This window comes from Kitasatospora sp. GP82 (assembly GCF_029892105.1).
Classification (GTDB): domain Bacteria; phylum Actinomycetota; class Actinomycetes; order Streptomycetales; family Streptomycetaceae; genus Kitasatospora.
Window position 1 is genome coordinate 56,214 of the sequence record NZ_JARZAJ010000006.1, and the last position, 57,671, is coordinate 113,884.

The window sequence follows — 57,671 nt, forward strand, 5'->3', positions numbered from 1 at the left end:
CGATTACCGGTTCGACCTATTGACCCCCACCGAGCCTCCTCACCCTCCGTCACCTGCGAATCTGCACTCTGGCCGGGAAGGCTACCCGCCGGTAGGGTGTGCGCGCAGCGCTCTCCTACACCACCCTTCCGGGCAGGGCCGCTCTCGGCAGCGACCGTGCCCGTCACCCCACCGAGAGAGACGAGTACGAGCATGACCGAGCAGAGCAGCACCCCCAGGGTCGCGGTCGTCACCGGCGCGGCACGCGGCATCGGCGCCGCGACCGCCGAGCGGCTGGCCGCCGACGGCTACGCGGTGGCCGTGGTCGACCTGGAGGAGTCGGCCGGCAAGGACACCGTGGACCGGATCGTCGCGGCGGGCGGCCGGGCGCTGGCGGTCGGGGCGGATGTCTCCGACGCCGAGCAGGTGCAGGCGGCCGTGGACCGGATCGCCGCCGAGCTGGGCGCACCGGTGGTGCTGGTGAACAACGCCGGGGTGCTCCGCGACAATCTGCTGTTCAAGATGTCCGAATCGGACTGGGACACCGTGATGAACGTCCACCTCAAGGGCGCCTTCCTGATGACCCGGGCCTGCCAGAAGCACATGGTGGACGCCGGTTTCGGCCGGATCGTCAACCTCTCGTCCTCCTCGGCACAGGGCAACCGCGGCCAGGCCAACTACTCTGCCGCCAAGGCCGGACTGCAGGGTTTCACCAAGACCCTGGCGATCGAGCTCGGGAAGTTCGGCATCACCGCCAACGCGGTGGCGCCCGGCTTCATCGCGACCGATATGACGGCTGCCACGGCCGCCCGGGTCGGTATGGAGTTCGAGGCGTTCAAGCAGGCCGCCGCCTCCCAGATCCCGGTCAACCGGGTCGGCGTCCCCGAGGACATCGCCAACACCATCTCCTTCCTCGCCGGTGCGGCGGCCGGTTTTGTCTCCGGTCAGGTGATCTACGTGGCGGGCGGGCCGCTCGACTGAGACCGACCGGTAGCAGGGAGCGCGACGCCGCGGGCCCCGTTTCCGGCCGGTCCAAGGCGCCGCACCGCCCGTTCGCCATGCGCGCGGGGCCGTGCGGGAGGAGACTCAGGGGTCAGAAGCTGCATTCCACGGGAGGCACCAGATGACGAACGAGCCCACCGACAGCGACTCCCGCCCGACGCCGGACCGCCTCCTCCACACGGGTGCCGAGCACCCGGTGGATCCGGAGGACCTGGTCATGGCCTCGGGCCGCACCCCCACCCCGGAGCTCATCGAGAGGGCCCGACAGGACCTGGAGAAGTACGGCGCCGCCGCCGTCGAACGCCTGATGCCCTGAGTCCTTCCAGCCACGCCCAGGCCCCCGCATCCGTGCGGGGGCCTGAGTGCGTTTCCGGCCATTCTCGGGGTGTGGTCAACCGGGAGGCTTTGCGCTATACCTGCTCATCAGTGTTCGTTCTTGCATGATGAGGGGTTCATATGCGCAGAACTTTGCAACACTCCTGGCGGATCCGTCCCGTCGGCCTGGCCCTCGCGGCCGCGCTCGCCCTCGGCACCGGCTCGCTCTCCCCAGCCCTCACCACGAAGGCGGCCGCCGCCGCGGTCACCGGATCGGCCGGCGCGGTCACCGGATTCGCCGCGAAGGGCCCCGTCTACACCATCTCCGCAGGCAGCGCCAAGGCCCGGGTCAGCTTCGTCTCCGACCAGGTCTTCCGGATCGAGCTGGCGCCCAACGGGCAGTTCACCGACCCGGTCGGCTCGGACGTCGTCCTGCCGCAGGGCGCCCCGCCCGCCACCAGGTGGCACGACGCGGGCGACCGGTACGAACTGTCCACCGGCAGGATCACCCTGCGGGTCTACAAATCCGCTCTGCGCTTCGCGCTCTACCGGGCCGACGGCAGCAGGGTCTGGGAGGAGACCAAGCCGCTGTCCTGGGACGGCAAGGCCACCACCCAGACCCTGGCCAGGGGCGCGAACGAGCAGTACTTCGGCGCCGGCGAGCAGAACGGCTCCTTCTCGCACCGGGGCAAGACCGTCCAGATCGGCGTGGACTACAACTGGAACGAGGGAGGCCACCCCAACTCCGTCCCCTTCTACCTCTCCTCGGCCGGTTACGGCGTCTACCGCAACACCTACGCCCCCGGCACCTACGCCTTCAACGACCCGGTCACCACCACCGAGCAGGAACTGCGCTTCGACGCGTACTACTTCGCCGGGCCGAACATGAAGGACGTCATCGGCCAGTACACCTCGCTCACCGGCAAGCCCTTCCTGCCGCCGGTCTACGGCCTGGAGATGGGCGACTCCGACTGCTATCTGCACAACGCCAACCGGGGCGAACGCCACACCCTGGACGCGTTGAAGATCGCCGACGACTATGCGAAGAACGACATCCCCAACGGCTGGATGCTGGTCAACGACGGCTACGGCTGCGGCTACGAGAACCTCGCCCAGACCGCCCAGGGCCTGGCACAGCGCAAGATGCAGCTCGGCCTGTGGACCGAGAACGGCCTCGGCCAGCTCGCCGACCAGGTCAAGGCCGGGCAACGGGTGGCCAAGCTGGACGTGGCCTGGGTCGGCGACGGCTACAAGTTCGCCCTCGACGGATGCAAGGCCGCCTACCAGGGCATCGAGGACAACAGCGATGCCCGCGGCTTCACCTGGGCACCCGAGAGCTGGTCCGGCGCGCAGCGCTGCGGAGTGCAGTGGAGCGGCGACCAGTCCGGCAGTTGGGACTACATCCGCTGGCAGATCCCGACCTACGCCGGCTCCACCATGTCGGGCATGGCGTACAACACGGGCGATGTGGACGGCATCTTCGGCGGCAGCCCGCAGACCTACACCCGCGACCTGCAGTGGAAGTCCTTCCTCCCCGCGATCATGTCGATGGACGGCTGGGCGCCCAGCGACAAGCAGCCCTACCGTTCCGGTGAGCCGTACACCTCCATCAACCGCAAGTACCTGAAGCTCAAGGAGTCGCTGCTGCCGTACATGTACAGCTACGCGGCCGAGGCGAGCCGGACCGGCGTCGGTCCGGTGCGGCCGCTGGCGCTGGAGTACCCGGACGACCCGGTGACGGCCACCGATGCGGTCAAGTACGAATTCCTCAGCGGCCAGGACTTCCTGGTGGCCCCCGTCTACTCCGACACCTCGGTACGCGACGGCATCTACCTGCCCAAGGGCACCTGGGTCGACTACTGGTCGGGGCGCACCTACCAGGGCCCGGCCACCGTCAACGGCTACAGTGCACCGCTCGACACCCTGCCGCTGTTCGTCAAGGCCGGTGCCACGGTGCCGATGTGGCCCGGCATCAGCTCGTACCAGGACCGCACCGCCTCCTCCCCGCTGGCCTGGGACATCTACCCGCAGGGGCACAGCAGCTTCAGCCTCTACGAGGACGACGGCGTCACCCGGCAGTACCGGCAGGGCCGGTACGCCACCCAGCGGGCTGAGGTGAGTGCCCCGAACTCGGGTGCCGGCCAGGTCCGGATCGACCTCTCGGCGAGCACCGGGGACTTCACGGGCAAGCAGGCCGCCCGGCCGTACCTGTTCACCGTCCACAGCTCCACCGCGCCCGGCAGGGTGACGCTCGGCGGACGGGCGCTGCCGAAGCTGACGGGCAGGGCCGCCTTCGACGCGGCCACCGAGGGCTGGTGGTACGACGCCGCCGACCGGGGCGGCGTGGTCCAGGTGAAGACGGCTGCGCTCGCCACCTCGTCCGCCTTCCGGCTGGTGCTCGACGGCGCGAGCGCGGTGGGCAGCCAGGCGGGCCCGAGCGGCGACGTCTGGGCGAGCGACCTGCCCTGGACGAACGAGGTGAACGGCTGGGGCCCGGCCGAGCGCGACCGCAGCAACGGCGAGACGGGCCCGGCCGACGGCCACCCGATCACCCTGAAGGGCACCGTCTACCCGAAGGGGATCGGCGTGCACGCCGACTCGGACATCGAGATCGCCACCGGCGGACGCTGCTCGGCCCTCAGCGCCGTGGTCGGTATCGACGACGAGATCAATGGCTACGGTTCGGTGACGTTCTCGGTGGTCGCCGACGGCCGGACACTGTGGACCTCGCCCGTTCTGACCGGTCGGTCGGCAGCCCTCCCGGTCACCGTCCCACTCGGCACAGCCGACCGCGTACACCTCGAAGTCACCGCGGCCGACAGCAAGACCGGTGACCACGCGGACTGGGCGGCGGCCAAGTTCCACTGCGCCTGACCTGCCGATCCGCCCGACCGGAATCGCTCCGTCCATGAACCGGCGCCCGTCCCCGCAGGTCCCCCACCCTGCGGGGGCGGGCGCCTCCCCGTGCTCGAACCTCCTGCGGCGGCGCACGGGAGCACGCCGGGAGTGATTGCTCACTCCTGGGTGGTCGTTGTTGGCACCGGGCAAGACTGCCCAGGTCGAACGGGTAGTGTCGAAGCCGTGCAAGCTCAGATCGAACCGTCCGGCCACCGGACCGACCCCCCCGAGGACGGGGGATCCGCCGAGGCAGGGTGGCCACCGATGAGCCGCCTGCATGCGATCGCCTTCGGGCTGACCGGGCTCGCGTACCTGCTGATCGTGGTCGCGGTGATCCTGAACACCAAGCTCGTCGACTTCGACTGGGCCCTCAAGCAGCTCAGACCGTACAAGCGCTGGCCCGACGTCGAGCCCCTGCTGAACGTGTGGATCATCGCCGGTCAGCGCGGGCCCTCCGCGATCATCGCCTGCGCCTGGCTGGGTCTGCGCTGCTTCCGGCGAAGAACGCTCCGACCGCTGCTGGTGGTGGGGGCGGCACTGCTGCTGCTCAACATCACGGTCGGCGGCGTGAAGATCGTGACGGGCCGGCTCGGGCCGCACTACGCGCACTACATCGGCTCACCCGAACTGTTCTCCGGAGGAACGATCTTCCCCTCCGGGCACACCGCCAACGCCGTGGTGACCTGGGGCGTGCTGGCCTACCTCGCCGACCGCTGGCGGCGCACCGGTGCGGTGCTCGCCGGCCTGACGGCCTTCTCCATCGGGCTGACCACCGTCTATCTGGGCACCCACTGGATCTCGGACGTCCTCGCCGGCTGGGCAGCGGGCGCACTGGTCCTCCTGGCGATGCCCCTGTTCGAACCAATGATCGCAGCCGTGGACGACCGGATCACCGGCCTCTGGCGCGACAGCCGTTAGCCCCCGGCCGGCTCTGCGCCCCCCAGAGGTGCCGCTCTCCCCACGGTCGCCGGACGTACGCTGGAATCGTAGACCGGCCATGCGGGACTGGCGGGTGGAGGCGATCAGGAATGCGTCCGGCAAAGACCCCACGGCGATGGCGCAGCGGCACCGAGCCCGCCACCGCGCGCAGCGACCTCAAGCTGCGTTTTCTGCTGTCCGTCACCTTCACCCCGTTCTTCGCCCTGCTCACCGCACTGTTCGCCGTCTGGGCGGCTCACACCTCCGCCGCTGCCGCGCCGAGCAGCGGTACGCTGACCGCCTTCGCCGTCTTCTGCGGCGTCCTCACCCTGCTGGCGTCGATCGACCTGTGGGTGGTGATCCGTCGCCGTCGGACGGAGCTGTGACGGACCGTCAGAGCACACCGGATCAGGTCACAAGATCATTACGAATCCGGTGCGCGCGTCGCGCACATGACATCCTGGCCCGATGCGCCTCCGATCCCTGGCACCGGCCCTCGCCGCCGCAGCGCTCGCCCTGACCGCCTGCAGCAGCAGCGGCTCCAGCACCGCCGCTCCCGCGGCCGCCTCCTCGCCCGCAGCCGACAGCTCGTCGGCGCAGCCGGGTTCGGGCAGTTCTGCCCCGGCGGCCGACGCGTCCGCTCCCGCCAAGCCCGCTGCGCCGAGCGATGCGGGCCTGCCGCCGAAGCCGGACAGCGCGACGGTGACCAAGCTGGTCGCGGCTCTGGACGCCATCGACCCGGACATCGTCTCCGGCCGGCCCGACCAGGCCGTGGACCGTGCGCGGAGCCAGTGCCAGGCGATCTACAACTTCCCCAAGGACAAGGCGAAGTTGATCGACCTGACCAACCAGCGCTTCACCTCGTCCAAGCACCCCGACGGTTTCGGCGCCGAGAAGGCGGAGAAGATCCTCGCCGCCGTCCAGGCCGACGTGTGCCCCAGGTAGCCCCGGGCCCTAAGGACGACTGCCCACGGCCTGCTTGACCAGGGTGCGGCCGAAGTCCCACATCAGCCCGCTGCCGCGGTGGGCGTCCTCCATCACCTCGGTGAAGGCGTCGACGAAGCGGTCCACCTCGCGCTCGGTGATGATCAGCGGCGGGATCAGCTTGATGACCTCCAGGTGGTCGCCGGAGACCTGGGTGAGGATGCGGTGCCGTTGCAGCAGCGGTACCACCACCATCTGTGCGAACAGGCCCTTGCGCGCCGCCTGCAAAGCCGTCCAACCGGTGCGCAGTTTCAGCGACTTGGGGCGGCCGAACTCGATACCGATCATCAGACCGCGCCCGCGCACCTCGGCGAGCAGCTCGTACCGCTCCACCAGCGCCGCCAGCCGGGCGCGGAACAGCTCGCCGACCCGGTGGGCGTTCTCGACCACCCGCTCCTCGCGCAGCACATGCAGGGTGGCCAGACCGGCCGCCATCGCCTGGGCGTTGGAGCCGAAGCTGGCGGAGTGGACGAGCACCCGGTCCATCGAGGAGTACACCTTCTCGAAGATCCAGCCCTTGCCGAGAGTGGCTCCGATCGGCACATAGCCGCCGGAGAGCGCCTTGGCCGCGCAGACCAGGTCGGGCTGGACGCCCTCCTCGTGCTGGTAGGCGAAGAAGTCGCCGGTCCGCCCGATACCGGTCTGCACCTCGTCGCAGATCAGCAGGGCCCGGTGCTCGTGCAGCAGTTGCTGGACGGCGAGCAGCCGGCCAGGCGGGACCGCGTGCACGCCCTTGCCCTGGATCGGCTCGACGATCAGCGCCGCGACATCGCCCTTCTTCAACTCCTTTGCCAGCGCGCCGAGATCGCCGAGCGGGATGGCCGTGTCGGGCAGCAGCGGGCCGAAACCCCTACGGAAGCCGCCCTCGCCGTTGACCGAGAGCGAGCCGGCGGTCAGGCCGTGGAAGGCGTGGTCGCAGTAGAGGATGCGCGGCCGGCCGGTGGCGCAGCGCGCGAACTTGAGCGCGGTCTCGACCGCCTCCGTTCCGCTGTTGCCGAAGAACACCCGGTCCAACCCCGGTGTGTACGACAGCAGTTGTTCGGCCAGCAGACCCGGCAGCGGGGAGCAGTCGAAGCGGGTGAGGTCGGGCAGGCCGAGATCCATCACCTGGTGCACGGCCGCGCGGACCACGGGGTGGTGACGGCCGAGCGCGAAGATGCCGAACCCGGCCAGCATGTCGAGGTACTCGTTGCCTTCGGCGTCGTAGAAGTACGGGCCTTCGGCGCGCTCGTAGTACCGGTCGAAGCCGATGGCGTGCAGCATCCTGGGCAGCTGCGGATTGAGATATCTGGCGTTCAACTCGTAGCGCTCCGAGCCGCGTTCGGCGATCAGCGCCGCGAGGTCCAGGCGGTCAGCCGGCATTGGACTCGTTCACTCCTCGGGTCGGCAGCAGTTGCTTGGCGAAGACGGCGGTCTGTGCGGCCACCCCGGTGCCGCTGAGGCCGATCTCCTCCAGGATCTCGCCGCGCCCGGCGTGCGCCAGGAACTCCTGCGGGATGCCCAGATCACGCAGCGGGGTGTCCACTGCGGCGTCGCGCAGCGCCTGGGCGATCGCGGCACCGACGCCGCCGACCCGGCCGTTGTCCTCGACGGTGACCACCAGCCGGTGCGCGGCGGCGAGTTCGACCAGGGCAGGGTCCACCGGCTTGACCCAGCGCGGGTCCACCACGGTGGCGGCGAAGCCCTCGGCGAGCAGCAGCGCGGCGGCGTCCAGGCAGGCGGGGGCCATCGCGCCGACGGCGACCAGCAGGATGTCGGGCGCGGGCCCGGTGCGCTCCAGCACGTCCACGCCACCGATCCGCTCCAGTGCGGGGACGGCCGGGCCGAGGTCGCCCTTGGGGAAGCGCAGCACGGTCGGTGCGTCGTCCACCGTGACGGCCTCGCGCAGTTGGGCGCGCAGCTGCTCGGCATCGCGCGGCGCGGCGAGCCGAAGGCCGGGGACGACCTGCAGGATCGACATGTCCCACATGCCGTTGTGCGAGGCCCCGTCGCTCCCGGTGACCCCGGCCCGGTCGAGGACGAAGGTGACGCCCAGCCGGTGCAGGGCGACGTCCATCAGCACCTGGTCGAAGGCCCGGTTGAGGAAGGTCGCGTAGACGGCGACCACCGGGTGCAGCCCACCGGTGGCGAGCCCGGCGGCGCTGGCCACCGCGTGCTGCTCGGCGATGCCGACGTCGAAGATCCGCTCGGGGTACGCCTTGGCGAACGGGGCCAGCCCGACCGGCTGGAGCATCGCCGCCGTGATCGCGACGAGATCGGGCCGCTCGGCACCGAGGGCGAGCAGCTCGGTGCCGAAGACGGAGGTCCAGGAGATCCCGGCCGAGGGCGAGACGGGCAGACAGGTGTACGGGTCGATGGGGTTGACGGCGTGGAAGCGGTCGGCCTCGTCCAGTTCGGCGGGCCGGTAGCCGCGCCCCTTGACGGTGAGGCAGTGCACGATCACCGGCCCGCCGAAGTGCCTGGCCTGCCGCAGCGCCTGCTCGACGGCGCCGAGGTCGTGCCCGTCGATGGGACCCAGGTACTTCAGGCCCAGGTCCTCGAACAGCCCCTGCGGCGCGAAGGCGTCCTTGAACCCCTTCTTCGCCCCGTGCAGGGCGTCGAAGATCGGCTGCCCGACCAGCGGCGTACGTTGCAGCGCCTCCTTGCCGAGTGCCAGAAAGCGCTCGTAGCCCCGGGTGGTGCGCAGCGTGGCGAGGTGGTGCGCAAGGCCGCCGATGGTGCGGGCGTAGGAGCGCTCGTTGTCGTTGACCACGATCACCAGGGGGCGGTCCTGGGCCTCGGCGATGTTGTTGAGGGCCTCCCAGGCGAGGCCGCCGGTGAGGGCGCCGTCGCCGATCACCGCGACGGTCCTGCGGTCGGTGCGGCCGAGCAGCTGGTCGGCCTTGGCGAGGCCGTCGGCGTAGCCGAGGGCGGTGGAGGCGTGCGAGTTCTCGATCAGGTCGTGCTCGGACTCGGCGCGCGAGGGGTAGCCGGAGAGGCCGTCCTTGGCGCGCAGCCGGGAGAAGTCCTGACGGCCGGTGAGCAGTTTGTGCACATAGGCCTGGTGGCCGGTGTCCCACAGGATGCGGTCGAAGGGCGAGTCGAAGACCCGGTGCAGCGCGATGGTGAGCTCGACCACGCCGAGGTTGGGTCCGAGGTGGCCGCCGGTCCTGGTGACGGCGTCGATCAGGAAGTCCCTGATCTCCTCGGCCAGCAGGGGAAGTTCGACGTTCTCCAGGGTTCTGAGATCGGCGGGCCCCTTGATAGTGGGCAGGAGTGGCATGGCTTCACCTCGCAGCTCGGTTCGAAGCGATGACGGGCGGCCGTCGGCTCAGCGGGTGCCGCCGATGGTCTCGCGGGCGGCGCGCAGCGACTCCTTGAGCGAGCCCATGGTGGCCAGGACGGCGGTGGGTTCGTAGCCGCAGTGCGCCATGCAGTTGTCGCAGCGCGGGTCCTTGCCCCGGCCGTACTTGTCCCACTCGGTCTTCTCGATCAGCTCGCGGTACGTGGGGACGTAGCCGTCCGCCATCAGGTAGCAGGGACGCTGCCAGCCGAAGAGCGAGTAGTTGGGGATGCCCCAGGCGGTGCACTCGAAGTCCACCCGCCCCTCCAGGAAGTCCAGGAAGAGCGGGCTGTGGTTGAGCCGCCAGCGCCGCCGGTTGCCGCCGGCGAAGGCTTTGCGGAACAGCTCCCTGGTCTGTTCCACGCCGAGGAAGTGCTCTTGGTCGGGGGCCTTCTCGTAGGCGTACGCCGGGGAGATCATCATCTCGTCGACGCGCAGCTCGTCGTTGAGGTAGTCGAGCACCTCGATCACGGTCTGCGGGGTGTCGGTGTTGAAGAAGGTGCTGTTGGTGGTCACCCGGAAGCCGCGCCGCTTGGCCTCCTTGATCGCCTCCACCGCCTCGTCGAAGGTGCCCTCCTTGGCCACCGAGGCGTCGTGCCGCTCACGCAGGCCGTCGATGTGCACGGTGAAGGTGAAGTACGGCGAGGGCCTGAACCTGTCCAGCTTCTTGCGCAGCAGCAGCGCGTTGGTGCACAGGAAGACGTACTTGCGGCGGGCGACCAGCTGGCGGACGATCTCGTCGATCTGCGGGTGCATCAGCGGCTCGCCGCCCGCGATCGACACCATCGGCGCGCCGGACTCCAGCACCGCCCCGACCGCCTGCGCCACCGGCATCCGCTGCTTGAGCACCCCGGCCGGGTGCTGGATCTTCCCGCAGCCCTCACAGGCGAGGTTGCACGCGAACAGCGGCTCCAGTTCCACGATCAGCGGAAACTTCTCCCGGCGCTTCAGTTTCTGCTGCAGGAGGTAGGTGCTGACGCGAACGGACTGGCGCAGCGGCATGGCCATGACTAGCTCGCCTCCAAAGGGAGCGTCGAGGGCAGGGGTTCAAGGGCAGCAGCGGTCTGGCGGTGCCAGGCGGTGAGGGCCGGTACGACGGCCCGCAGGGTCCGCCAGGCGCGCAGCCCGGCCGGAAGGGTGCCGGGGCGGATCAGCTCGTGGTCGGGGGTGTCCACCACCACCCGCAGCACGGCGGCCGGCAGCCGGGGCCGAAGCTCGGCCCGGGCGGCGAGGACGGCGGCGGCCTCCATGTCGACGGCGAGGGCGCCCCGGGAGTTGAGCGCACGCCGCTCCGCTCCCCGCACGACATGGTCGGCGGTGTGGTGCAGGCCGGTGTGGGTGGTGAGGCCGCGGGCCTGAAGGGCTCGGGCGAGCTGTTTGGCGGAGTCCAGCGGGTGGTGGTTGCCGTCGGCGTCGCGCACGGCATCGGCGACGATCACATCGGTGGGCCGAGCGCCGGGTCCGACGGCGGCGCCGAACCCGGCCACGATCAGCGCACCGTACCCGTCCTGGCCGAGCAGTTCGCCGGCCACCCGTCTGGCCCGGCTGCGGCCGACCCCGGTCCTGGCCAGCACCGGAGGCCCGCCCACCGCCTCGCTCCAGTCACCGCCGCGCAGCGCCCACACCTCGGGGCCCAGCGCGCACACCACCAGCAGCGCCCCACCCGTCATCGCCCGTCCCCGGTCCGCGAGGTCCGCCGGGAGGCAGCGCGCCAGGGGTCCGAGGAACTGCGCGACCAGACACCCGGCTCACACAGCACCCCGCACCCCGCGAAAGTGCGCAACGAAGTCCGCCGGCCCGGCCCTGGCGCCGTATCCGCCCTCATCCAAGTCCTCCGATCCTCGGGCGGCCACGCCGATCCGGCCGTTTGGCCCGATCCTGCGGGGCATCGGCCGAGTCCGCCACCGGACTCGTCCTCATCGGTGTCCGCCCGGCACCGGGCTGCCGTGCAGATAGCGGCCGAGGGCCGTCACCGGGAAGACCAGGCGGTACAGGTGGTAGTTGATTGAGAAGTCCCACGGGAAACCGGTGCCGGTGAAGTGCGGCTCGTCCCAGGTGCCCTCCGGCAACTGGGTGCCGACCAGCCACTGCACACCCCGCTCGACCGCCTGGCTGCGCGCCCCGTCCGGGCCCTGACCGGCCGCGAGCAGCGCCATCAGCGCCCATGCGGTCTGCGAGGCGGTGGACTCGCCGCGCCCGGCCCAGCGCTCCGGCTCCTCGTACGAGCGCATGTCCTCGCCCCAGCCGCCGTCCGCGTTCTGCCGGTCCTCCAGCCAGCGCACTGCGCGCCGGACCGCGGGGTGTCCGGGCCGCACTCCGGCCGCGATCAGGGCGGGGACGACCGAGCCCGTCCCGTAGATGTAGTTGGTGCCCCAGCGGCCGAACCAGGAGCCGTCGGCCTCCTGGTTGGCGAGCAGCCAGGCGATCCCGCGCCTGGTCCGCGGGTCGCCCGCCCGGCCGACCTCGGCGAGCATCTCCACCACATGCGCGGTGACGTCCGCCGAGGGCGGGTCCACCACCTCGCCGAAGTCGCAGAACGGCAGCTTGTTGGGCAGGGTGCTGGTGTTGTCCACGTCGAAGGCGGCCCAGGCGCCGTTCCTGGACTGCATCCCGAGGTTCCACTCGACGCCGCGCCGGACGGCACCCTCCAGCCGCGCCCGGTCGGGGAAGGCCACCCGGCACAGGGCCAGTACCACCTCCGCCGTGTCGTCGATGTCGGGGTAGTTGTCGTTGTGGAACTCGAACGCCCAGCCGCCGGGGGCGAGTCCGGGCCGTTTGACGGCCCAGTCGCCGCGCCGGGTGATCTCCTCGCCGAGCATCCACTCGACGGCCGAGAGCAGGGCCGGGTGGTCGGCGGGCAGACCCGCGTCGCGCAGTGCGATGGTGGCCAGACAGGTGTCCCAGACCGGGGACTGGCACGCCTCCATCCAGCGCCGCCCGTCCTCGGTGTGCACGGTGAAGCCCTCGAAGGAGGCCAGACCGGCCTTCATCACCGGGTGGTCGAGGTCGTAGCCGAGCAGCTGAAGGGCGATCAGCGAGTAGACGGCGGGCGGCTGGATACCGCCCCAGCAGCCGTCCGCCTCCTGCCGCTCGACGATCCAGCGCCCGGCCTGCGCCAGCGCCAGCCGGCGCAGCGGCCGTACGGCGTACCGGTGGTAGATGTGCAGCGCCCTGTCCAGGCGTTCGAACAGACCGTCCCAGCTGGTCGCCGGGGCGAGCGGCCGCTGCGGGTAGGGATTGACGGGATCGGTGTGCAGCTCGGTGAGCGGGAAGGGCGCGGGACGGACCGGGCGGTGCGCCGAGACCACGGTCAGCGGTACGATCGTCTGCCGGGCCCAGCAGCCGAAGGCGTAGATGTTCAGCGGCAGCCACTTGGGCGCGAAGATGAGTTCCGGCGGCAGTTCCGGCAGCCGCTCCCAGGGCCACCAGCCGAAGAGCGCGAGCCAGATCCGGGTGAAGACGCGGGCAGCAGCGATGCCGCCGTGGGCGCGGACGTACTGAGCCGCCGCCCGCATGTGCGGATCCTGCGGGTCGTCACCGGCGAGTTTCAGCGCGACGTACGCCTCGACGGTGGCGGAGAGTTCGGGCGGGCCGCCGTGGAAGGTGGACCAGGTGCCGTCCGGCCGCTGCTGGGAGCGGATCCAGGCGGCCGTGCCGCGGGTCTGCTCCTCGGTTCTGATGCCGAGGAACTGACGCAGTAACAGATCCTCGGCATCCATGGTGACATTGGTCTCCAGATCGCCCTTCCACCAGCCTTCGGGGCTCTGGAGTGACAGCAGATGGGCCGCGGCCCTGGCGAGTGTCTCGGCCGGTGTGGCCTCGCCGGGGAGAGCACCGGGATGCTCGTCCGGCTGTCCGGGCGCCGCGGCGCCGCGCACCGGCTCGGCGTCCTCGTGCCGGACCGGGCCGAGCCCTCTGCCCGGGCGGGACGCCCCCGCGATCCGGCCGCTAGCCGGCCGTTCCGCTACCGGCGGCCGGTCGCCCACCGCGACCGGCTCGGAATCGTACTCGGGGTCGAGCCGGCCGTCCGCGGTTGCTGTCACTTGACGTCACCTCTCTCGTACCACCACGAATTCGGCGAGTGCGACGAAGTGCTCGCGCACCTCGTCGGTCATCGGCACCTCGTCCAGTGCGGCGAGGGCAGTCGTGTGCTGGCGGCGGGCCTCCTCCTGGGTCCAGGCCCGGCCGCCCGCCTCCTCGATCAGCGCCGCGCGGGCGGCGAGCACCTGCTCGCTCTCCTCGCCGCGCCCGTGCGGGTCCGCCAGCTGCTGGGCGAGACGGCGCGAGGCACTGCCGCCCTCGGCCAGGGCGGCGGCCACCGGCAGCGACTTCTTGCGCTGCCGCAGATCGCCCCAGTGCGGCTTGCCGGTCACCTCGGTGGCGCCCCAGATGCCGAGCAGGTCGTCCACGGCCTGGAAGGCCAGACCCAGGTGGTGTCCGTAGCGCTGGAGCGCGTCGGAGGTACGGTCGTCGGCCCCGGCCAGCACCGCGCCGATCGCGGAGGCGGCGGCCAGCAGAGCACCGGTCTTGCCGGCCTCCATGTCCAGGCACTCCTCGACCGTCACCGTGTCGCGCGCCTCGAATGCGACGTCCTTGGCCTGGCCGTCGATCAGCTTGCGGGTGGCGGTGGTGATCAGACGGACGGCCCGCGCGGCGTCGGCCGCGCTCGCTCCGCCGGTGACGGCGGCGTCCAGCAGCACCTCGGTGCCCAGCGTGGCCAGCGCGTCGCCGACCAGGATCGCCTGGGCAGGTCCGAACACCGTCCATGCGGTGGCCCGGTGCCGCCGGGTCTCGTCACCGTCCATCAGATCATCATGGAGGAGGGAGAAGTTGTGTACCAGCTCGACCGAGACGCCACCCGGAACCCCGGCCTCGGCCGGTGCGCCGACCGCCTGCGCCGAGAGCAGCGCCAGCGCCGGGCGGACCGCCTTGCCGCCGTCCCCCGCCATCGGAGTGCCGTCCCGGTCGATCCAGCCGAAGTGGTACGCGGCCACCGTGTCCATCGGCGCCGCCAGTCGGCCGACCGCGGCACGCAGCGGCGGGGTGCACAGGCTCCGGCCGCGCGCCAGCAGCTCAAGCACCGAAGTGGCCTCCTTGACCGATGCGGCCGATGCGGCAGAGCCGGCGCGAGCCTCCACGTACGTTCCCTCTCCATCCGGACGCCGGGCCGCGCTGGACGGCCGGCCTGGTGCGATGTCAGTAGTGCTGGGGCCCGCGGTCATCGGGGCCACCTCCCGTCGCCTCGATCGGCCGGGATCCGCCCGGCCCCGGCCAGCGCGGCGTCAGCTGCGGCGTGGCCGCTGCGCACCGCGCCCTCCATGGTCGCGGGCCAGCCGGTGGCGGTCCAGGAACCCGCCAGCAACACGCCCGGAATGTCGGTCCTGGCCTGCGGGCGCAGCCTCGCGGTGCCCGGCGCCGGGTCGAAGGTCGCGGTGCGTTCGCGGGTGACGAAGAAGTCCAGCACCTTCGCCTGCCGAGCGCCCGGGATCAGCCGCTCCAGCTCGGGCAGGTAGCGCGCCCGCAGTTCGGCCACCGGCAGGTCGATCTCCTCGCGCGCGTCGGACTGCGAGAGCGCCAGGTACTGCGCCCCCGGCACGGCCAGGCCCGAGTGTGCCGTTCGGTCGAAGACCCACTGCACGGGTGAGCCGAGCGCCGCGAAGAACGGGCGGCGCAGCAGCCGGCGGTCGTAGATCACATGCACATTGAGGATCGGCGCGGTGCCGAACTCGCCGAGCCGCTCCTGCCGGGGCACGGCGCCGGGCGGAAGCAGGGCGGCCGCGCTGTCCTGGGCGCCCGCCAGCACCACGGTGTCCGCGGTGAGCAGTTCGCCGCCCTCCAGCCGCACCGCGTGCTGTCCGGCGGGCTTGAGCTCAGCGGCACGGCTGCGCAGCAGTACCCGGACGCCCAGGCGCTCCAGCTCGGCCAGCGCGGCGTCGTGGTGGATCGCGCCGAGCGGGACGGCGGCCATACCGATGTCGGAGGCTCCGGGGTCGGAGAGCAGACCGGTCTTGAAGACCATCGCGGCCAGTGCGAGCGAGGTCTGGTCGGCGGTGGCGTTCAGGGTGGCGACACCGACCAGGTCCCAGAGGGCGGCCAGGGTCGCCGGGGTCTGGCCGTGGCTGCGCAGCCAGTCGCCGAAGGAGATCTCGTCGAGCGCCGGGTCGGCCAGGTCGAGGCCCTTGAGCGCGAGCGCCGCGCGGACCACCCGGAGCCGGTCGGCGGGCCCGAGGTGCGGGTATCCGGCCAGGCTGCGGGTGAGGTGCAGTGGTACGGGCAGGGCGTCCCGGCGCAGCCGGCCGAAGGTGCGGCTGCCGTCGGCGCCGAGGCCGAGCACGGGGACGTCCAGGCGTGGCTGAAGATCCACCAGTCGGCCCGCGCCCAGCCGGTCGATCAGGCCGCGGTAGGCGGTGCAGCAGCGCAGGAAGACGTGCTGGCCGTTGTCCACGGTCAGTTCGCCCCGGTTGAAGGAGAAGGCGAGGCCGCCGAGCCTGGGACGGCCCTCCAGCAGGGTGACCTGCTGCCCGGCCTCGGCCAGCCGCAGCGCGGCGGTGATCCCGGCCAGGCCGCCGCCGACCACTACGGCGGTGCGGCGAGGGGAAGCCGGCCGTACCGTCATCTGCGCCACCCCCTGCCGTCGTTCCGCTGTCGACTCGTGGACACTCCGTGCCCGCTCATGGCCGCCGTGTACCCGTCAGGGGGAAGCGAGCATCTGTCCGCAGACGCCGACAGGACACCGGTCCGTGACGTTGCGCTGACACAGCGTGACATAACTTCCGAGAGAATCAAGAACGCCCTCCGGCGAGCCCGGACAGCGCCACGTATGCCTTCTCCCAGCCGGGCAACGAGACACGGCCCCGCAGCACCGACTCGGGATCGGCGGCGATCCGGCCGAGCAACCGGTGGTAGATGCCCGCCATCGCGGCGGTGGCGGCCCGGCTGCGGCGGTCCAGCATCGGCAGCAGCCGCAGGCCCTCCTCGAAGCAGCCCTGGGCCCGCGCTGCCTCGAAGGCGATCAGGCCGGTGAAGTCGGCGCCGATCGGCGGTCCTGGCAGTGCGAAGCCCTGCTCGCAACCGAACCTGACCAGGTCCTCGGTGGGCAGGTAGGTGCGGCCGTTGAGGGCGTCCTCGCGCAGGTCGCGCAGGATGTTGGTGAGCTGGAGTGCCAGGCCCAGGGTGTCGGCGTACTCGGCGCCGAGCTCGGGGTCCTCGCAGCCGTACACACCGATCGAGAGCCGGCCGATCGAACCCGCCACACAGCGGCAGTAGACCTTGAGGTCCTCGAAGGTGCGGTACTCGGCGCCCTTGAGGTCCATCTGGACGCCGTCGATGAGCTCGTCGAGGGCGCCGAGCGGGATCGGGAAACGCCGGGCGGCGTCGGCCAGTGCGACCTTGATCGGGTCGGTGTCGTCCACGTCGACACTGCCCGAGCGGATCTCGTCCAGCAGGTCGCGGGTGCGCGCGAGCTGCTCGGCCTTGCGCTCGGGCGGCAGATCGCCGTCCCCGATGTCGTCGATCCGGCGGGCGAGCGCGTAGAGCGCGGACATGGCGTACCGCTTGGCCTCCGGAAGGAGCCGGATGCCATAGCTGAAATTACGGGCCTGCAGGGCGGTGACCGCCTCGCAGTACCGGTACGCCGCCATGACCTGAGCGGACGCCAGTGGTGATGCCGCCACGCGGGCGTTCACCTTCCCTTCGCGAAGAGTCTCGCCGCCTTCGCTGCAAGGCGGCGCTTGTCCGGCTTCGGCTGCTGGGCCAGGACGTCGTACCCGGCGGCCTCGATGGCCTCCAAAGTCGCGTACCCGCCTGCGGTGAATCCCGCCAGGAGCAGCCGGAGCCTCCCGGAAACCGTACCTACCAGCGGCGCACCATGATCGAGCAGGGTCCGCGCCCGCTCGGCCTCGAAGGCCACCAGCTCCCGGACCCGGGGACCTGCGGTGGGACTGGCGAGGTCGTGCTCACTGACGCCGAAGCGCTCCAGGTCCTCGGTGGGCAGGTAGATCCGGCCGCGGCCGAAGTCCTCGGCGACGTCCTGGAGGTGCTCGACCACCTGGAGGGCGCTGCAGATCGCGTCGGAGTACGCCACGCGCTCCGGCGTGGAGACGCCCGCGATGGAGAGCACCAGGCGGCCGACCGGGTCGGCGGAGAGGGTGCAGTAGCCGAGCAGGTCGCGGTAGGCCGGGTAGCGGGCGACGCTCTGGTCGACCCGGTTGGCCTCGATCAGGCGGCGGAAGGGCTCGGGCGTGAGCGCATGCCGGCCGACCAGCGGGACGAGCGCGCGCATCAGGGGGTGGCGGGGGGCTGCGGCGGACGGGGTGAGGGCCGCTTCGAAGGCACGGCCCAGATCGCGTTCGAGCCCGTCCAGCAGGGCCAGCCGGAAGGCGGTCTCGCCTTCGTCCGAACGGGTGACCGAAGCCTGCTCCGGTACGCCCAGCAGCCGGGCGACCCCGGCGGGGTCGGCCAGGTCGCCGTCACCCGTGTCGTCCACCAGGCGGGCGAAGCCGTAGACCGCCATCAGGTCCGTACGCCAGGCGGCGGGCAGGAAGAAGGGCGCGACCGGGAAGTTCTCCAGGTCCGCCTTGTCGAGCGTACTGCCGTATGTCTGGTTATCGGATTTAGTCGAAGCCGCCACTACCGTCACTCCCCCGTTCTACACCGGTCCGGTCCATCGGCCCATATCGGACACGCGCCCGAGGGCCCGGCACAGCCGAAGGGCCGGTACCAGGGCGTTCAGCCCCGGCACCGGCCCCCGCCGTGCCACGCGCGCCCGGATGCTCAGGCGCGGTTGTGCTTCTCGTACGCGCTGACGACCTCGTCGGTGTGGCCGTCCATGACGAGCTCACCCTTCTCGATCCAGATGGTGCGCTCGCAGGTGTCCCGGATCGCCTTGTTGTTGTGGCTGACCAGGAAGACCGTACCGGCCCCCTGGCGGAGCTCACGGATCCGGGCCTCGCTGCGCTTCTGGAACTTCTGGTCACCGGTGGCGAGCGCCTCGTCGATGAGCAGCACGTCATGGGTCTTGGCCGCCGCGATGGAGAACCGCAGACGGGCCGCCATGCCCGAGGAGTAGGTGCGCATCGGCAGCGAGATGAAGTCGCCCTTCTCGTTGATGCCCGAGAAGTCGACGATCTCCTGGTAGCGGCTCTTGACCTCCTCCGGGGTCATGCCCATGGCCAGGCAGCCCAGGATGACGTTGCGGTCACCGGTCAGGTCGTTCATCAGCGCGGCGTTCACGCCCAGCAGCGAGGGCTGGCCGTTGGTGTAGATGGCGCCCCTCTCGGGCGGCAGCAGGCCCGCGATGGCCGCCAGCATGGTGGACTTGCCGGAGCCGTTCGAGCCGATCAGACCGACGGCCTCACCCTTGTACGCGGTGAAGCTCAGGCCGCGCACGGCGTGCACCTCGCGGATGGAGGGCGAGCGCTTGCGCGAGACCAGCCGGCTCAGCGCCGAGGTGGCGCTGCCCTTGCCGGAGCCGGCGCCGTGCACCTTGTAGACGATGTGGACGTTGTCCACGACCACGGTCGGGACGCGGGCGGGATCGGTCGTCGCAGTGTTCGGGACGTCCCGCTGCGCCTCACGGAAGTTGCTCATCGCGATGTCAGCCACGGCCGTACTCCTCCTCTGCCTTCCAAAAGAACACGAACCCGACCGCGAAGGCCACCACGGCCCAGACACCGGCGGTGAGCCACACGTGGTGCGGCAGCGTCAGGTGCTGCGCCAGGGCGTGGCCCGCGGCGTCCTTGCCACCGTGGTAGATGTGCTTGTTGAAGCTGTCCGGCATGAACGCGTAGCGCATCAGGTCCATGTAGATCGTGGCCGGGTTCAGCGCCATGATCGTCTTGGCCAGCGGCGGCCAGCTCGCGATGGCGCTCTGGATGCTGTACATGACGCCGGAGACGTACATCCAGGTGCGCAGGATGAACGGCATCAGCTGGGAGATGTCCGAGGCCTTGGAGCCGACCCGGGCCATGATCAGGGCCAGACCGGTGTTGAACAGGCACTGGAGCAGCAGCGCCGGGATGATCAGCAGCCAGGTCATGTGCGGCATCTGGCCGTTCGCCAGCACGATGCCGACCAGGACGACCATCGAGATCAGCAGCTGCTGGAGCTGGATCACGGTGAAGGCCACCGGCATACAGGCCCGGGGGAAGTGCAGCGCCCGGATCAGGCCGAGGTTGTCGGCGATCGACCGGGTGCCGGACTGGACGGCGCTCTGCGAGAACTGGAAGACGAAGACGCCGACGCACAGCCAGGCGAGGTAGACCGGGACGCTGTCCCGGCTCTTCATCATCACACCGAAGACCAGGAAGAACACCGAGCAGTTGAGCAGCGGCGTGAGAACCTGCCACACCTGGCCCAGCTTGGCGGTCGTGTACTGAGCGACCAGGCGGGCCGTGGCGAAGGCAAGGATGAAGTGGCGCCGCGCCCACAGCTGCCTCACGTACGTGGGAAGGCTGGGCCGCTTGCCGCTGACCGCCAGGCCGTACTTGGCCGCGAGCTGCTTGGGGGTCAGGCCCGCATCAGCCCCACTCGGTGTGGAGAGGCTGAAGTCACTCACTGTTGACACATTCGTCCTTCGCGGGATCGGGTGGCCGACCCGCCTCCGGGGGGAACGGCGGCGGACCGGGCGGATCCACAGGGATCTCGGGGGATTGTCCGGTCGGCAGTGGGGCTGCCGACTGCTGCGATCAGATGATTGGCGGTCTGCCCAACCTGCTCAGTCGCCATACAGTACGCCATCGCATTGGCCGTCGCGGACCGCAGGGTTCGCTCCAGCCGGCCCGGAAACCGCCCACCCAGGACTTCAGCGCGTCGCCCGAAGGACGGCGTGCCAGGGTGAGCAGCAACCAGGTTCCCAAGTAGAGAGGCACGAACGGGGTGGGAAGGTTCCGTCGCGCCAGCCACACCCGGTTCCGGGCCACGTTGTGGAAGTACGTGGCATGCCGGGCCGGGGAGGTCGTGGGGTGGTGCAGCACGATGTCCGCGCGGTAGTCGATCTCCCAGCCGGCGTCCAGCGCCCGCCAGGCGAGGTCGGTCTCCTCGTGCGCGTAGAAGAACTCTCCGGGCAGTTGCCCGGCCTGGGTGAAGACCGTGCTCCGGACGGCACTCGCGCCGCCGAGGAAGGTGGTCACCCGGGACGACCGCAGCGGGTCGCTGGCCCGCAGCCGGGGGACGTGCCGGCGCTGGGTGACGCCGGTGTCCGGGTCGGCGATGCGGAAGGACACGATGCCGAGCTCGGGGTCGGCGGTGAACGCCTCCCGCAGCAGCCGGGCGGAGTCCTTGTTCGGGAGCAGCCCGTCGTCGTCCAGGAAGAGGACGGCGTCCACCTCCTGGCCGTTGCGGCCGAAGAGCTCGATGCCGACGTTGCGCCCGCCCGGGATGCCGAGGTTCTCGGGCAGCTCGACGGTGCGTACGCCCGCCGGGAGGGGCGGCAGCGCGGCACCGTTGCCGACCACCGCCAGCTCGACGGCGGGGCCCTCCTGGTTCAGGACCGAGTCGATCAGGGCGTTCAGCTCGGCCGGGCGGTTGCCCATCGTGATGATGACCGCCCCGAGCCGGAAGTCCTCGGCGCCCGAGCCGGCAGCCGCACTCATCGCAGCCTGCTGGAGAGGACGATGCTGAGCAGGTGCAGGACCGTCTGCAGCATGGCGATGGCGGCCAAGACCACGACCGCGAGGCGGGTGAAGAGCAGCCCGCCGTGCACGGCGTCGGCGATACCGGCGGCCAGGATGAACAGCGACGCCTCGACGGCGCCGACCAGGCGGTGGAACTTCAGGAAGGAGGCGGCCTTGCGCGCCTTGGCGACGCCCGAGGAGCGGGGCACCGATGCGCTGTCCTCGACGGCGGTCATCCCGCTGCGGGCGCGGGCGACGTCGACCAGGTCCGTCTCGGACTTGATCAGGATCGCGCCGAGCGCGGCCAGCGTGCCGAGGAAGGCCCACTCCCACTGCGAGGTGCTGCCCTCGCGGTGCAGCAGGTCGCTGGCCCGCAGGCCGAGTCCGGTGAGCAGTGCGGCCTCGGACATGTAGTGGCCGACCCGGTCCAGGTACACACCGGTGAGCGAGGTCTGCCGCCGCCAGCGGGCGACCTCGCCGTCCACGCAGTCCAGCAGCAGGTAGACCTGGATCAGGAAGGCGCCCAGGACGGCCCCCGCGATACCCGGGACGACCAGCGCGGCACCGGCCAGGACGCCGGTGAACATCATCAGGTAGGTCAGACCGTTGGGCGTGATCGCCGTCATGGTGGAGAGCAGCCGGGTGATCCGCAGGGAGATCTGCCGCATGTACCAGCGGCCCGCCCAGTGCTCGGCGCTGCGGCGCTGGAGCATCCCCTCCGGGTGGATGACGGCCCTCAGCTCCTCGATCGAGGGCCGGACCGTGAGGTCGACCGCGGGGCGGTCAGCTGTTGACGGCTTGGACATAGTCGGCGTACGCGTCCCTGATGTCGGATGGGGAGAGATCGAGGTGTTCCAGGATGGTGAAACGTCCCGGACGGGTGTTCGGAGCGTAGTGCACCGCCTTGGTGAACTCCGCCTCGGTGAAGTCGATCTGAGCCGCGGTCACCGGCAGTCCGTGGAACCGCAGTCGGTCCACGATCAGGCCGGTCAGCTCGCGCTCGCCGCGCAGGAAGCTGGCGAAGGCCGCGCCGAGGCCGACCTGCTCGCCGTGCTGGGCCGAGCGCTTGGGGTACAGCACGTCAAGGGCGTGCGAGATCTCGTGGCAGGCGCCCGAGGACGGGCGGGTGCTGCCGGCGATGTTCATCGCGATGCCGGACAGTACCAGGGCTTCCGTCAGGCAGGTCAGCAGGTCCTGGTCTGCGAGCGAGCCCGGGTGGCGGAGCATGTTCTCCCCGGCCGAGCGGGCCATCGCGACCGCGAGGCCGTCCACCTTCTCGCCGGTGACGGTCTGCGAGAGCTCCCAGTCGGCGCAGGCCGAGATGTTGGAGATCACGTCGCCGATGCCGGACGCGACGAAGCGCGGCGGCGCCTTGGCGATGACGTCCAGGTCCACCACGATCCCGATCGGGCTGGGCACCCCGTAGGAGCCTCGGCCCGCGTCGTTGTCGAGGATGGAGACCGGCGAGCAGATGCCGTCGTGCGCCAGGTTGGTGGCCACCGCGACCAGCGGCAGGCCGACCCGGGCGGCGGCGTACTTCGCCGCGTCGATGATCTTGCCGCCACCGAGGCCGATGATGGCGTCGAAGTGGCCGGCACGCATCGCGTCGGCAAGGCGTACGGCGCTGTCGAGGCTGCCGTCGGCGACCTCGAACCACTCGGCGTCCGGGAGCAGCGGTTCCAGCCGCTCCCGGAGCACCGTGCCCGAGCCGTTGCTGATGGCCACCGCTATCCGTCCCGAGGAGGACAGACGCTGGTCGGCGAGGATGCCGCCGAGCGCGTCCAGCGCGCCCGGGCGGATCTCGACGAAGACCGGCGACGGGACCAGCCGGGTCAGTACTGGCACGCGATCTCCCGCGCCTTGTTGAGGTCGTCGTGGTTGTCGACCTCGACCCAGGAGACCTGGCCGATCGGCTGCACGTCGATGCGCAGGCCCCGGTTGACCATCTCCTGGTAGCCGTCCTCGTAGTAGAGCTGCGGGTCGCGCTCGAAGGTGGCCTTCAGGGCGTCGCTCAGGTCGGCGGCGGCGGCGGGGTTGATGATCGTGACACCGATGTACTCGCCGGTCGCTTCGGCCGGGTCCATCAGCTTGGTGATCTTCTGCATGCCCTTGGCCTGGTCGACGACGACCTTCATCTCCTCGTCGGCCAGCTTCTTCACGGTGTCCAGGGCGAGCAGTATGCCGGGGGCGTTGCCCTCCTTGATCATCCGGTCGTTGCCGTCCAGCATGGTGCGCTGGACCGCGGCCGGGTGCACGGTGTCGCCGTTGGCGAGCAGCAGGCCCTCGGCGAAGAGGTCACGGGCGCACCAGAGGGAGTAGGCGTTGTTCCACTCCTCGGCCTTGTCGTTCTCGACCAGGGTGAGCTTGACGCCGTACTTCTGCTCCAGGGCGTCCTTACGGTCGTACACCGCCTCCTTGCGGTACCCCACCACGATGGCCGCCTCGCGCAGGCCGACCTCGGCGAAGTTGCCGAGAGTGAGGTCCAGGACGGTCCGCTCCCCGTCGACCGGCACCAGCGCCTTGGGCAGGGTGTCGGTGTACGGGCGGAGCCGGCGGCCGGCGCCGGCTGCCAGAACGAGGCCGATCATGCGGTGTCTCCTGATTCATCGTGTTCTGCGGTGGCGTCGCCGAGGACCCAGAAATGGATGCTCTCGGCGACCACGACCAGGGCGAGCAGGCCCGCGAGGGCCACCAGGACTACCTCCAGGGCGTTCGCCCCGGCACTCTGGTGCCCGAGCGGTCCCTCCGGGCTGCCGTGGTAGACGAGCGCCGCCACCAGGGTGACGAGCAGTGCCCGGCCTTCCTGCCCGCCGGTCACTCGCACCAGCCACCTGGCGGGCGCTCCGGTGCCGCCGCGGAGGCGGTACACCGTGTCGTAGTGATGGTAGGCGACCGCGGCGACCAGCCCGAACGCGGCCGGGAGGGCAGCGATGTCGAGCCGCAGCGCGAGCGCCAGCACCGCCAGGTACTCCCCGGCCCGGAAGAAGGCGGGGGCGAGCCAGTCCAGGGCGCCGGTGAGCTTACGGGCCAGGACGAGGGAGGTCAGCAGGACATAGCCGCCGCCGGCGGCGACCGCCTGCCAGGTACCCGCGGACAGATAGACGGCGACCGGCAGCCCGGCCGCGGCCACGGCGGCCAGCAGCGGTACGGCGAGTGCGGGCAGGCGGCGCGCGATCGGGCGCAGGACCGGGGCCAGCAGCTCGGTCAGCGGGCCGCCGTCGCCGAGGATCGCTACCTCGCGGGCAGCCCGGTCCGCACGGGGGCGGCGGCGGTTGACCGAGCGCAGGACCCGACCCGCGGTGGTGTAGCAGCAGGCCAGGGCGCAGCCGATGAGCAGCACGGTCAGCGTGATGCGGGGAGTCGTACAGGCGGTGAGCAGAGCTATCAGGGCCCAGCGCTCGCCGATCGGCAGCACGATGATCCGGCGGGCCCAGACCGTCCAGCCGACCCGGTCGAGGCGGCTGGAGAGCTGCGCGGTGGGACTGGAGTTGGCGCCCTGCTGCTTGCTGCCGGCCGTGACGGGGTTGCGGGCGGTCTCCTGGTCGGCCGCCATGAACGCGAAGTCCACACTGTGCCGGAAGGTCATCAGGGCCATCGCGGCGAGCGACAGCGCCCAGACGTCGTCGCCGGTGCGGGTCGCGCCCAGGGCCAGACCCGCGTAGAAGGCGTACTCCTTGGCCCGGTCGAAGGTGGCGTCCAGCCAGGCCCCTACGGTGGAGTACTGCAGCGAGTAGCGGGCCAGCTGGCCGTCGGTGCAGTCCAGCACGAAGGAGGCGAGCAGCAGCACCCCGGCGGCTATGTAGCCACCGCGGGAACCGGTCGCCGCCACGCCTGCCGCGAGCAGGGCGACCAGCAGCGAGCCGGTGGTCACCTGGTTCGGGGTGAGACCGCGCCGGGCGCACCAGCGGGCAATGTAGCGCGAGTACGGGCTGACGCAGAAGGTGGTGAAGAAGCCGTCCCTGGCCTTCACCGCCCGGCGCAGTCGGACCGCCTCCTCGTCCACCTGGGCCACGGCGGCGCGGGCGGCGTGCAGCTCGCTCTCCGTACCGGGCACGGTGGCGACCAGGGTGCCGAGCTCGGGGCGCTGGACGGCCAGGCCGCGCTGCGCGAGAACGTCGGCGATGAGGTCGGGCAGCGGGCGGTGGGACGGCGACTGCTGCTCGGCCCAGCCGTACCGGGCGGTGCCGTACGGGTCGGTGCCGTCGGGGGCAACGCCGTACTCGCCGGTGCCGTAGTCGCCGGTGCCGTACTCGTCCGTGCCGTAACCGCCGGCGCGGTACTCGCCGACGCTGTACGGGTCGGTGGCGCGCTGGTGGGGAAGCTGCTGCTCGGCGCTCAGGTGCTGGACGGCCGAGGCGAGGGCCGCGCGGGCCTCGGTGCCACAGGCCACCACGGCGCCGGGGACGGCCGAGGCCGGGAAACGCGGGTCGGTGAGCGCCAGCCGGAGCGCGTGGCGGTGTCCGACGAAGCCCGCGTCCACGACGGCGAGCCGCTCGTCCGGGCCGACCGAGGCGATCGCCGCGGCCAGCTGCCCGGCGTCATGGGCGTGCAGTACCCGGCGGAAGCCGATGGCCGCGAGGTCCGCGCCCAGCTCGCCCGGCGCGCTCGGCGCGTCTGCGGACGGCCCGGACGCCTCCAGCGTCGCGGCCGCCGATGCGGCGGCGAACGGCCTGGTGGTGACCGCTGGGCCGGCCGTGGGCACGGTCGCAGTGGCTTGTCGGCCACGGCCGGGCTCGGCGGGCCTTCCCTGCGCGAGCAGCTCGGGGCCGGTCACGATCACAGTGGACAGCGGAACTCACTCCCTGGCGATGGTGTGCGGTCCGGCCACAACGGTGTGCGGAGGGACGAGTGGGGTCTGGACGTACAGATGCTGCGGCAGGCGGTACCGGACCGAACGTTTCCGGGGACCAAGCGCACCGATCGAGGCTACCGGACGGGTGATTCGCCCTCGAAATGGCAGCACGCAGCGCTTATCCGCAGCTGACGCACCCGGACCGCGCAGATCATCATTCCGGACCGTATGCCCTGCCTTCAAGCCGCCCACCTGCCGCTACAAGACCGTGACCTGACAACTCAGCAGACAGAAAGTGAACCGGCCAGGACCGAGTCGGTCACGAATCGAACACTCTACCGAGTGATTCGGCCCTTCCATGCCGCGGTGTGCGTCGAATCGTTCGACCCCCGAGGGCATGGGGCAGACTGGGCCACCGACGCAACCCCGTGCCGAAAGAGGCCCCATGGCGGAGAGCCGACCGACCAGCCAGACGCAGTTCGCTAACGAGAGCACGGCAGCCTCGCCGTCGAACTCGCCAGCCCCGGAGATCCTGCTGGAACTCGTCGATGACGACGGTGTGACCATTGGCACTGCCGAGAAGCTCTCGGCGCACCAGCAGCCGGGCCGCCTGCACCGCGCCTTCTCGGTCTTCCTGTTCGACCGTCAGGGACGGCTGCTGCTGCAGCGCCGCGCGCTGAGCAAGTACCACTCCCCCGGTGTCTGGTCCAACACCTGCTGCGGCCACCCGTACCCCGACGAGCCTCCCTTCGTGGCGGCCGCACGCCGTACCGCCGAGGAGCTCGGCGCCGCCCCCGCACTGCTCTGCGAGGCCGGCACGGTCAGGTACGACCTGCCGGACGCGGCCTCGGGCCTGATCGAGCGCGAATGGAACCACCTGTTCGTCGGCCTGATCACCGCGCCGCTCGACCCGGACCCCGAGGAGGTGGACGACACCCGCTTCGTCACCGCGCAGGAGCTGAAGGACCTGGAGGCGCAGAAGCCGTTCTCCGTGTGGTTCCGCACGGTCTTCGAGGCCGCGCTCCCCGGTATCCGGGAGATCGCCGGGCGGGACTGGTAGCCGAGGCTTCCTCCCGCTCTCCCGTCTCACCTTCCACTCAGGCCCTCCCGCGATTCACGGCGATTTCTCATGCTGGCGATCGCGCCCGGTCCTCGCGCCGGCTCCCGTGCCGGTGCTCGCGCCAGCTCCCGTGCCGGTTCTCATGCCGGCCAGAGGCCGCCGCTCGGCAGACCGTCCAGGACTGCGAGCGGCTCGGACTCGGCCCCGGCCCCGGCCCCGGCTTCAGCCCCGGCCCGGCGAGAGGGCGCTTCCGCCTCGCCGCCGGTGTCCTCGTCCTCCTCACTGCCCGCCTCGCCCGTGCGCGCGGCGGGCAGCGGCAGGGAGGCCCAGATCACCTTGCCGCCCTCACCCGTGCACTCGACGTCGCAGACTCCGCCGGCCTGCAGGGTCACGCTCTTCACCAGCAGCAGCCCTCGGCCGCCGAGCTGACCGTGGTCGCTCTCCAGCGCCTTGGGCCGGTACGGGTGACCGTCCTCCACGGAGATCCGCACCCAGCCGTCCTCGATCGCCAGCTCGGCGGTGAGGTACGGGGAGAGCACAGCAGCGTGCGTAACCGCGTTGCCCACCAGCTCGGAGACGATCAGCAGAACGTCGTCGACGAGCTCCTGGTACCGCTCCGCCGCCAGCCCCTGGGCCAGCAGCCGATCGCGTACCGCGTGCCGGGTCTGCGGCACCGAGGCCTCGTGCGCCGCCGCCGCGAAGCGCCAGACCCCCTCGGCCGGGCCCGAGCCCGGCGACTCCGCCTCGGGTGGCTCCTTCTCGGCCGACTCCTTCTCCGCCGGCTCAGGCTTGGCCGGTTCCGGCTCGGATCGTCCGGTCGCGGGCTCGGCAGCCCTGCTCATCTGCTCCACGTCAAGCCGCCCTTCGCGCAGGTGATGGGAGGCGACACCGGTGGCCCGGACCACCGGTCCTCGGGAATCGGGCGCTCCACTCAAGGCTCCCTTGGTCACCAGAGGCTAGGGAAGCCCCGGCAAACGGCGGGTCAGGGACTGCAACTGACCCTCTGTGGTCTTCTTCCGATCGTTTTCTGACGATTCCGGGCAGACCCTGTGCCGCTTGCGCTCGTGAGGCAGCCGAAACATTCACTCCGGCGACGGATTCTCCAGCCCCGATCCGCCACCGATCAGCAGCAGCCAGCCGAACAGCAGCACGCTCGCCAGCGTCGCGAACGCGTTGTACAGCAGCCCGAACACCGCCGCCCCCACCAGCACCACCCCGAGCACCACCAGCAGCCCGAACCTTCGCAACAACCCCCGCTCCGCCCCCCTCCTCACCCCCACCAGCCCCCTCCAGCACACGCCTCCTGCGCACCACGACCACCACCGCCTTACCCAGCCCCGCTTACGTCCTCCTTATGACGATCTATCCCATTCCTCCCCACCGCCCCGGCAAACCCACCCCGGGACGACAGATACGCAGGTGAGAAGCACTCCCCGGGCCTGGTAATGTTCTCTCTGTCGCCACGGGGCGCAGGAACAGAAACCCGAGGCACACACCCTGTCCGGGTGGCGGAATGGCAGACGCGCTAGCTTGAGGTGCTAGTGCCCTTTATCGGGCGTGGGGGTTCAAGTCCCCCCTCGGACACCAGCAGGAGCCCCAGTTGATCTGGGGTTTTTCTGTTTCCAGGCCACGGCTCAGCCGTCACGTGACCCACCGCGCGACCCACCGGCCAGCGGACTTGCCCTCAGACCAGGGCAGACAGGCCGAGTCGGCCCGCACCGGAGGCGGCCAGTCGCCGCGCCCCGCCCTTACGCGAGTGCCCGTAACTGGCCATCGTGCAGCCCGGCGAGTGGTGCCGGACGTTCGCCGAGACCTCCACCGGGATCAGCTTCGGCAGAGCTGATCCCAAAGCGCCGGACAGGACGTTGTGAATGCGACGGACCGTCTTCGCCCCAGCGGCATACCGCAGTTGGTCGGACACGGCGTCGTCTCCAACATCTGGTAGTGCTCGTCCAAAAATCGGGCACCTCGCCCGGTGCCGCCGAGGAACAGACCCTCGACAAGGAGATCCGCCTCCTTTGAAGCCTCGTCACTTACACTGTCGCCGTCACACAACGTGAGGGGTCATGTGAGTAGCGTGAATGAAACACCACGAAGGCCGCGGCGCCGCCTCGTGCTCCTCGGATCACTGATCGCCGCGCTCGTCGTGCAGTCGGCTGCGCTCGTCTCCCAGCAAATGCAGATCGACGATCTGCAGGCTCGGCACATCGGCGATCTGCAGGCAGAACACATCGCGCCCGGCCCCTCCGGTCCGCCCGGCCCCCCTGGCCCCCCTGGCCTGCAGGGCAGGGACGGGAAGGACGGGCAGAACGGGCAGGACGGGCAGAACGGGCGAGACGGGCGAGACGGGGGTGACGGCAGGGACGGCAAGGACGGCAAGGACGGACAGGGCGCTGTCGCCAAGCCATCGCCGACCGAGTCCCGCGGCCACAGTAAGGACCCCTGAAACAGGGCCCTCCCCGGCGACTCATCCGGCATTCACAGTTCACAATGACCCCGGGTTCCGCAGTTCGTGGGCACGCATGTAAGAAGTTGACTCGCCCGCAGAAGGGGACCTTCGTCGTTGACCGCAGCGAGCAGAAGCATCGGGACGCCCAGGACGACGAGAAGCAGTAGCCCCGCTCGGCTGGCAAGCGGCCAGCAGAACGGGTCTCCTGGAGTCGGTAGCTGCGCAGGAGGGCGATCCTGCGAAGGTCGTGGTGCTGGGCCAGGGCGTGGCGCTTCCCGGGCTGCCTTCGGGGATCGACGCGGTGGAGCTGCCGGAGAACCTTGGAATTCCGGGCGGCCGGAACAAGGGAGTGGAGTGGCTTCGCGACCGCGGCGGCCGGCGGTGGCCGTCCACGGAGACGGGCAGAACCCCCGCCCCTTCCAGGAACGGATCACGACGCGGGCGGATGCCGGCTCCTGGCGTCAGCGGTCCCAAGCCGCGGTGAGCGCGGCGACCGGGTCCGGGTCCGCCGAGGCGCACGGCCACCATTCTCCGTTCTCCTGGATGTACGGGTACCAGCGGCCGTCCGGGCCGAGGCGGAGCTGGAGGCCGGTGTCGCCGAGGGTGAGCCGGTTGCGCCAGGCCCGCAGGGGTAGGGGGGCGTCCGGGGTGTCCCTGGGGGCCATCTCCGCGAGCGCTTCGCCCAGCGCTGTCCGGGCCGCGGACATGGCGGCCGGGTCGGCGGGCGGGGTCTCCTCGGCGACGGCCAGGCCGGTGGCTCCGCCGTGCCGCCAGGCGCGGGTGAGTCGGGCGAGTTCCATGGGGCGAAGTCCGGTTCCGGCCTGCAGGGCGTGGAACCACTCGGGGTTGCGCTGGGTGACCGTGAGGCGCACTGCGTCCTGGCGCTGGGCGAGCGCGAGGGAGGTGTGGTCTCCGGCGAGGAGCTGGCGGGCGCGGCCGGCGGTGTCGGCGGCGAGGCGTTCAAGATCGCGGGCACTGAGTCCCGACTCGGCGGGGGGATCGACCGGCAGGTGGCTGTTCGCCGGTCCCGCAGCGCGCCCGGCAGCAGGCCGGCGTGGCTCCGGCAGTGCGGGCTGTTCTTCGGTCCAGCGCGCGTAGGCTGCGGCGGCCGGGACCCCGGCTGGGGCCTCCTCAGCACCGGGCCGCTCAGCCATCCGCCGCTCGCGCAGGGCGGCGAAGACCTGCTCGCGGTCCCGGCCTCGGAGGGCGAAGAGCACGAACGGGTCTTCGTCGATGCGGGCGGCGATCGCGTAGCACAGCGCGGCGGCGTGCTTGCAGGGGTAGCCCCAGTCGGGGCAGGAGCACTCGGGGTCCAGTTCGGTGGGCCTGGGCAGCAGCGGCACGCCGGCAGCGCGCGTGTCCTCGACCAGCTCTGCGGGCATCTCGCCGTCCAGCAGTGCGGCCACATGCCCGGCGCGGGCGGCGATCGCGTCGAGCAGGGTGCCCCACTGACCATCCGTCAGCACGGGGACGTGCACCGACGAGCGGTATGGCCGCGGCTGACTGCCCTGCACCGGGGCCTTCATCTGCCCGGGTCCGACCACGACCGCGCCGACCATGCCCTTGCGGGCATAGGTGCGGCCACGGGAGAGGCGGCCGGAGTCGAGGGTGGAGTCCTCAAGCGCGGTGATCCAGGCCTGGCCCCACCAGGTGGCGGCGAAGGCGCGGGCGCCCCGGGTGGGCGCGCGGCGGGCCGGAGTCATGACTGCCTCCTCAGGGCGACAAGTTCCGCCAGGTCGTCGTCGCCGAGTTCGGTCAGCGCCGCCTCGCCGGAGCCGACCACGGCCTCGGCCAGGGCGCGCTTGCTCTCCAGCAGCCGGGCTACCCTGTCCTCCACGGTGCCCTCGGCAACCAGTTTGTGGACCTGCACCGGCCGGTCCTGCCCGATCCGGTAGGCGCGGTCGGTGGCCTGGTCCTCGACGGCCGGGTTCCACCAGCGGTCGTAGTGCACCACGTGGGTTGCCCGGGTGAGGTTGAGTCCGGTACCGGCCGCCTTGAGCGACAGCAGGAAGACCGGGACGTCACCCGCCTGGAACGCGGCCACCATCTCCTCGCGTCGGGCCACCGTGGTGCCGCCGTGCAGGTACAGCGGCGTCATCCCACGCTGTGTGAGATGACGTTCGATCAACTTGGCCATCTGCGTGTACTGAGTGAAGACCAGTGCCGAATCGCCCTCCGCGACGATCGTGTCGAGCAACTCGTCGAGGACATCCAGTTTGCCGGAGCGCCCGGTGAGCGGTCCGCTCTGCCGCAGGTACTGGGCGGGGTGGTTGCAGATCTGCTTGAGCCCGGTCAGTAGCTTGAGCACCAGGCCCCTGCGGGCGATGCCCGCGCTCTCGCGGATGCGCTCCATGGTCTCGCGCACCACGGCCTCGTACAGCGAGGCCTGTTCGGCGGTGAGCGTGACGATGCGCTCGGTCTCGGTCTTGGCGGGCAGCTCGGGAGCGATGCCGGGGTCACTCTTCTTCCGGCGCAGCAGGAAGGGCCTCACCAGGCGGGAGAGCCGCTGGGCGGCTTCGGGGTCCTCGCCGGACTCCACTGCGCGCGCGTGCCGCTCGCGGAAGGCGGGCAGCGAGCCGAGCAGCCCGGGCGTCGTCCAGTCCAGCACTGCCCACAGTTCGGAGAGGTTGTTCTCGACCGGGGTGCCGGTGAGCGCGACCCGGGCCCGGGTGGGCAGGGCGCGCAGCTCGCGGGCGGTGGTGCTGTAGGGGTTCTTGACGTGCTGTGCCTCGTCGGCGGCCACCAGCCCCCAGTCGGCCTCGGCCAGGCGCTCCCGGTCCCGGCGCAGTACCCCGTACGTCACCAGCACGATCTCGTCGCCGGCCAGGTCGTCCAAGTGCCGTCCACCACCGTGGTACCGGCGCACGGGAGTGCCGGGCGCGAACTTCTCCGCCTCGCGCTGCCAGTTGCCGAGCAGGGACGCCGGGCAGACCACCAGGGTCGGTCCGGCGGTCGCCGGGTGGGCCTGCCGGTGCAGGTGCAGCGCGAGCAGCGTGATGGTCTTGCCGAGGCCCATGTCGTCCGCGAGGCAGCCGCCCAGCCTCAGCTCGCACATCTGCGCGAGCCAGGCCAGGCCCCGGCGCTGGTAGTCACGCAGCGTGGCCTTGAGCGCGGCCGGCTGCTCGACGGCCGGACGCGATTCGGGGTCACGGATGCGGGCCACCAGCTCCCCGAGCGCGCCCACCGCCGCGCAGGGCACCGGCTCGCCCTCGTGATCGGCTTGGCCGGTGAGGGCCGCGGTGAGCGCGTCCATCGGGCTGAGCGGTTCCATCCGGCGCCGCTTGGCACGAGCCACCAGCCTCGGGTCGGCGACCACCCACTGGTCACGCAGCCGGATCAGCGGGCGGCGCGCCTCGGCCAGGGCGTCCATCTCGACCTCGGTCAACTCCTCACCGCCCAGCGAGATCTGCCAGCGGAAGTCCAGCAGCGAGTCGGCGTCCAGCAGACCGCCCGCCGTGCTGCCAGGAGCTGTGTGCTGCCCGATCACCGCCTGCGCGGTGAGCGCCTTCACCAGCTCGCGCGGCCAGTGCACGGCGACGCCCGCCGCGCCCAGCGCGTCGGTGGCGTCGCCCAGCAGGTCCAACGCCTCGTCGTCGGTCAGCCGCAGCTGGTCGGGCGCGGCGTCCTGGAGCAGCCGACCCAGCGGCGCCCACGCCCTGGCCCCGCGCCGCAGCGCCAGGAGCATCTCCGTCTCGGCGCGCGGGCCGAGCAGCCGCTGCGCCGCCGGATCAGCCCAGGCCTGCGCCGCCTCCACCATCAGGGCGGGATCCTGGGCGGTGTGCAGCTGGAGCACGGCACGGAACTGCTTGCGGCGGCCCTCGGGCGGGTCCACCCGCAGCGACACCGAGACATCGGCGGCCAGCGCGCCGTCCAACTCCTCGGCCCAGCTGCGCAGTTGCGGCAGCGGTCGGACTTCCCGCCAGGCGTAGGGCAGTTCGCCGACCGCGAGCGGGGCGGCCGGGGTACGGGCCAGCGTGTCGGCCACCGAATCACAGAAGGCCCGCAGCAGCACGGCGGGCTCCACGATGCGCAGCGGTGCCGGCCCCGGCTGCGGCAGGCAGTGCGCGTGCGGCGGGAAGGCAGCGGCCAGTTCGTCCAGCGCCCGGCGGTGCCCGGCGTCGTACGGCCCGGCGTGCCAGGTGTCGTACGCCTCGGGGCTGAGCCCCGGGTAGATGCGGCCGTCGGCAAGCAGCCCCAGCGCGAAGCGCACGGCGGCGGCCCAGACGACCGCGGAAGGGTGCGCGGGGCGCGCGGTGAGCAGCGCGGGTACGGCCACGGCGACGGGCACGGCGAAACCCGGGACGGCACGGCGGCGCACCCCGCGCCCGTGCTGCAGCACCAGCTCGGCCGACCGCGCGTCGATACCGGTCGGGGGCTGCGTTGTCCGTGCCTTCCCGAGGTCGGTGGGGCACCACAGCAGCAGTCGCCCGTTGCGCGACGGTTCCTCCGGCAGGAACACGGCGGCCCAGCCGTCGCCGAGCAGCCCGGTGGCCCACGAGACGGCCTCCGGGGCGGCGAGCGGCGGCAGCGCGCGCTGCCTCGGCAGCCTGCCTCCGACCATCACGGCCTTGAGTTGGTGCTCCGTCGCCTGTGCTTGGGTGCGTCGCGCCATGTCCCCACATCCCTCACCCGATCAGAGGACATCCTGGCGGCTGGACCAGCACCAGGCAAACCGCCGGTGAGGCAGTGGACGTACAGGCCACGCGTGACGACGCGTCCGGGGCGGGCATTCGGCACGGGGCGTACCCCGCCGGGACAGCCGAGGCCGAGGTTCGCCGTCGGGACAGCGCTCCTTCCGCTTCCCGGGAGACCTCGGCTGCGCCAGCGGACCGGACAGCGCTGGGCATCCCTCCACCCACACGGGCCATCAGTGCCATGTACCCGGAGACAGTCGGCCCCCGGGAAGCGGGAAGCTCACACGGGTGGCGGGGCTGGTGGGCGAGTCGGCGATTGATGCGGGGTGGCGGAGGCCCTGGTGACGGGTCGCAGGGCGGCGGCTATCGCCAAGGCCGCTGGAGAGGGCGGACGGTGAGCGTTCCCCTTACGAGGCGTGGCGCCGGCGCGAGCCGCGCGCGTAGGACGCTCCAGGACGATGTCGTGGCCGGGGCCGGTCACCGTCAATCCCGCACCCCACGGCGCCAGGGCGTGGCGGGCGATGACCGCTCCGCGTCTCGTGGCAATCGACAGGTACGGCTCGTCGAGGCGCCAACGAACTTCCACGACAGCGCCGGACAGGTTGGGTGGGATCGCGTAGAGGTTGCCGCGAAAGGAGACCAGACCCTCGGCGTTGGCCGTGCGGATGACACAGACCCGGGCGGGGTAAGGCGTGGTCGGCAGATCCAGCGGCCTCTTCGGACGAGCGGGCGCGCCGGTCGTGTCACGGGCTTTCGGACGGCTACCGTCCATCGACACCGCGAGCCTGTCCAGGCTGTCCAGCGCGGCTTGCAAGCGGGTGTCGTCGCCCACCGTGTGCCACCAGTCGTGGACGGCCGAGCGGCGGGCCTCGTCGACCGAGTCGTTCGGGTCACCTCGGTCTGGTGGGCATTCGACACTGACACCGTAGTACTTGGCAACGTCGGCGAACCTCGACGTCACCCTGCCGGTCGCTGGACAGCACACCAGCGGCGTCCGATCGAAGCGCCAGAGTCCACAGGTGCCGCCCAGCTGCCTGAGTAGTCGATCCACGGCTTCCACGAGCTGCGGGAACTCCTCGTTCTCCGCCAGCGCTCCACGCCAGCGGCCCGCGTGCGTGAGCGAGCCCGTCAGGAGGTGGGCGTGGCTCCCGCAGCCCCACTCCGCGGGTGGGTCGGGAAGCCTCAGCCAGTCGAACCGCAGTTCTTCACCTGCTGAGTGCGGGGTGGCCGTGCCGTCCCTGGGGGGGTGGCGGTGGCATCGCTCGCAGGGCGGCCGCACCTGGTGATTGCGCAGAGCGCGGGTGAAGGTCGGGTAGCTGCCCGCGTAGCCCAGCCCGACGATCTCGTTGAACAGCACGGTCGCCGGCAGGTGCGCATCATCCGCGAGGCGTTGTCGGCAGTACGGCAAGAACCACAGAAACTCGACCTTGCCGGAGCCTCGGACGCCTACAAAGCGCTCCCCGCTGAGGTAGGACCTCACTGTTTTGCGGTCGCGCCCCAAGTGTCGGGCGATCGCCGAGATGGACCACCCCTGACAGCGCAATGCGCGCGCCTCCAGGTATTCCTCTCTGGCGAACATCCGAGCTCCCTCAAGAGTCCATCGGTGCCGCACTACGCGGCGATCCGGTCCTCGAGCCGACGGATCGTCCGCACGAAGTCGGTGGCCACCCCGCAGGGGGCCTGTCCCCGACCACCTGCGTGGCCGTCCCCCGCTGAAGGCTATGCGGCGCACGGGGGGCCGGCACGGGGCGGACGGCAGTGACGGCTGCCGGCGCGGAGGGGTTGGCTCTGCCGTCGCGGCGGAACGCAAGGTTCCGCCCGGTCGGGATTGCTTATGGGCAGTCGGCACGAGACGGTCTTGGTTCCATCGGAGTGGGCTTCGCAGTGCCATGAATCGGCGAGGAGTCCGACAAGAAGCAGGCCGCGCCCGTTCTCGTGGTGACGGGCCGCGCGGCGGGTCCGGGGCAGGCCGACGGAGTGGTCGCTGACCGCGATGGACAGCCACTGCTCGTCGTGTTCGACCGTCACGGTGATCGGGTTCTGGTTGGAAGCGTGCTGGATCGCGTTGGTCACCAGCTCGCTCACCGCGAGCTCGGCACTGTGTCGGAGGTGGTCCAGTCGCCAGTGCCTCAGCACTGCCGTGACCATGTGGCGTGTCTGGCGAACGTGCTCGGGCTGTGGGATGAAGGTCACGGTGCGTCGCCGCTCGCCGTCGTGGTTCCCGGTGCCGGGTTGCTCCGGGGCGACTATCGGGGTGTCCGGCCTTGCCGGGGAGACTGCGGCCGAAAGCAGGCTCGTGGGGACGGGCCGGCTCCGATCGGGATACGGGAGATTCTGACTCATGTTCATGGTCCCTGCCTGGTCGCCGTTCTGGCCGGTGGAGTGACGCGAGAGGTGTCCCGGTGGCCGCCTCTCCCGGGCCTGCGAGTGCCCTTCGGGTGGGTGACCGGCGTACCGCGCGCCTCGGGGACGCGCGGTACGCCGGTCACCGGAGAGCTATGGGCTGTCGTTGGTGTGGAGCTTCAGCCCCATGTGCTCGGCGAGGCCGGCGGCCAGCGCTGCCAGGGTCGGGTGCTGCTGTACGAAGTCGCTCGCGAGTTTGATGCCCAGGTCGGATTCCAGGCGTGTGCGCAGTTCGATCCTGAGCAGTGAGTCGAACCCGAGTGCCTTCAGGGGGGTCTGGGGGTCGAGGGTGGTGCTGCCGAGCCGGAGCACGATGCGGATGTGCTCGGCCAGGTAGTGCTCCAGGGCGGTACTGCGGGCGAGTCCGGGTTCGATGGACCTGAGCCCGGCCTGGACGTCCCGGGTGACGGGGTTCCGTTCGCCCCGTTCGCCTTGTCGGTGGTGCGCGAGAAGGTCGAATAGCGAGGACTGCCGACCGGCCGGGGGGATCCAGGTGTCGGGTTCGCCGGGGATGACGCCGGTGCGTACGCGACGGTGAGCCAGCAGTGTGGCGAGGGCTTGGAGGCCGGCTGCGGTGGGGATGGTCTGGTAGCCGCGGGCGGCGAAGCCGGTGGCGACGCCGGTCTCGCCCCAAGGGCCCCAGTTGACGGCGAGGGTGGGCAGGCCGCGAGTGGTACGCCAGGTGGCGAATTCGTCGAGCCAGGCGTTGGCGGCGGCGTAGGCGCCTTGGCCGGGATTGCCGAGCAGGGACGCCATGGAGGAGTACAGGACGAACCAGTCGAGTGCCAGTCCGGCGGTGGCTTCGTGCAGGCGCCATGCGCCGGTGGCCTTCGGCCGCCACACCCGTTCGAGCTGGTCGTCCGTGATGTTGGTGATCGCGGCATCGTCGAGGACCATGGCGCCGTGGACGAGGCCGCGCAACGGCAGGCCGTCGGTTGTGGCGGCTGCCACGAGGCGGTCGGCGGTGCCCTGCTCGGCGATGTCGCCGAGCACGACGGTGATCCGAGTACCGCTCCGGCGCAGCCGGGTGAGCGTCTGTTCGGTGGCTGCGGAGGGCGGTGTACGGCCGTTGAGGACCAGATGGTGCGCGCCTTGCCGGGCCAACCATTCGGCGGTGGCGAGGCCGACGCCGCGCAGGCCGCCGGTGACGAGGTAGGCGCTGTCCGGTTGGACCGGGGAGGGCGCGTCTCGGAGCATCGCGGTGGTCTCTCCGTCCTCCGGGACGATCAGCACCAGTTTGCCGATATGGCCGGCTCCGGCCATGAGGCGGAACGCGTCGGCGGCCCGGGCTAGCGGGTAGGTCCGGCACGGCAACGGCGCCAGGCGGCCCTGGTCGAACTCGCCGAGGACTTCTCGCAGCACCGTGGCGAAGGCGCCGGGTCGGGCGTGCTGCAGTTCGATGAGGTCGACCGTGCTCATGGTGATGTTGTGCCGCAGCGGCGCCAGTCCGAGCGGTGTGTCGGAGAGGATGTCCCGCACTCCCAGCTCGACGAACCTTCCGAAGGGCCGCAGAGCCTCCAGCCCGGCCCGGATCGCCTGGCCGGACAGCGAGTTGAGGACGACATCGACGCCTTGACCGGCGGTGGCGGCCCGGATCTGCTCGGTGAAGTCCAGTGTCCGGGAGTCCATCACGTGCTGGATTCCCATGTCGCGCAGGTACTGACGCTTCTCATCGCTACCGGCGGTGGCGAACACCTCGGCGCCCAGGCGGGTCGCGACCGCGACGGCGGCCAGACCGGTTCCACCGGTGGCGCTGTGGATCAGGACCCGTTCCCCTGCGGTGAGCCGGCCGACGTGGCGTAGGGCGTACCAGGCCGTGAGGAAAGCGGTGGGCAGCCCTGCCGCCGCGGTCGGGTCGACCCCGGCGGGGATGGGTGCGACGGCGGCGGCGGGCACGGTGGTGAACGAGGCGAAGGCGCCGCCGCGCAGGTCTGCGGCGAGCACGCTGTCCCCGAGGCGGACGTGCTGGACTTCGGGCCCGACTGCGGTGATCACGCCCGCGCACTCGAATCCGATGCGGTACCCGGCGTCCTCGTCGGTGGACAGCAGGCCCATGGTGGTGAGCACGTCGCGGAAGTTCACGCCCGCAGCCTGGACCCGCAGTTCTACTTCGCCTGGTCCTGGGGCGCATCGTGCGGTCGCGGACAGTTCCAGGGCATCGAGGTCGCCGAGGCGGCCGGCCCGCAGCTGGAACCGGTCGGCACCGTAGCGGACGGTACGGGTGGTGACCGTCGCACGTTCGTCGTCCGACAGCGGCGTGTAGGCCAGGCGGGCGATGTGGCGGGTGGCGTCGCGCAGGGCGACCTCGTCCTCGGGAGACCCGGCGAGGAGTTCGCGTGCGACGCCGCGCAGTTCGGCGTCGGCCGGATCGGCGTCCACCAGGCTGGCTCGCAGGTCGGGGTGTTCGTGCGTCAGGACACGGACGAGTCCGCGCAGAGCGCTTTGGGCCAGATCGGGCGGCCGGCTGGGTTCGAGGCTCCGGGCGGCGCGGGTGACCGCGTACAGGCGCGGGGGCTCGGTGTGGGCGGCGGCGGCCTGGGCGACGGCGATCAGCCGCCGGGTGCGTCGAAGCGCGGTTGTGTCGGGGTCCTGTCCGGGCGTGGGCGGTGCGCAGATCAGGACCACGGCCCGCGGTGGTGGGAACGGGGCGGCCCAGCGCCGGGCGAGAGGTCCTCTGAGCCGTTCGAGAGGGGCGGCGCCGAGAGGGGCGTCCAGGACGTCGGTGGTCGCTCCCCCGGAGTGCAGGGCGCTGGCGAGTATCTGGGCGGAACCGTCCGCCTCGCCGATGACGAGCCAGTTCCCTGCGGCGGTCGGTCTCGTCGTCTCCGGACAGGGGAGGGCGTGCCAGCTGGTCTCGAGGAACCATCGGTCGACGGCGGCGTCTGCACGGCGTCGGAGGAATCGGAGGGCGTCGATGGCGACCACGGTCCTGCCGTCCTGGTCCAGCAGCAGCACGTCTCCGACGATGCCGTCCTCGTCGCTCTGGGAGATGCGGGCGTGGCCGTATCTTGCGGCCGCCGGGTCGGCGAGGATCCGCACCGCCTGCACGTGGACCGGCAGGACCAGGCCCTGGCCCGGTTCCCGGATCAAGCCGGCCACCACGAGTTGCGCGCAGAGATCGAGGAGGACTGGATGGATCCGCAGGGAGTGCGGCGCCGTCTGCGCGGCCGCCGGGACTCTGACGTGGGCCCAGAAGCTGTCGCCTCGCGGTGCGGTGCGCAGGTCGGTGATGCCGGTGAAAGCGGGACCGTGTTCCAGGCCCCGGGTGCGCAGGCTCGCATACAGCGTGGCCGGGTCGAGGCTCACCGGGTGCTCCGCGGCCAGTTCGGCCACCGACGCGCCCGGCGCCTGCGGGAGCGCGGTGATGCGGTGCAGGACCGCATCGGCATGGCGTACCCAGGCACCGTCCTCGCCGTGGCCGAAGATCGCGCAGTCGGCGCGATCGGGGGTGAGCTGGGTGACGATCGTGCGGACGTCGGTGTGGTCGGCGAGAGACATCAGCTCGCGGAAGTGGATGTCGACGACTTCGACCTCGTGCGGTGCGGCGTGGAAGGCCTCGCAGGCGGCGGTCAACGCCAGAGCGCTGTACGCGGCGCCCGGAAGGACCGCGCTGTTGTGGACGCGGTGGTCGGCCATCCAGGGCAGGACCGTGGTTCCGGTGTCGGCCTGCCAGGAGTGGCGCAGCTGTGCGCCTGGTACTTCGGTGTGCATACCGGGCAGGGCGGTGCCAAAACCGCCGAGGCCGCGAGGGGTGGCCCCGGTGCTCTCCGCCCAGTGGTGCCGGCGGTTGAAGGTGAGGGAGGGCGCGTCGGCGAGGTTCGCGTCGGCGTAGAGGTGGGACCAGTCGACCTCGACTCCGGCGCAGTGCAGGGCCGCGAGCTGGGTCCGGAAGGTGATCAGCTCGTCCTCGTCACGACGCAGGGTGGGCAGGACGACCGGGCCGTGGAGGAGGCCGGCGAGGCTCTGCGATACGGCGTGGGTGACCACGGGATGGGGGGAGACCTCGATGTAGACCTGGTGCCGGTCAGCCGCGGCGGCGGCGACGGCGGAGGCGAATCGGACCGGGCGGCGCAGGTTGTCGCGCCAGTACGCGGCGTCGAAAAGCGGAGTCTTGTGCGGGTCGTCCAGGACTGTCGAGTAGAAGGGGATGACCGGCCGACGGGGGGCGAGGTCTGCGAGGGCGGTCGTGAGGTCGGCCAGCAGCGGGTCCACCTGGGGACAGTGCGAGGCGACGTCGACGGCGATCAGGTGCGCGGGGATGCCCCGGTTCTGCCAGGCGGCGACCAGCCGCTTCACCTCGCCGAGGGTGCCTGCGACGACCGTCGAGCCCGGTGCGGCCATGACGGCGACGCAGACGGATCCAGCGGCGCCCAGGTCGGAGAGTTCGCACTCCACCATGGCAGGGTCCAGGCCGACCGTCGCCATGGTGCCGGCCCCGGCGATCCGGGTGAGCAGGGCGGATCGCCGGCAGATCACGCGGACGCCGTCAGCCAGCGGCAGGGCCCCGGCTACGACCGCGGCCGCGACCTCGCCCATGGAATGGCCGACGACAGCGGCCGGCTCGACGCCATGGGCACGCCACGCCGCGGCCAACGCGGTCTGCAGGGCGAACAGCATCGGCTGTACCCGTCCGCATCCGTTGACCTGCTCTGCGGCGCGGACCAGGTCGAGGACGGAGAAGCCGGCTTCGGCGGAGATCAGCGAGTCGGCTTCGGCCAGCGCCGCGGCGAAGGCCGGCTCGTGTTGCAGCAGACCGCGTCCCATGCCCGGCCACTGCGAGCCCTGCCCGGAGAACACCCATACCGGACGACGGCTGATCCCGGCACCCACCGCCCCGCACACCACGCCCGGATGGGCCCGTCCGGCCTCGAACGAGCGCAGGGCGCGGATCAGGTCGCGGTGCGAGCCCGCCACCACGCCGAGGCGGCCGCGGCCGAGGGAACGTCGCAGGGCAAGCGTGTGGGCGATGTCGCGCAGCGGGGCGGCGGCTCCGTCGCCCTCGAGCCAGTCCGCGAGCCGCTGGGCTGCGGCGGGCAGCACGCTCGGCGATCCGGCCGGGACGAGGAAGACCTCGGACGGGGCACTGCGTTGGGCCGGCACCCGCTGGCGGTTGGCGACGGATACCTGCCGCACCAGGGCGCCGGCGTGGTGATTCGCGGTCGCGGGTGGCGTCTGCTCCAGCACCACGTGGGCGTTGGTTCCGGAGAACCCGAAGGAGGAGACCGCGGCCAGCCGGGAGGCTGTCGGCGTGGGCCAACTGCTCAGCTCGGTGGGGACGAAGAGGCGGGTTCCCTGCGCGGTGATGGCCGGGTTCCAACGGTTGAAGTGCAGATTCGGCGGGATGAGCCCGTGCTGGAGGCAGAGCACCGTCTTGATCAACCCGACCACTCCGGCGGCCGGCTCCAGATGTCCGATGTTCGTCTTGACCGATCCGAGCGCGCAGCGGCCCTGGCCCACACCGTAGACCTCAGCCAGACTGGAGAACTCGACCGGATCGCCGACCGGTGTCCCTGTCCCGTGCGTCTCGATCATCCCCACCTCGCGGGGATCGGTTCCGGCCCTCGAAAGCGCCTGTCGGTACAGCGCCTGCTGAGCCAGGACCGACGGGGCGGCCAGACCGTCGGAACGGCCGTCCTGGTTGACCGCCGTGCCGCGGACCACCGCGAGGACGCGGTCGCCGTCGCGCAACGCGTCGGCGAGGCGTTTGAGGACGACAACGCCGCAGCCTTCACCGCGTACGAACCCGTCCGCCGCGGCGTCGAACGTACGGCAGCGTCCCGTGGGTGAAAGCATCCCCATCCGGACGAACGACATCGTGGTCCTGGACCCGAGATTGAGCGTGACACCGCCGGCCAGGGCGAGATCGCACTCCTCGCCGCGCAGGGCCTGGCACGCCAGGTGCACCGCCACCAGGGAGGAGGAACACGCGGTGTCCAAGGCGACGCACGGTCCGTGCAGGCCCAGCAGGTAGGAGATCCGGCCCGCCGCCACGCAGTGCCCGTTCGTGAGGATGGAACCCTCCAGCTCCCGGCGCTGCCCGGCGAGACCTTCCATGTAGTCGGTGTAACTCAGACCTGCGAACAGTCCGGTCGACGTCCCGGCCAGCCGCTCCGGCGCGCGTCCGGCGTGCTCCAGCGCCTCCCAGGCCACCTCCAGCAGCAGCCGGTGCTGGGGGTCCAGAACGTCCGCCTCCTTGCCGGAGACCCCGAAGAAGTCCGCGTCGAAGCCGGACACATCCCGCAGATACCCGCCCCACCGGGGCAGCGGCTCGACCGCGCTCTGCCGATCGTGCGGCGCCTGCAACCGTGCTCGGCCGACCGGGGGCTCCCCGACGGCGTCGCGCGCCTCCACGAGCAGCCGCCACAGGGCGGCGGGCGAGTCGACATCGCCGGGAAGCCGGCATGCCATGCCGACGATCGCGATGAGCGAGCCGGCGTGACCGGGTTCGTTTTCGTGTCCCACCACGGGGTCCTCCTTACTTTGCTGAACGGACAGGAGTCAGCGGGCGATGCGGTAGGTGCGCAACCGGCAGGCGGCGACAGGGGGTTGGCGGTATCGCGGGGGCCGCCCTGTCCACCGCGCCGTGCGGGTCCGGGTGAGGGCGGCAGGATCGCCGCGTTTCGACTGCCGCTGTCCACCAGGGCAGCGGTGACATACCGGCAAGGCGGCCTGCGGCTGGTGTCGGCACGGGTCGGCCGGTGCGGCCCGACGGGGTCAGGTGGCGTCCGGGGTGCCGAGCAGGATCACGCTCTTGACGCCTCCGATCTGGTAGTTGCAGCTCAGCGCGTAGTCGAAGTCGAGGGGCCGGGTGCGGACGCCGGGCACGGGATCGAAGGTGAGGTTGTCTGCCAGCTGCTCGCAGTTCGCGGTGGGGCACACCTCGCCGTGCTCCATCATGAGCAGCGTCAGTGCGACGCCGAGGGCACCGGCCGGGGCACCGTTGTGGCCGAAGCAGGCTTCCTGGGACGTCATCAGCAGGTCGGCTGCCGCAGGTCCGTACAGGCGTCTGACCGCGTTCGCCTCGAAGGCGGTCACCACCACGTCGCCGTCGCTGCCGCCGTGGATGTAGGGCACCTGGCCGATCTCCCAACGGTTCCCGAGGCACTCGCGGACGGCGGCGACCAGCGAGGCGCCGTTCTCGTCGCTCGCCAGCGGATTCGAGAGCCCGTCACGGGTCATGGCATGGGCGAGGATCTGGCCGTAGGCGTGGGCTCCGCGCTGTTGCGCGCGCTCGCGGCTCTCCAGCACCAGGGTCGCCGATCCCTCGCCGTGGTTCACGCAGTCCGCGCGCCGGTCGTAGGGCCGCATGAGGCGGTCGAACGACGGGAGCATCTCCGGCATGCCGGGCACCCGGATCGACTCGTACGTGCGCTGGGCACCGTGCAGTAGACGCTGGACGTTCTGGATGACATCCACGCCGAAGACATCGACCCCGGTGACGACAGCGAGGTCGACCGAACCGTCGGCGATCATACGGCGGGCGTTGCCGACCTGTACGGCGGACGACGCACAGCCGCACGACACGGTGAAGCAGGGACCGGTTGTGCAGGTGAGCGCCCCTTGCACCAGAGCCACATCGGACGGTGTGAGAGCCTGCTGGCCCCTGACGAACAGTTGCATCGCCTCCTGCGGCGTCGTCGTCTCGGCGTCGGCCTGCAGTACGGCGAGATAGCTGGGGATGTTGGCGTCGATTCCCCCACGACCGACCAGGATGGCCGCGTGCGCCAGATCCCCCGCACGGATGTCCAGTCCGGCGTCCGCGCAGGCCTCCACCAACGACACCAGGCCGTAGCGGTGTGCGTTGGTGTAGTGCTGGGAGAAGATCCCCGGAACGTCCGGGAGGCGTTCGTCGAACGCGGCGGGCGACAGGTTGACCGCGCCGTAGTAAACGCCGTCGTGCTTGAGGCACGAACGCCCGTGGGAGGCAACGTCCCATACGTCGTCCCCCGTGAACACCGGTCGGCTGTCACCCGGCAGGCAGAACCCCATGCCGGTGACCATGGCGTCCCGCGCGCTCGTGCCGCCGCGGTTCGAGGTCGCGGCCGGCCGGGTCACGACACACCCCCTCGGGCTCCGGGGAGAATGATCGCCACGGCGATCTGTGCGGTGGAGAACTCACCCATCAGTGCTCACCTCCGTGTTGGTAGCCGGTTCATGGACCTGCCGCACGAACCCGACCGCTTCCCCTGACACCCGCCAGACCTGCGGCCGAGCCCGTTGGCACTGTGTGGTCACCGCGCACTCGCCGAGGCCTGCCAGGTCCCGACGAGTGCTTGATCACGCCGGCAGTTGTCGCAACCGCTGCAGACTGCCGGCGTTCGTCGTCCGGAGACCGGAGACACCCACCCTCGCCGCTGACCACTGGGCGGCAGCCCACCCCGTGGCGACGCTACTCGGCAATAGCTGTGCGGTACGACCAGCGGCAGACGGGCATCAGGCCGCCACCGATGTCGACGTATTCCTGGGAAAACTCGAAATGCTCATACCAATTCCGGAGGGGGATCTTCACTTGCTCTCCGGACCAGTCCGGCGACATTTCCCAGACTCTGGGGATTTCATCCGGCCCCCCCTTGAGAAGTACGAGCAAAGGATGCGGCAAGGCACTCACCAATCCTACATTCCGGAAAGAGAGAATCCGTTTCTACACGATGAATGTAACCGAGAAAGTGGCCATCAGGAAGGGCGCAAGCAGAGTCACCGAAGGCACCGCGGCGGCGTGCGTCGCAGATAAGTCGCAATGGATACCCCAAAGCGCCCCCATGAGCGCCAGAGGCGCACCCAAGAACCCTTGATGAGCACACGTTCCAGGCAATATCATACTATCCACAGGAGCTGCTCACGAGGCTTTTTATGCGAATATGAAAATTCTCTACGCTCACCCGACCCCCACCGCCAGGCCACCTTACACTCCCTGGTTGTGGTCATACAACGCCCTTCCGGCCGCGCAACGTCATCACGTTCGCCACGGTTCTGGCCGACATGCCAAGAAAGTCCAGGCAGCCCAAGGAGCATGCGCCGCACAGACCTGCTGGCAAGAGCGGCCTGGATGTCGTTCCGGGGTTTATTCCAACGCGCCCCCGAGAAAGCCGACGGGGTTGATCAACATTTCCGGAAAATGATCTCCCTGGCGGATCGGGCAACTGGAACACCAGCCGTCGAAGGGAGATCAATGCGCATTAGAATTCGGGCGATCCGGTTGCAGGTGGCCATCACAGTGCGGCTCCAGCGCACGCACGCGCAGCCCAAAATCAAAACCACGAGCCGCTTATTAAGCTGACGCTCGACCAGGACGCATTCATCCCATTGCCACGGCCGAGCGGGAAATCTAGCTTGAAATTAAACACCTCGGCGACACCGCTCGAAGCGGCTCGCCCGGCCTCTCCCGCAAACTCGGAAAGAGGAAAGCAATGGCACCGATCCTGCTCGCGCTCGTACCCCCGCAGGGCCCGACGACCGGAGGCAACACCATCACCCTCGTCGGCACCGGCCTGTCCGGGGCCTCGGCGGTCATGTTCGGCAGCACGCCCGCGACCAGCTTCACCGTCCTGTTCGACGGTGCCATCACGGCTGTCGCCCCGGCCGGAACCGGCGCGGTCCAGGTCACGGTGGTCACGGGCGCGGGTACCAGCAACGGCGGCGCCTACCGCTATCTGTAGGACTGTTGGTCATAGGCGCTCCCGCTCGGGTGCGAAAACCTCAGTTCGGTGAGACGTGATCCACGACGGACAGTGCATGAACGCCCCGCAAGCGGGTGAGGCGAGCTCCGGTGGTGCCGCGGCACCACCGGAGCTCGCCTCATGAATGCCTTAGCTCGCCTCACCGCGGCCTCGACAGAACGCACCCCGACGGGAACATGGCCGGTCTGCCATGTGCTTGACCAACACGCGGTCTGCCGATGCTCGTAAGATCCACAGCAGCAGAAGACGGTGAGCTACGTGGTCCCGGACCCGGTCTGCACCACAGCGGCGACCTGGGCCGCGGACGGGATCACGAAGCGGCGGGCGCAACACCGAAGCGCACCGCCGTAGCCCTTGCGATTCCACTGCCCGTCGGCGTGGCCGACGTGTCGGCGGACCTCGACGCACGACTGCTCACATTGCTCACCGAGGCGGAGGTCGTGGCGGTCTCCCCGTGAGGACGGGGTGAGCCCCGGCTGGCGGGGGTACGCCGGTCAGGGCTCGTGTGGAGGTACCGCTCGGGCGGGGCTCACGTAGGCCGCCCGCAGCCCGAACGCGGTCTACGGCCGGGAAGCGCGGCTGCCAAGCCGACCCGTATCGGAGTGGAGCGCGGTGGTCTTGCAGCCGGTCAGACAGCAGGTCCGGCAGGACAGGCACCCGCAGCGGTGGCTGTGCCACGACCGGTAGAGCTCTGAACCGGTCCCCTTGCCATGTCTGCGCGTCGTCGACTCATGCTGATCGGGACGGTGACGGGGGTGGCCCTGGCGACCCGGCGTCTGCCCCCATGCGAACCGGTGACGGCTGGCACCAACCAACGGCGGCCCGCCGCACCAGCCGACGCCCGAACGGCAGCGGCTGGTGGATCCAGATCCTCTACGGGGGCGCCCATCGCAACATGACGGCCTTGATGCCGACGTTCCCTGCGCGCAGGGAAAGCCAGCGGACACGCCGACTGCCACGTTCCCCCGGCGAGGGATGGGCGGCCCACCGGTGTGGATGGTCATAGTTACGCACCGGCACGAATATGCCAGCAACACTGCCGACGCCAAGTCACTCGGATGGCTCAACATGCGAGCAGCCGGAAGCCGCCCGCAAGAGCCCCTTCCACGTCTACCGCAACCAGGCTCACCAGCAACGACATCCTCGCTCGCGGCAGCGAAGCCGATCGGGCGCGGTCTGCGGACTGCACGCCCCCGGCGAGCAACGATGAAGCCAGAGCCGCTTTCTGACCAACTCCCGCCACACTGGACGCCAGGTCGGCAACAGACAGCGCATGGACGAAACCCCCATGGTCATCAAGTGCCCGGCCCTCGGCCGACAGGTCACGGCCCATCCAGCTCCAGCACCGCAGATACCCACTCCAGGTTGGCCACCCCGCACACCGAACCGCTCCGGGCGACGCCGCGCAGCGTGCTCGCCCGCGGCGGCGATTGCCATGTACCGCGGTCGTCACCACCTTTGGCAGGCCGGACCGGCGCACCCGCTACCCACGGCGCTCGCGTGCTGTTCCCACCGATGCTGGTCGTTCTCACCCGCGCGAGTGGGCGGGCGCCGGCCACACGCCGACAGCGGCTGCTCGACGGGCGGGGCACGCGACTGCGATAGCGCTCGTACGCCTGGACTTGGGCCAGGAGCTTGCCCATTGACATGCCGACGCGGTCCAGCTCCGAATAGGCCGGGCTTGCGCCCGGCCGGTTGCGGCCGCCGGCTGAGCATCCGCCCGGCGGGCCGGCGACTGCTGCGCCTGCCCGCGCTGTGGGGGGCCGCCCGCCCTCGGTGGGCTGGGTCCGGCTACTTGGGCCGGGGGACGTTCGCGGCGAACTCCCCCATCATGTTCCCCGTGGGGTCGTAGTCGGCCACAATGTAGTGCCTGTGGCCGGCGCTGACGGCGTATCCGATGCCCATCAGCCTCGTACTCTTCCAGACGACCTGGGTGAAGCATCCGACCTTGGGGAACTCCTGATCGGTGGGGTCGCGGTCGTAGATGCCGTTGTAGTCCTTGACCCCGTCGTACCAGGACTTGACGGGTGCGTCGCCGCTGACGCTGAAGCTCGAGGAGGAGTTCCACGCGTAGTACAGGTTCTCGCCGTAGAGGCCATCGGGCCGGTGCTTGAACTCGTCCTTGGCCGCCAGCTTGTCCGCCCACTCCTGCGCGTAGGCGTTCAGCCGGTCGCTGAGGGCGAGCCGGGGAACACCGTGACGCATCCGGTAGGTGTTGTGGGCACCCAGAGCCTCGGCACGGAAGGTCTGCAAGTCGGCGGCTGAGTCGGCCGATACGGCATGAGCGGGAGCGGCCACGGCCGGCAGCAGAGCGACGACCGACAAGGCAGTGACTGACACGCGTCTGAGGGTCGCAGAAAGACCAGAGAACATCTTCATGTCCTGTCCAACGATCATCCACCCGCATGGTTTCTGTCCTGGATGCGTTCGCCCGCCCGCCAGACCCGCTGCGCCTGGCACGGCGTCGTTCTGCGCCCCGGCCCGGGCCTGGCGCCGCCGCCAGGGCCGCGATGTCACCGGAGTGAGAAGCCGCTCCTCGGACGCCCACCGTCGCACGGTATCGGCGTGATCTTCCAATTCGGCGAACTCTTCCCCGATGGTGCGCGCGGAGTGGCGCGTCTGCGGCTCGCCCGCGTTGGCATTCGTCACAATGAGCTTATGTCGCTGGTTACTTCGCTCATCTACCGCCGCCGCCACCCGCTGTTCGGCCGGCTGGTGCAGGAGTTGCTCGCGCTCTACGGCATGGAGGTGCCAGCCGCCGTCGAGGTCGGGCCGGGGCTGTTGGTCTACCACCGGGGCTTTGGCACCGTGCTGCACCCGTACACCACCATCGGCGCCGACGTGACCCTCTACAACGGGGTCACCATCGGGCGAGCCGACCCCTGGGTACCGCAGGAGAAGAGCCCGATGGAGCGGATCGTGCTGGAGGACGGGGTGGTGGTCTGCGCGGGCGCGAAGATCATCTGCAAGCGCGGGGTGCTGACCGTCGGCACCGGAACCGTCATCGGGGCCAACGCCGTGCTAACCCGTTCGACCGGCCGCGACGAGATCTGGGCAGGCACTCCGGCCCGGCTGATCGGCCCGCGACGTCAACCCGGTGCCAGCCGTGCTCGACGGTGCTGACGGTGCTGACGGCCGTGTAGTGCCGACGGGCTTGACGGCGTGCAGGATGCGCATGCCCCGTAGGCCGGTGCTGTTCTGCCGGAGGTGGGGTCCGGCGGCGCGACACCGCTCGGCAAGCCGGTCGGCGCCGACGCGCAGCTTGAGGTAGCTGCCCACCCTGCCCAGCGAGGAGCTGCCCTGGCGGCACTGGCTGCCGGAGACCGAGCGCGCCGCCTGCGCTCGTGAGCTGCTCGCCGACTTGGTCGCGGGGGCGGGCACCGGCCTCCTGCTGCCCTTAGCGCGCGACCTCGCCTCGCGGCGGACCACGGCAGAAGTGTGGTCGGGTCCTCAGCCGGTCCGTGAACTGCAGGATCCGTTCCCGCGCGACGGGCCGGAGCTGGACCGCCCAGAACCACAGGACGTGGCGTGACCGGGCGCGGGGTGGAACTTCATGCAGAGGTGTGTTGCAGCGCAGCTGCCCGCACACGGATTTTCACGCGGGGCACGCACGGTGGCCGAGCAGCAGCCTCGTGAGCGCGGGTCCTGGGCGTGATCGCGGCTGTAGGGGCGAAGAGGCGGGTGAGATCGGCGGTCCGCGCAGGGCGCGGTAGCAGTGTCACGACCGCTCCGTTTCCCGTAGCCGAACGCATAATTGACAGCCTTGCATGTCATCTCTCGCCTGGGTGACGGGACATCTGGCGGAATCAACGGTCACGGCCTTGAGGTGGGCTGCCGACACCTGCCGACGCTCGCAGAAATGGCCGATGACCACTCGTTCGAGGGTCGGGCGTCCTCAAACGGCTTGCGACGGCTGCCGACGCTCTACTGTCGACCGTGTGCCTGTCCGGTGAGGCAGCCGGTAGTCAAGGCCTCACACGTGGGAAGGAGTCCCGGCTTGCTGCCCGAGGTGGAACTTCGCGATCCGAAGCATGCTCAGGTCAGCGCGGATGAAGGCGCGAGCGCCGATCAGGCCGCCCAGTACCGTGAGGCGGCGCAGAGAAGTGCGAGGCTGGCGTTCGCTCACGACGCAATGTCCAAGATCGGCACCACATTGGATCTGGACCAGACCATCAAGGAGCTGTCCGAAGTGGCGGTCCCGCTGTTCGCGGATTTCGCCTCCATCCACCTGCACGACCGGGTCACCGCGCTGGAGGACTCCTCGTCGCACATCCCGAAAGGCTCCGTGGTGCTGCGCCGGGTCGCGGTGGCCCACGAGGGTGATCGGCACCGATGGGACAGCCTCCGCACCGGTGATGCCTTCGTCTACCTCGCCGACACACCGATGACTCAATTCCTGACAGTCGGCGAACCCATCCTCATCCCTCAGGTGACCGAGGAGAGCCTGCGACAACTCCCCGAACAGCTCGACACCCCGGCCACCCGACAGCTACTGCTGGACTCCTCCCTTCTGGTCCTGCCACTTGCGGCCCGCGGCGCGGTACTGGGTTTCCTCGCGCTCGTGCGCGGCCCGGACCGACACGCCTTCGACAGCACTGACATGACGGCCGCTCGGGAACTGGCCGCGCGGGCTGCCCTGTGCGTCGACAACGCCCGGCTGTACACCCGCGAGGTCCGGGCTGCCACCGCGTTGCAGCGCAGCATGCTCCCCAACGCGTTGCCGCAGCTTCCGGGCGTGGAGATCGCCTACCGCTACCTGCCGGGCAGCGACGCGGCACAGGTGGGCGGGGACTGGTTCGACGCGATCCCCCTGCCGGGCCGGCGGGTGGCGCTGGTGGTGGGCGATGTCATGGGGCACGGTCTGCGTTCGGCCGCGGTGATGGGCCAGCTCCGTACCGCCGTACAGACTCTGGCGGACCTCGACCTGCCCCCGGCGCAGCTGTTGACCCACCTCGACCACCTCACGCAACGTCTCGGCGACGCTCACCTCGCCACCTGCCTGTACTGCGTCTACGATCCGGTGGGCCGCAGCTGCACGATCGCCAACGCGGGGCACGTCCCACCGGTCCTCGTCCATCCGGACGGCAGAAGTGAGCTCCTCGAACTGCCGTCGGGGGTGCCTATCGGGGTGGGTGGAGTCGCCTTCGACAGTGTCGAACTCCCCGTAGCCGACGGGAGCCTGCTGGTCTTGTGCACCGATGGCCTGGTGGAGACGCGCAATCAGGACATCGAGGTCGGACTGGCGGCGCTGCAGCGCAGCCTCGTCTCTCTCGCTCCCTCGCTCGACGAGAACTGCGAAGCCCTCCTGCGCGGACAGCAGGCCGACGACCGCCGCGACGACATCGCCCTGCTCATGGCGCGATTCCACGGTATTCCCCCGGGCAATGTCGCGACCTGGACGTTCCCGGCCCAAGCAGCGCAGGTTCGTTCGGCTAGGGCCCTGGTCCGCGAGACACTTGTGGCCTGGGGGCTGCATGAGCTGTCCGACGTCACCCAACTGCTCGTAAGTGAACTGATTACCAACGCCGTGCGCCATAGCTCGGGACCCGTCGGTCTGCGCCTGGTGCGGACCGACGTCCTGCTCTGTGAGGTCACCGATGATCATCCAGCCCCACCCGCACTGGCGCGGCCGTCCGACACTGACGAGCACGGACGCGGCATTCGCCTTGTCAACCAACTCTCGTCCCAGTGGGGCTGCATCCGAAGAGCCGCCAGGAAGACCGTGTGGTTCGAACTCTGAGCGACTCCAGGCCAAGGTGCCCATCGTGGACGGCCTCAGCGTGCTGCATTCCGGGCCCCGGTTAGCGGTGCGCGGGCATGGTTTCGCGTCTTCCCCGACCCGGCGTACCTGTTGAGTCGGCGGCACTCGTCTTCGGGCGAGAGGGCTACACGCGGGCGAGCGTCGACGCGATCGCCGCCGAAGCGGGCGTATCCAAGCGCACCATCTACAACCACTACGCCGACAAGGAGCAGCTGTTCCTGTCGGTCGCTCTGGAAGGCGCCACTGCGTTCTCCGAGACCATCACCGAGATCGCCGACCGCCACCTGCGCAAGATCGTCGACCTGGAGGAGGACTTGATCGCCTTCGGCATCGACCGGGCGAAGGCCGTGGTATCGGCCAAGGAGCACTTCGCGCTCGCCCGGACGATCCGCGCGGAGGCCAGCCACATCCCGCCCGACGTGCTGGACGCGTGGGCGGAAGCCGGGCCGCGCAAGTCGCAGCGTGACATCGCCGAGCACCTCGCCCGGATCGCCGACCGCGGGTTGCTGGTGATCGACGACGCCGACGAGGCCACGAACCACTTCACACTACTTACCTTCACCAACGTGGCGGACCAGTCCTTCTTCGGCGCGATTCCCATCGCCGAGTCGGCGTCCGGATCGTCACCGGCGGCGTGCGGACGTTCCTGCGCCTGTACGCGCCCGGCTTCGGGTGAGACTGGCGCGGCCGTCGGGCCCGGCATGCTGGACCTGCACGCCTCAACCTCCAGCACCACGGCATCACCAGGCCGGTCTGGCGAACTCCCGCAGCCCCGCCATTCGCGCTGCCCCAGCGCGGATCGGACGCCGCTGGCGCCTGTCGGAAAGCGACAAAGGAATCCAGCCGAAGTAGCCAAGCCAAGCACCCGCCTTGAGGCTCGCCTTGCGGCATCACTGCAGCTGCGCGACGACTCGGATTGGCGTGAAGCCCGAAGCCCAGAGTCGGCGGCATTGGCCTAGCGTTGAATCATGGGCGCCGACCCGGTGAGGTTGTTTCTCTGCGGCGACGTGATGCTCGGACGGGGCGTCGACCAGATCCTTCCGCACCCCGGTGATCCGAGGCTGCGAGAGCCGTACCTCCGGGACGCGCGGGCATACGTCGAGTCGGCGGAGGCTGTGAACGGCCCGATTCCCCGTCCGGTCGACTTCTCCTGGCCCTGGGGGGAGGCCCTGCAGCTGCTCGACGAGGCCGCGCCCGAGGTCCGGGTGCTGAATCTGGAGACGAGCGTTACCCGAAGCGACGACTTCGCGCCCGGGAAGGACATCCACTACCGGATGACTCCGGACAACCTTCCCTGCCTGGCCGCGGCCCGGCCCGACGCGTGCGCGCTGGCGAACAACCACGTGCTGGACTTCGGCCACCTCGGGTTCGTAGAGACGCTCGGCGCCTTGGCAAGAGCGGGGCTGCAGGCGGTGGGGGCGGGCTGGGACGCGAGCGCGGCCCGGCAACCCGCGATTGTCGCAGTCGACGGCGGCAGGCGGGTGCTGGTCTTCGCGTTCGGGACATCCTCCAGCGGGATTCCGCAGACGTGGGCCGCGGCCGAGAATCGGGCCGGCGTCGACTTCGTATCTGAAGCGTCGGAGGCTGACGCAGCCGAAGTCTGCGATCGAGTACGGCAGGTGAAGCGATCGGGCGACGTCGTGATCGCCTCGATTCACTGGGGGTCCAACTGGGGCTACACCATCTCCCGAGCTCAGATCCGCTTCGCGCACGCGCTGATCGACGGCGGAGTCGACGTGGTGCACGGGCACTCTTCGCACCATCCCCGCCCCATCGAGGTCTACCGCGGAAAGCTCATCCTCTATGGCTGCGGCGACTTCATCGACGACTACGAGGGCATCCCCGGCTATGAGCAGTACCGGGACGACCTTCGGCTGCTGTATTTCGTAACGGTGGAGCCGGATACCGGAAAGCTGGTCGGCGCACGCATGGCGCCGGTACAGGCTCGGCAGATGCGCCTTGGGCACGCCTCGCGCGAAGACTCGGAGCAGGTACGGGAGGTTCTCGACCGGATCAGTCGCGGCTTCGGTTCACGAATCGATCTCGGTCCGGACGGCGTGCTCAGTCTCCGGCGGTTGTAAGGGAGGCGGATGTGACCAGACACCTTTCTCCCGCTCCCGAAGATCTCGTCCAGGCCGCCCGTGAAGTCGGCATCAGCCCACTCTGATCGCTCGTCTGGCCGCAGACGTCGTGAGCATCGAGATGTGGCCGGTGCTGGTTCGGCACGCCCGGCGGACTCTCGCCCGCCAGGGCATTCACAATGTGGAGCTGTGCGTCGGGGACGGCAGCTGCGGCGTCCCGGACCGCGCCCCGTACGACGCCATCCTCGCCTCGGCCGCGGGCCTGGCCCGTCCGCCTACAACACCGACCCGACGACAATCTGCCGGCTGGTCCCGCTCGACCGCACACCCCGTCGAGACGGCCCGCCGGCTCACCCTCGCCCCCGGGCGCTTGCGTGTGGCCCGCGATGACCCGTCAACGCCGCTCGAACGAGTGAAATCGAGTCGCTTGCCACCCGCTGCCCGTGCGGCGCCGGCGGTATTGCTGCACGCGATCGCGGGCCAAGCAGCTTTGGGCACCATCCCGCCACGCTGCGTATTCAGACAGCATCAAGATCCAGCACCGCAGAAGCCCACTCCAGGCTGGCCGGTGGTTCAGATCCGTCCTCGGACACCAGCAGGAACCCCACTTCATGTGGGGTTTTTTTCGTTTTCCGGCCACGACGCAGCCGTCACGTGACCAACGGAGCCGGCGACTCCTGGCCAGACCAGGGCGGCAGCCCGAGTCGGCCCGCTCCTCCTCCTGGCACTCCGTCTGCCGCTTGAGCACGTTCATGACGGCCCGGTCCATGTAGAGGACCCCCGGCAAGGAGGGCACAAGCTTCACGATCCCGGTGATTGGGTGACGGCCCGGTGGACGTCACCAACTCCGGCTTCGGCAGCGGCCGTTAACTGTATGGAGGCGGGGTCATTCAGTTGCTGCCCCCAGGGTCTTCACAGTTGACTGTTTTTTAGTGAGGAATTACTCAGGCTTGGGTCCAATCCTGAGAGTTTGCTGGGAACTTCGGACAAGCGTTCCCGAACCGGAGCGACCCCCACCTTCCGGAGGATCCCGTGCGACCCCGCTCGCTCGCCCTTGCCTCGGCACTCGCCGTACTGCCCCTGACCGTGGCGTCCCTGGGCGCCACGACCGCCTACGCCGCGCCGACGCCCCACGTCTCGGCGCCCCGGGTGGCCCTGCCCAACACCGTGACCCCGGCGGTGGCCCACTCCCAGAAGCAGGGCGATGTCCCCGCCGCCCAGCACATATCCGTCGCGGTCAGCCTCAAGCTGCGCAACACCGCAGAGCTCAACCGGTTCCTGGCCGCCGTCAGCACCAAGGGCGCTCCGGAGTTCGGGCAGTACCTGACCCCGGCTCAGTTCACCGAGCGCTTCGGCCCGACCAAGGCCGATGTCGACCAGGTCCGTTCCTACCTTGAGGGTCAGGGCCTGAAGGTCACCTCCGTCAGCGCCAACCGCCAGGTGGTCAACGCCACCGGCAGCAACGCGCAGATCGCCAAGGCCTTCGGCACTCACGAGAGCCGCTACGTCGACAAGCTGGAGAACAAGGCGTTCTTCGCCAACGACGGTGCCGCCTCGGTGCCGGCCTCGCTGGCCGACGTGGTCCAGGGCGTCTCCGGTCTGAACAACAAGACCGTGCGCACCACCCGGATCGCCAAGCCGAAGGCGGCGACCCCCAAGGACACCCCGAGCGGTGTCACCCCCGCGCAGTACGACGGTGCCTACAACCTCGACAAGATCAGCGCCGACGGCACCGGCACCACGGTCGCCCTCTGGGAGTTCGACGGCTACGACTCCAACAACCTGACCACCTACGACAGCCAGTTCGGCCTCTCGGGCCCGGCCGTCAGCACCGTCTCGGTCGACGGCGCCAACTACGACAGCTCGCCCGGCCAGGGTCAGGGCGAGGTCGAGCTGGACTCCGAGATCGTGCGCGGTGCCGCCCCCAAGGCGACCCAGCTGGTCTACGAGGCCCCCAACAGCGACCAGGGCGAGATCGACATGGCCGCCCAGATCGTGTCGGAGAACAAGGTCTCGGTCATCTCCATCTCGTGGGGCTCCTGCGAGCCGGACACCACCGCTTCGTCGATGACGGCGGTGGACAGCTCCTTCAAGCAGGCCGCCGCCCAGGGCATCAGCATCTTCTCCGCCTCCGGTGACGACGGCTCCCGCGACTGCACCCGCTCCACCAGCGGCTCCTCGGTCAAGGCGGTCGACTTCCCGGCCTCGGACACCTACGTGACCGGCGTCGGCGGCACCAACCTGAGCGTGAACAGCGACAACAGCTACTCCTCGGAGAGCGCCTGGAGCACCGCCGGCGGCGGCGTCTCCACCCAGTTCGCCCAGCCGAGCTGGCAGACCGGCACCGGCGTGAGCGGTTCCATGCGCACCGTGCCCGACGTCTCCTCCAACGCCGACCCGGCCAGCGGCTTCGCCATCTACACCGGCGGCAGCTGGCAGGTCTACGGCGGCACCTCCGCCGCCGCCCCGCTCTGGGCCGGCTACGCCGCACTGTTCAACCAGAAGGCCACCGCGGCCGGCCAGTCCGCGCTCGGCGAGGCCAACCCCAAGCTGTACTCGATTGCCAACGGCAGCAGCTACGGCTCGGCCTTCCACGACGTCACCACCGGCGCCAACCAGGACTTCTCCGCCGGCACCGGCTACGACCAGGTCACCGGCTGGGGCTCCCCGGCAGCGGACGGCCTGACCAACGCCCTGCTCGGCGGCAGCCAGTCCTCGTCGAGCAACGAGTAACAGCACCGACACTCGGACACGGCTGCCGGTACGGGGATTCTCCCCCGTACCGGCAGCCGTGTTCCCACGGCACCTGACGGCGCTCAGCGGCCGTCTCGTTCGGGTGGCGAAGGGCGTTCGTGGTCGACGGGGTGATTCGTGACCTCGCCGAGGTGCGCGAGATGGGCTTTCCCGTCTTTGCGAGGGGAGTCATGCCCGTCCCGGGGACCACGGCGGCCGTTGGGCCGCTCAACGGCCGGGTGCGGTGCGGCGGTGTGAACGTGAGTGCCGGCGATATCGTGGTGGCCGGCGAGGAGGGCATCGTGGTAACTCCCGGGGCCCGTCGGGAACAGGTGCTCCTCGACGCTCGGACGAAGCCGGCCAAGGAGGCCGAGGAATCCCTCGGTGCGTGGGAGGCGGCGCATCGCGCCCGCATCGACAGGATCCTGAGCGGAAACGGCTTCGAAGACTGACCGACGTCCCTGCTACCGGCAAAGGCCCGGTGGCTGACGCGTGGATCGAGAGTGAGTGATGGGTACGTCTGCGCCGCCTGGACGCCACCTCCGGTGGCGTGCTCCAGGCCGCCGGGCTGCTGTTCTTCGCCTTCGCCGGCTACGCACGCATCGCCACCCTCGGCGAGGAGGTCCACGACCCGCAGCGCACCATCCCCCCGCGCGATCCCGCTCGCTCTGGGCATCGCCCTCGCCGTGTACGCGGGGGTCGCCCTCTCCGTTCTTGCCGTCCTCGGCCCCGACCGACTCGGCCGTGCCACAGCGCCCTTGGCGGATGCGGTACGCGTCGCCGGTGCACCGGGCCTGGCTCCGGTGGTGCGGGCCGGTGCGGCCGTCGCGGCGCTCGGCTCACTGCTCGCGCTGATCCTCGGGGTCTCGCGCACCACATTGGCCATGGCCCGCGACCGCCACCTGCCGCACTCACTCGCCACCGTCCACCCGCGCTTCCATGTCCCGCACCGCGCCGCGCTCGCCGTCGGAACGGTGGTCGCGGTCCTCGCCGCCGTCGCCGACCTGCGCGGCGCGATCGGCTTCTCCTCCTTCGGCGTCCTCGTCTACTA

At 70.5% G+C, this 57,671-nt stretch carries 39 protein-coding genes, 1 tRNA gene and 5 pseudogenes (1 of these 45 only partly in view); 18 read left to right on the plus strand and 27 right to left on the minus strand.

Annotation, left to right across the window (positions count from 1 at the left end):
* Nucleotides 1-192: 192 nt before the first annotated feature.
* From fabG to P3T39_RS08110, 6 genes are all read left to right on the plus strand, one after another.
* Nucleotides 193-960 (plus strand): 3-oxoacyl-ACP reductase FabG, encoded by a 768-nt coding sequence (fabG, locus tag P3T39_RS08085; protein ID WP_280696680.1) that lies wholly within the window; start codon nt 193-195, stop codon nt 958-960.
* A gap of 142 nt (nt 961-1,102) precedes the next feature.
* Nucleotides 1,103-1,297 (plus strand): hypothetical protein, encoded by a 195-nt coding sequence (locus P3T39_RS08090; RefSeq protein WP_280696681.1) that lies wholly within the window; start codon nt 1,103-1,105, stop codon nt 1,295-1,297.
* A gap of 140 nt (nt 1,298-1,437) precedes the next feature.
* A complete protein-coding gene (locus P3T39_RS08095; RefSeq protein WP_280696682.1) occupies nt 1,438-4,170 on the plus strand; it encodes an NPCBM/NEW2 domain-containing protein in 2,733 nt (910 codons plus the stop codon).
* A gap of 288 nt (nt 4,171-4,458) precedes the next feature.
* Entirely contained in the window at nt 4,459-5,112 is a 654-nt protein-coding gene (locus P3T39_RS08100) for a phosphatase PAP2 family protein (protein WP_348534317.1), read from the plus strand.
* Between the two features lie 110 nt (nt 5,113-5,222).
* A complete protein-coding gene (locus P3T39_RS08105; RefSeq protein WP_280696683.1) occupies nt 5,223-5,498 on the plus strand; it encodes a DUF6343 family protein in 276 nt (91 codons plus the stop codon).
* A gap of 82 nt (nt 5,499-5,580) precedes the next feature.
* Nucleotides 5,581-6,057 carry a hypothetical protein gene (locus P3T39_RS08110; RefSeq protein ID WP_280696684.1) on the plus strand — a complete coding sequence of 159 codons (477 nt, stop codon included), beginning with the start codon at nt 5,581-5,583 and terminating at the stop codon, nt 6,055-6,057.
* Nucleotides 6,058-6,066: 9 nt separating this feature from the next.
* On the opposite strand, the gene P3T39_RS08115 is transcribed toward P3T39_RS08110, so the two are convergent.
* The 16 genes from P3T39_RS08115 to P3T39_RS08190 all read right to left on the minus strand — a co-directional run bounded on the left by P3T39_RS08115 (nt 6,067) and on the right by P3T39_RS08190 (nt 25,582).
* Nucleotides 6,067-7,458: an aspartate aminotransferase family protein gene (locus P3T39_RS08115; protein WP_280696685.1), complete on the minus strand. Its 1,392-nt coding sequence runs from the start codon at nt 7,456-7,458 to the stop codon at nt 6,067-6,069.
* Nucleotides 7,448-9,358: a 1-deoxy-D-xylulose-5-phosphate synthase gene (gene dxs / locus P3T39_RS08120; protein WP_280696686.1), complete on the minus strand. Its 1,911-nt coding sequence runs from the start codon at nt 9,356-9,358 to the stop codon at nt 7,448-7,450. Before dxs ends, P3T39_RS08115 begins: the two co-directional genes overlap by 11 nt.
* 48 nt (nt 9,359-9,406) lie before the next feature.
* Nucleotides 9,407-10,426, minus strand: coding sequence for an adenosyl-hopene transferase HpnH (hpnH, locus tag P3T39_RS08125; protein ID WP_280696687.1), 1,020 nt, complete (start codon nt 10,424-10,426; stop codon nt 9,407-9,409).
* Nucleotides 10,427-10,428: 2 nt separating this feature from the next.
* The gene (locus P3T39_RS08130; RefSeq protein WP_280696688.1) at nt 10,429-11,088 is read right to left on the minus strand and encodes a 1-hydroxy-2-methyl-2-butenyl 4-diphosphate reductase; all 660 of its coding nucleotides are present in this window, start codon (nt 11,086-11,088) and stop codon (nt 10,429-10,431) included.
* A 246-nt stretch (nt 11,089-11,334) separates the two neighbouring features.
* Nucleotides 11,335-13,461: a squalene--hopene cyclase gene (gene shc / locus P3T39_RS08135; protein WP_280696689.1), complete on the minus strand. Its 2,127-nt coding sequence runs from the start codon at nt 13,459-13,461 to the stop codon at nt 11,335-11,337.
* A 6-nt stretch (nt 13,462-13,467) separates the two neighbouring features.
* A complete protein-coding gene (locus P3T39_RS08140) occupies nt 13,468-14,499 on the minus strand; it encodes a polyprenyl synthetase family protein (protein WP_280696690.1) in 1,032 nt (343 codons plus the stop codon).
* A gap of 137 nt (nt 14,500-14,636) precedes the next feature.
* Nucleotides 14,637-16,034, minus strand: a complete 1,398-nt coding sequence (gene hpnE, locus P3T39_RS08145; protein WP_280696691.1) for a hydroxysqualene dehydroxylase HpnE — start codon at nt 16,032-16,034, stop codon at nt 14,637-14,639.
* Nucleotides 16,035-16,200: 166 nt separating this feature from the next.
* Nucleotides 16,201-17,058 carry a presqualene diphosphate synthase HpnD gene (hpnD, locus tag P3T39_RS08150; protein WP_280696843.1) on the minus strand — a complete coding sequence of 286 codons (858 nt, stop codon included), beginning with the start codon at nt 17,056-17,058 and terminating at the stop codon, nt 16,201-16,203.
* Nucleotides 17,059-17,099: 41 nt separating this feature from the next.
* Nucleotides 17,100-18,047 (minus strand): squalene synthase HpnC, encoded by a 948-nt coding sequence (gene hpnC, locus P3T39_RS08155; protein ID WP_280696844.1) that lies wholly within the window; start codon nt 18,045-18,047, stop codon nt 17,100-17,102.
* 143 nt (nt 18,048-18,190) lie between these two features.
* Nucleotides 18,191-19,006 (minus strand): ABC transporter ATP-binding protein, encoded by an 816-nt coding sequence (locus tag P3T39_RS08160; RefSeq protein ID WP_280696845.1) that lies wholly within the window; start codon nt 19,004-19,006, stop codon nt 18,191-18,193.
* Between the two features lie 7 nt (nt 19,007-19,013).
* Complete coding sequence (locus P3T39_RS08165; protein WP_280696692.1) at nt 19,014-19,982, minus strand: ABC transporter permease; 969 nt, start codon at nt 19,980-19,982, stop codon at nt 19,014-19,016.
* Nucleotides 19,983-20,103: 121 nt separating this feature from the next.
* Nucleotides 20,104-21,009, minus strand: a complete 906-nt coding sequence (locus P3T39_RS08170; RefSeq protein WP_280696693.1) for a glycosyltransferase — start codon at nt 21,007-21,009, stop codon at nt 20,104-20,106.
* Nucleotides 21,006-21,743, minus strand: a complete 738-nt coding sequence (locus P3T39_RS08175; RefSeq protein ID WP_280696846.1) for a CDP-alcohol phosphatidyltransferase family protein — start codon at nt 21,741-21,743, stop codon at nt 21,006-21,008. Before P3T39_RS08175 ends, P3T39_RS08170 begins: the two co-directional genes overlap by 4 nt.
* Before the next feature lie 70 nt (nt 21,744-21,813).
* Nucleotides 21,814-22,875, minus strand: coding sequence for an iron-containing alcohol dehydrogenase family protein (locus tag P3T39_RS08180; RefSeq protein ID WP_280696694.1), 1,062 nt, complete (start codon nt 22,873-22,875; stop codon nt 21,814-21,816).
* Nucleotides 22,863-23,618 carry a phosphocholine cytidylyltransferase family protein gene (locus tag P3T39_RS08185; RefSeq protein WP_280696695.1) on the minus strand — a complete coding sequence of 252 codons (756 nt, stop codon included), beginning with the start codon at nt 23,616-23,618 and terminating at the stop codon, nt 22,863-22,865. The genes P3T39_RS08180 and P3T39_RS08185 overlap by 13 nt, the downstream gene beginning before the upstream one ends.
* Nucleotides 23,615-25,582 (minus strand): DUF5941 domain-containing protein, encoded by a 1,968-nt coding sequence (locus P3T39_RS08190; protein ID WP_280696847.1) that lies wholly within the window; start codon nt 25,580-25,582, stop codon nt 23,615-23,617. The genes P3T39_RS08185 and P3T39_RS08190 overlap by 4 nt, the downstream gene beginning before the upstream one ends.
* A gap of 685 nt (nt 25,583-26,267) precedes the next feature.
* On the opposite strand from P3T39_RS08190, the gene idi reads away from it, so the two are divergent.
* On the plus strand, nt 26,268-26,882 hold the full coding sequence (gene idi, locus P3T39_RS08195) for an isopentenyl-diphosphate Delta-isomerase (RefSeq protein ID WP_280696696.1): 615 nt from the start codon (nt 26,268-26,270) through the stop codon (nt 26,880-26,882).
* A 311-nt stretch (nt 26,883-27,193) separates the two neighbouring features.
* Here the strand turns inward: idi and P3T39_RS08200 are convergent.
* Both P3T39_RS08200 and P3T39_RS08205 read right to left on the minus strand, forming a co-directional pair.
* Nucleotides 27,194-27,724: pseudogene (locus tag P3T39_RS08200) on the minus strand (ATP-binding protein); the annotation flags it as partial.
* Between the two features lie 261 nt (nt 27,725-27,985).
* Nucleotides 27,986-28,162 (minus strand): annotated as a pseudogene (locus P3T39_RS08205) (HdeD family acid-resistance protein); the annotation flags it as partial.
* 219 nt (nt 28,163-28,381) lie between these two features.
* Between P3T39_RS08205 and P3T39_RS08210 the strand changes: the two are divergent.
* Nucleotides 28,382-28,469 (plus strand) — tRNA-Leu (locus P3T39_RS08210).
* Nucleotides 28,470-28,566: 97 nt separating this feature from the next.
* Here the strand turns inward: P3T39_RS08210 and P3T39_RS08215 are convergent.
* Complete coding sequence (locus P3T39_RS08215) at nt 28,567-28,803, minus strand: hypothetical protein (protein WP_280696697.1); 237 nt, start codon at nt 28,801-28,803, stop codon at nt 28,567-28,569.
* 204 nt (nt 28,804-29,007) lie between these two features.
* Nucleotides 29,008-29,313, minus strand: coding sequence for a hypothetical protein (locus P3T39_RS08220; RefSeq protein WP_280696698.1), 306 nt, complete (start codon nt 29,311-29,313; stop codon nt 29,008-29,010).
* Nucleotides 29,314-29,536: 223 nt separating this feature from the next.
* On the opposite strand from P3T39_RS08220, the pseudogene P3T39_RS08225 reads away from it, so the two are divergent.
* A pseudogene (locus P3T39_RS08225) lies at nt 29,537-29,686 on the plus strand (glycosyltransferase family 2 protein); the annotation flags it as partial.
* Nucleotides 29,687-29,792: 106 nt separating this feature from the next.
* On the opposite strand, the gene P3T39_RS08230 reads toward P3T39_RS08225, so the two are convergent.
* The 6 genes from P3T39_RS08230 to P3T39_RS08255 form a co-directional block, all read right to left on the minus strand.
* Entirely contained in the window at nt 29,793-31,034 is a 1,242-nt protein-coding gene (locus P3T39_RS08230) for an SWIM zinc finger family protein (protein WP_280696699.1), read from the minus strand.
* Nucleotides 31,031-33,943: a DEAD/DEAH box helicase gene (locus P3T39_RS08235; protein ID WP_280696700.1), complete on the minus strand. Its 2,913-nt coding sequence runs from the start codon at nt 33,941-33,943 to the stop codon at nt 31,031-31,033. Before P3T39_RS08235 ends, P3T39_RS08230 begins: the two co-directional genes overlap by 4 nt.
* 302 nt (nt 33,944-34,245) lie before the next feature.
* Nucleotides 34,246-35,544, minus strand: a complete 1,299-nt coding sequence (locus P3T39_RS08240; protein ID WP_280696701.1) for an IS21 family transposase — start codon at nt 35,542-35,544, stop codon at nt 34,246-34,248.
* A gap of 917 nt (nt 35,545-36,461) precedes the next feature.
* On the minus strand, nt 36,462-42,833 hold the full coding sequence (locus tag P3T39_RS08245; protein ID WP_280696702.1) for a type I polyketide synthase: 6,372 nt from the start codon (nt 42,831-42,833) through the stop codon (nt 36,462-36,464).
* Nucleotides 42,834-43,082: 249 nt separating this feature from the next.
* Nucleotides 43,083-44,369: a beta-ketoacyl synthase N-terminal-like domain-containing protein gene (locus tag P3T39_RS08250; RefSeq protein ID WP_280696848.1), complete on the minus strand. Its 1,287-nt coding sequence runs from the start codon at nt 44,367-44,369 to the stop codon at nt 43,083-43,085.
* A gap of 388 nt (nt 44,370-44,757) precedes the next feature.
* Nucleotides 44,758-44,976 carry a DUF5988 family protein gene (locus P3T39_RS08255; protein WP_280696703.1) on the minus strand — a complete coding sequence of 73 codons (219 nt, stop codon included), beginning with the start codon at nt 44,974-44,976 and terminating at the stop codon, nt 44,758-44,760.
* A 799-nt stretch (nt 44,977-45,775) separates the two neighbouring features.
* Here P3T39_RS08255 and P3T39_RS08260 point away from each other — a divergent pair.
* Nucleotides 45,776-46,024: an IPT/TIG domain-containing protein gene (locus tag P3T39_RS08260; RefSeq protein WP_280696704.1), complete on the plus strand. Its 249-nt coding sequence runs from the start codon at nt 45,776-45,778 to the stop codon at nt 46,022-46,024.
* Nucleotides 46,025-47,836: 1,812 nt separating this feature from the next.
* On the opposite strand, the gene P3T39_RS08265 is transcribed toward P3T39_RS08260, so the two are convergent.
* The gene (locus P3T39_RS08265) at nt 47,837-48,385 is read right to left on the minus strand and encodes a CAP family protein (RefSeq protein WP_280696705.1); all 549 of its coding nucleotides are present in this window, start codon (nt 48,383-48,385) and stop codon (nt 47,837-47,839) included.
* A 318-nt stretch (nt 48,386-48,703) separates the two neighbouring features.
* On the opposite strand from P3T39_RS08265, the gene P3T39_RS08270 reads away from it, so the two are divergent.
* The 8 genes and pseudogenes from P3T39_RS08270 to P3T39_RS08305 form a co-directional block, all read left to right on the plus strand.
* On the plus strand, nt 48,704-49,168 hold the full coding sequence (locus P3T39_RS08270; protein WP_280696706.1) for a hypothetical protein: 465 nt from the start codon (nt 48,704-48,706) through the stop codon (nt 49,166-49,168).
* Nucleotides 49,169-50,042: 874 nt separating this feature from the next.
* On the plus strand, nt 50,043-51,785 hold the full coding sequence (locus P3T39_RS08275; protein WP_280696707.1) for a serine/threonine-protein phosphatase: 1,743 nt from the start codon (nt 50,043-50,045) through the stop codon (nt 51,783-51,785).
* Nucleotides 51,786-51,862: 77 nt separating this feature from the next.
* The gene (locus P3T39_RS08280) at nt 51,863-52,765 is read left to right on the plus strand and encodes a TetR/AcrR family transcriptional regulator (RefSeq protein ID WP_280696708.1); all 903 of its coding nucleotides are present in this window, start codon (nt 51,863-51,865) and stop codon (nt 52,763-52,765) included.
* Between the two features lie 9 nt (nt 52,766-52,774).
* A complete protein-coding gene (locus tag P3T39_RS08285) occupies nt 52,775-53,887 on the plus strand; it encodes a CapA family protein (protein ID WP_280696709.1) in 1,113 nt (370 codons plus the stop codon).
* A 109-nt stretch (nt 53,888-53,996) separates the two neighbouring features.
* Nucleotides 53,997-54,545, plus strand: a complete 549-nt coding sequence (locus P3T39_RS08290) for a hypothetical protein (protein ID WP_280696710.1) — start codon at nt 53,997-53,999, stop codon at nt 54,543-54,545.
* A 374-nt stretch (nt 54,546-54,919) separates the two neighbouring features.
* Complete coding sequence (locus tag P3T39_RS08295) at nt 54,920-56,620, plus strand: S53 family peptidase (RefSeq protein WP_280696711.1); 1,701 nt, start codon at nt 54,920-54,922, stop codon at nt 56,618-56,620.
* A gap of 101 nt (nt 56,621-56,721) precedes the next feature.
* Nucleotides 56,722-57,072: pseudogene (locus P3T39_RS08300) on the plus strand (RraA family protein); the annotation flags it as partial.
* Nucleotides 57,073-57,152: 80 nt separating this feature from the next.
* Nucleotides 57,153-57,671 (plus strand): annotated as a pseudogene (locus P3T39_RS08305) (APC family permease) (its annotated part continues 196 nt past the right edge of the window); the annotation flags it as partial.

Coding starts and splice junctions, on each gene's coding strand:
- fabG (WP_280696680.1), top strand. CDS start 193: ATGACCGAGCAGAGCAGCACCCCCAGGGTCGCGGTCGTCACCGGCGCG.
- P3T39_RS08090 (WP_280696681.1), top strand. CDS start 1,103: ATGACGAACGAGCCCACCGACAGCGACTCCCGCCCGACGCCGGACCGC.
- P3T39_RS08095 (WP_280696682.1), top strand. CDS start 1,438: ATGCGCAGAACTTTGCAACACTCCTGGCGGATCCGTCCCGTCGGCCTG.
- P3T39_RS08100 (WP_348534317.1), top strand. CDS start 4,459: ATGAGCCGCCTGCATGCGATCGCCTTCGGGCTGACCGGGCTCGCGTAC.
- P3T39_RS08105 (WP_280696683.1), top strand. CDS start 5,223: ATGCGTCCGGCAAAGACCCCACGGCGATGGCGCAGCGGCACCGAGCCC.
- P3T39_RS08110 (WP_280696684.1), top strand. CDS start 5,581: ATGCGCCTCCGATCCCTGGCACCGGCCCTCGCCGCCGCAGCGCTCGCC.
- P3T39_RS08115 (WP_280696685.1), bottom strand. CDS start 7,458: ATGCCGGCTGACCGCCTGGACCTCGCGGCGCTGATCGCCGAACGCGGC.
- dxs (WP_280696686.1), bottom strand. CDS start 9,358: ATGCCACTCCTGCCCACTATCAAGGGGCCCGCCGATCTCAGAACCCTG.
- hpnH (WP_280696687.1), bottom strand. CDS start 10,426: ATGGCCATGCCGCTGCGCCAGTCCGTTCGCGTCAGCACCTACCTCCTG.
- P3T39_RS08130 (WP_280696688.1), bottom strand. CDS start 11,088: ATGACGGGTGGGGCGCTGCTGGTGGTGTGCGCGCTGGGCCCCGAGGTG.
- hpnE (WP_280696691.1), bottom strand. CDS start 16,034: ATGACGGTACGGCCGGCTTCCCCTCGCCGCACCGCCGTAGTGGTCGGC.
- hpnD (WP_280696843.1), bottom strand. CDS start 17,058: ATGGCGGCGTACCGGTACTGCGAGGCGGTCACCGCCCTGCAGGCCCGT.
- P3T39_RS08160 (WP_280696845.1), bottom strand. CDS start 19,006: ATGAGCAACTTCCGTGAGGCGCAGCGGGACGTCCCGAACACTGCGACG.
- P3T39_RS08170 (WP_280696693.1), bottom strand. CDS start 21,009: ATGAGTGCGGCTGCCGGCTCGGGCGCCGAGGACTTCCGGCTCGGGGCG.
- P3T39_RS08175 (WP_280696846.1), bottom strand. CDS start 21,743: ATGCTCCAGCGCCGCAGCGCCGAGCACTGGGCGGGCCGCTGGTACATG.
- P3T39_RS08185 (WP_280696695.1), bottom strand. CDS start 23,618: ATGATCGGCCTCGTTCTGGCAGCCGGCGCCGGCCGCCGGCTCCGCCCG.
- idi (WP_280696696.1), top strand. CDS start 26,268: ATGGCGGAGAGCCGACCGACCAGCCAGACGCAGTTCGCTAACGAGAGC.
- P3T39_RS08230 (WP_280696699.1), bottom strand. CDS start 31,034: ATGACTCCGGCCCGCCGCGCGCCCACCCGGGGCGCCCGCGCCTTCGCC.
- P3T39_RS08235 (WP_280696700.1), bottom strand. CDS start 33,943: ATGGCGCGACGCACCCAAGCACAGGCGACGGAGCACCAACTCAAGGCC.
- P3T39_RS08240 (WP_280696701.1), bottom strand. CDS start 35,544: ATGTTCGCCAGAGAGGAATACCTGGAGGCGCGCGCATTGCGCTGTCAG.
- P3T39_RS08250 (WP_280696848.1), bottom strand. CDS start 44,369: ATGGTCACCGGCATGGGGTTCTGCCTGCCGGGTGACAGCCGACCGGTG.
- P3T39_RS08260 (WP_280696704.1), top strand. CDS start 45,776: ATGGCACCGATCCTGCTCGCGCTCGTACCCCCGCAGGGCCCGACGACC.
- P3T39_RS08270 (WP_280696706.1), top strand. CDS start 48,704: ATGTCGCTGGTTACTTCGCTCATCTACCGCCGCCGCCACCCGCTGTTC.
- P3T39_RS08280 (WP_280696708.1), top strand. CDS start 51,863: ATGGTTTCGCGTCTTCCCCGACCCGGCGTACCTGTTGAGTCGGCGGCA.
- P3T39_RS08285 (WP_280696709.1), top strand. CDS start 52,775: ATGGGCGCCGACCCGGTGAGGTTGTTTCTCTGCGGCGACGTGATGCTC.